The 43031-nt window shown below is 41.2% G+C and carries 39 protein-coding genes and 3 pseudogenes; 20 read left to right on the top strand and 22 right to left on the bottom strand.

Annotated elements, in window-relative coordinates:
• The 7 genes from BA1DRAFT_RS15000 to BA1DRAFT_RS14975 form a co-directional block, all read right to left on the bottom strand.
• Positions 1-675: hypothetical protein (locus BA1DRAFT_RS15000; RefSeq protein WP_036780641.1), on the bottom strand; the 675-nt coding region annotated here is incomplete at its 3' end.
• A 69-nt stretch (positions 676-744) separates the two neighbouring features.
• Complete coding sequence (locus BA1DRAFT_RS24395) at positions 745-867, bottom strand: hypothetical protein (protein WP_268747240.1); 123 nt, start codon at positions 865-867, stop codon at positions 745-747.
• A gap of 14 nt (positions 868-881) precedes the next feature.
• Positions 882-1853 (bottom strand): P1 family peptidase, encoded by a 972-nt coding sequence (locus BA1DRAFT_RS14995; RefSeq protein WP_036780639.1) that lies wholly within the window; start codon positions 1851-1853, stop codon positions 882-884.
• A gap of 96 nt (positions 1854-1949) precedes the next feature.
• Entirely contained in the window at positions 1950-3266 is a 1317-nt protein-coding gene (locus BA1DRAFT_RS14990) for an FAD-dependent oxidoreductase (protein WP_036780636.1), read from the bottom strand.
• Between the two features lie 2 nt (positions 3267-3268).
• A complete protein-coding gene (locus BA1DRAFT_RS14985) occupies positions 3269-3523 on the bottom strand; it encodes a (2Fe-2S)-binding protein (protein WP_036780634.1) in 255 nt (84 codons plus the stop codon).
• Positions 3520-4647: an NAD(P)/FAD-dependent oxidoreductase gene (locus BA1DRAFT_RS14980; protein WP_036780633.1), complete on the bottom strand. Its 1128-nt coding sequence runs from the start codon at positions 4645-4647 to the stop codon at positions 3520-3522. The genes BA1DRAFT_RS14985 and BA1DRAFT_RS14980 overlap by 4 nt, the downstream gene beginning before the upstream one ends.
• Positions 4644-5594, bottom strand: coding sequence for a 4-hydroxyproline epimerase (locus BA1DRAFT_RS14975; protein WP_036780631.1), 951 nt, complete (start codon positions 5592-5594; stop codon positions 4644-4646). Before BA1DRAFT_RS14975 ends, BA1DRAFT_RS14980 begins: the two co-directional genes overlap by 4 nt.
• Before the next feature lie 359 nt (positions 5595-5953).
• On the opposite strand from BA1DRAFT_RS14975, the gene BA1DRAFT_RS14970 reads away from it, so the two are divergent.
• The 4 genes from BA1DRAFT_RS14970 to BA1DRAFT_RS14955 all read left to right on the top strand — a co-directional run bounded on the left by BA1DRAFT_RS14970 (position 5954) and on the right by BA1DRAFT_RS14955 (position 11215).
• Positions 5954-6790 (top strand): helix-turn-helix domain-containing protein, encoded by an 837-nt coding sequence (locus tag BA1DRAFT_RS14970; protein WP_082303698.1) that lies wholly within the window; start codon positions 5954-5956, stop codon positions 6788-6790.
• Positions 6791-7007: 217 nt separating this feature from the next.
• On the top strand, positions 7008-7928 hold the full coding sequence (locus BA1DRAFT_RS14965) for a dihydrodipicolinate synthase family protein (RefSeq protein ID WP_036780630.1): 921 nt from the start codon (positions 7008-7010) through the stop codon (positions 7926-7928).
• Positions 7929-7969: 41 nt separating this feature from the next.
• A complete protein-coding gene (locus BA1DRAFT_RS14960) occupies positions 7970-9553 on the top strand; it encodes an aldehyde dehydrogenase (NADP(+)) (protein ID WP_036780628.1) in 1584 nt (527 codons plus the stop codon).
• 60 nt (positions 9554-9613) lie between these two features.
• On the top strand, positions 9614-11215 hold the full coding sequence (locus BA1DRAFT_RS14955; protein ID WP_051560816.1) for an APC family permease: 1602 nt from the start codon (positions 9614-9616) through the stop codon (positions 11213-11215).
• A 345-nt stretch (positions 11216-11560) separates the two neighbouring features.
• Here the strand turns inward: BA1DRAFT_RS14955 and BA1DRAFT_RS14950 are convergent, their stop codons facing one another.
• On the bottom strand, positions 11561-12142 hold the full coding sequence (locus BA1DRAFT_RS14950; protein ID WP_036780627.1) for a beta-class carbonic anhydrase: 582 nt from the start codon (positions 12140-12142) through the stop codon (positions 11561-11563).
• A gap of 246 nt (positions 12143-12388) precedes the next feature.
• Between BA1DRAFT_RS14950 and BA1DRAFT_RS14945 the strand changes: the two genes are divergently transcribed.
• The 12 genes and pseudogenes from BA1DRAFT_RS14945 to BA1DRAFT_RS14890 all read left to right on the top strand — a co-directional run bounded on the left by BA1DRAFT_RS14945 (position 12389) and on the right by BA1DRAFT_RS14890 (position 21176).
• Complete coding sequence (locus BA1DRAFT_RS14945) at positions 12389-12883, top strand: cupin domain-containing protein (protein ID WP_235201125.1); 495 nt, start codon at positions 12389-12391, stop codon at positions 12881-12883.
• A gap of 190 nt (positions 12884-13073) precedes the next feature.
• Positions 13074-13316 carry a type II toxin-antitoxin system ParD family antitoxin gene (locus BA1DRAFT_RS14940; RefSeq protein ID WP_011146500.1) on the top strand — a complete coding sequence of 81 codons (243 nt, stop codon included), beginning with the start codon at positions 13074-13076 and terminating at the stop codon, positions 13314-13316.
• Positions 13309-13446, top strand: a pseudogene (locus tag BA1DRAFT_RS22135) (type II toxin-antitoxin system RelE/ParE family toxin); the annotation flags it as partial. The gene BA1DRAFT_RS14940 and the pseudogene BA1DRAFT_RS22135, both read left to right, overlap by 8 nt.
• A 310-nt stretch (positions 13447-13756) precedes the next feature.
• Entirely contained in the window at positions 13757-13978 is a 222-nt protein-coding gene (locus tag BA1DRAFT_RS14930) for a type II toxin-antitoxin system Phd/YefM family antitoxin (RefSeq protein ID WP_036780625.1), read from the top strand.
• Positions 13975-14367: a type II toxin-antitoxin system death-on-curing family toxin gene (locus BA1DRAFT_RS14925; RefSeq protein WP_036780624.1), complete on the top strand. Its 393-nt coding sequence runs from the start codon at positions 13975-13977 to the stop codon at positions 14365-14367. Before BA1DRAFT_RS14930 ends, BA1DRAFT_RS14925 begins: the two co-directional genes overlap by 4 nt.
• 469 nt (positions 14368-14836) lie before the next feature.
• Positions 14837-16804, top strand: a complete 1968-nt coding sequence (locus tag BA1DRAFT_RS14920; RefSeq protein WP_036780623.1) for a PTS mannitol transporter subunit IICBA — start codon at positions 14837-14839, stop codon at positions 16802-16804.
• A gap of 2 nt (positions 16805-16806) precedes the next feature.
• A complete protein-coding gene (locus BA1DRAFT_RS14915; protein WP_036780622.1) occupies positions 16807-17967 on the top strand; it encodes a mannitol-1-phosphate 5-dehydrogenase in 1161 nt (386 codons plus the stop codon).
• An 87-nt stretch (positions 17968-18054) separates the two neighbouring features.
• A complete protein-coding gene (locus BA1DRAFT_RS14910; protein ID WP_072164809.1) occupies positions 18055-18600 on the top strand; it encodes an MltR family transcriptional regulator in 546 nt (181 codons plus the stop codon).
• Positions 18601-19452: 852 nt separating this feature from the next.
• On the top strand, positions 19453-19737 hold the full coding sequence (locus tag BA1DRAFT_RS14905) for a hypothetical protein (protein ID WP_036780619.1): 285 nt from the start codon (positions 19453-19455) through the stop codon (positions 19735-19737).
• 167 nt (positions 19738-19904) lie between these two features.
• A complete protein-coding gene (locus tag BA1DRAFT_RS14900) occupies positions 19905-20195 on the top strand; it encodes an LCI fold-containing protein (RefSeq protein WP_036780618.1) in 291 nt (96 codons plus the stop codon).
• Between the two features lie 195 nt (positions 20196-20390).
• Positions 20391-20681 (top strand): LCI fold-containing protein, encoded by a 291-nt coding sequence (locus BA1DRAFT_RS14895; RefSeq protein WP_036780616.1) that lies wholly within the window; start codon positions 20391-20393, stop codon positions 20679-20681.
• A 210-nt stretch (positions 20682-20891) separates the two neighbouring features.
• The gene (locus BA1DRAFT_RS14890) at positions 20892-21176 is read left to right on the top strand and encodes a hypothetical protein (RefSeq protein ID WP_036780614.1); all 285 of its coding nucleotides are present in this window, start codon (positions 20892-20894) and stop codon (positions 21174-21176) included.
• A 143-nt stretch (positions 21177-21319) separates the two neighbouring features.
• Here the strand turns inward: BA1DRAFT_RS14890 and BA1DRAFT_RS14885 are convergent, their stop codons facing one another.
• The 3 genes from BA1DRAFT_RS14885 to BA1DRAFT_RS14875 all read right to left on the bottom strand — a co-directional run bounded on the left by BA1DRAFT_RS14885 (position 21320) and on the right by BA1DRAFT_RS14875 (position 24049).
• Positions 21320-22081 (bottom strand): DUF4184 family protein, encoded by a 762-nt coding sequence (locus tag BA1DRAFT_RS14885; protein WP_036780611.1) that lies wholly within the window; start codon positions 22079-22081, stop codon positions 21320-21322.
• A 199-nt stretch (positions 22082-22280) separates the two neighbouring features.
• Positions 22281-23474, bottom strand: coding sequence for a DmpA family aminopeptidase (locus BA1DRAFT_RS14880; RefSeq protein WP_036780609.1), 1194 nt, complete (start codon positions 23472-23474; stop codon positions 22281-22283).
• Positions 23475-23596: 122 nt separating this feature from the next.
• Positions 23597-24049, bottom strand: a complete 453-nt coding sequence (locus BA1DRAFT_RS14875; protein ID WP_036780607.1) for a cytidine deaminase — start codon at positions 24047-24049, stop codon at positions 23597-23599.
• A gap of 582 nt (positions 24050-24631) precedes the next feature.
• Here BA1DRAFT_RS14875 and BA1DRAFT_RS14870 point away from each other — a divergent pair.
• The gene (locus tag BA1DRAFT_RS14870) at positions 24632-27052 is read left to right on the top strand and encodes a hypothetical protein (RefSeq protein WP_036780605.1); all 2421 of its coding nucleotides are present in this window, start codon (positions 24632-24634) and stop codon (positions 27050-27052) included.
• Positions 27053-27270: 218 nt separating this feature from the next.
• Here BA1DRAFT_RS14870 and aptA read toward each other — a convergent pair whose 3' ends face one another.
• The 7 genes and pseudogenes from aptA to BA1DRAFT_RS14840 all read right to left on the bottom strand — a co-directional run bounded on the left by aptA (position 27271) and on the right by BA1DRAFT_RS14840 (position 35626).
• A complete protein-coding gene (aptA, locus tag BA1DRAFT_RS14865; RefSeq protein ID WP_036780603.1) occupies positions 27271-28602 on the bottom strand; it encodes an omega-aminotransferase AptA in 1332 nt (443 codons plus the stop codon).
• A 169-nt stretch (positions 28603-28771) separates the two neighbouring features.
• Complete coding sequence (locus BA1DRAFT_RS14860; RefSeq protein ID WP_036780600.1) at positions 28772-29074, bottom strand: type II toxin-antitoxin system RelE family toxin; 303 nt, start codon at positions 29072-29074, stop codon at positions 28772-28774.
• Positions 29071-29322: a type II toxin-antitoxin system Phd/YefM family antitoxin gene (locus BA1DRAFT_RS14855; RefSeq protein WP_036780598.1), complete on the bottom strand. Its 252-nt coding sequence runs from the start codon at positions 29320-29322 to the stop codon at positions 29071-29073. The genes BA1DRAFT_RS14860 and BA1DRAFT_RS14855 overlap by 4 nt, the downstream gene beginning before the upstream one ends.
• A gap of 215 nt (positions 29323-29537) precedes the next feature.
• On the bottom strand, positions 29538-32984 hold the full coding sequence (locus BA1DRAFT_RS14850; protein ID WP_036780597.1) for a molybdopterin-dependent oxidoreductase: 3447 nt from the start codon (positions 32982-32984) through the stop codon (positions 29538-29540).
• 225 nt (positions 32985-33209) lie between these two features.
• Complete coding sequence (locus tag BA1DRAFT_RS21360; RefSeq protein ID WP_051560815.1) at positions 33210-34130, bottom strand: glycoside hydrolase family 18 protein; 921 nt, start codon at positions 34128-34130, stop codon at positions 33210-33212.
• 228 nt (positions 34131-34358) lie between these two features.
• Positions 34359-34475, bottom strand: a pseudogene (locus BA1DRAFT_RS24130) (type II toxin-antitoxin system Phd/YefM family antitoxin); the annotation flags it as partial.
• A gap of 107 nt (positions 34476-34582) precedes the next feature.
• Positions 34583-35626, bottom strand: a complete 1044-nt coding sequence (locus tag BA1DRAFT_RS14840) for a hypothetical protein (protein ID WP_072164808.1) — start codon at positions 35624-35626, stop codon at positions 34583-34585.
• Between the two features lie 469 nt (positions 35627-36095).
• Here BA1DRAFT_RS14840 and BA1DRAFT_RS23210 point away from each other — a divergent pair.
• Positions 36096-36308: pseudogene (locus tag BA1DRAFT_RS23210) on the top strand (helix-turn-helix domain-containing protein); the annotation flags it as partial.
• A gap of 235 nt (positions 36309-36543) precedes the next feature.
• On the opposite strand, the gene BA1DRAFT_RS14830 reads toward BA1DRAFT_RS23210, so the two are convergent.
• The 3 genes from BA1DRAFT_RS14830 to BA1DRAFT_RS14820 all read right to left on the bottom strand — a co-directional run bounded on the left by BA1DRAFT_RS14830 (position 36544) and on the right by BA1DRAFT_RS14820 (position 38539).
• The gene (locus BA1DRAFT_RS14830) at positions 36544-36852 is read right to left on the bottom strand and encodes a type II toxin-antitoxin system RelE/ParE family toxin (protein ID WP_036780593.1); all 309 of its coding nucleotides are present in this window, start codon (positions 36850-36852) and stop codon (positions 36544-36546) included.
• 17 nt (positions 36853-36869) lie between these two features.
• Positions 36870-37334, bottom strand: a complete 465-nt coding sequence (locus BA1DRAFT_RS14825; RefSeq protein ID WP_036780591.1) for an antitoxin PaaA2 family protein — start codon at positions 37332-37334, stop codon at positions 36870-36872.
• A 326-nt stretch (positions 37335-37660) separates the two neighbouring features.
• Positions 37661-38539, bottom strand: a complete 879-nt coding sequence (locus BA1DRAFT_RS14820; protein ID WP_036780588.1) for a PhzF family phenazine biosynthesis protein — start codon at positions 38537-38539, stop codon at positions 37661-37663.
• A gap of 223 nt (positions 38540-38762) precedes the next feature.
• Between BA1DRAFT_RS14820 and BA1DRAFT_RS14815 the strand changes: the two genes are divergently transcribed.
• A complete protein-coding gene (locus BA1DRAFT_RS14815) occupies positions 38763-40076 on the top strand; it encodes a glycoside hydrolase family 30 protein (protein WP_036780585.1) in 1314 nt (437 codons plus the stop codon).
• Between the two features lie 26 nt (positions 40077-40102).
• Complete coding sequence (locus BA1DRAFT_RS14810; RefSeq protein ID WP_036780583.1) at positions 40103-41545, top strand: 6-phospho-beta-glucosidase; 1443 nt, start codon at positions 40103-40105, stop codon at positions 41543-41545.
• A gap of 54 nt (positions 41546-41599) precedes the next feature.
• Here BA1DRAFT_RS14810 and BA1DRAFT_RS14805 read toward each other — a convergent pair whose 3' ends face one another.
• Positions 41600-42784, bottom strand: coding sequence for a XylR family transcriptional regulator (locus BA1DRAFT_RS14805; RefSeq protein ID WP_036780581.1), 1185 nt, complete (start codon positions 42782-42784; stop codon positions 41600-41602).
• Between the last annotated feature and the right edge of the window lie 247 nt (positions 42785-43031).

Below are 43031 nucleotides of genomic sequence, written 5' to 3'. Positions count from 1 at the left end.
TATCATTCCTTTTTGAGATATATTACTGGAATGACACAGAATTTCTAACACTCCCGAAGGTCCTTGTCCCATCGCTTTTTTCATTAAGATTCTATAGGGGAGAAGGCTTGCTCTGTCGGCAGAAGAAGGATTTTTACATCTATAAATCACTTGCTTCCCATGTTTTTCACGTTTATACCCAAAATTGAGAAGACCTAATATCTCTCTCGCGGTGACGATATGGTAGCCCTGTTCATGATTCCATAAATTAGACGGGGCTTCGGCCGACATTAGATGAAAATCTGCATGTCTATGGATACCACCAAGTACCCAACAATCATTTATCACATCGGTCCATTTATCTACCATTAAAATATTCCCCTGGGCGTTTGGGTTCCATGAATTCTCACTTTTTTCTCGGCCGAGTCCGAGTGGCTTAAGCAATCTATCCTGCTGAACATCGCTAACTCGACCAATTAGCATCGGTCCACTTGCTGAAAGGGCTTTACGATAAACTAACCAGCAATACTCGGTTAGATCATTAAGATAATTTTTACGCCTTTGGTTGTTAGGAAACTGATTGGAAAGATTTTCATGAACAACATCTTTATCTTGTTCCCACAAGAATGGATTGACCTTTTTTTTGTAACTTAGCGACTCTAGATCTCGCCTTAATGTCAACATTGCATATTTCATATCTTATACCTCAACCGTTTATAATAAAAAAAAGTTATATCAAGCCACACTAATTTTTATAGCAGTAGTTTATGAATTAGTCCAGTTTGGTGATAATAACGTCAATTTACTGATTGAGGTATCGTTCGCTTCCATTAGCTCCGGTGGCATTTGGCGCGTCACTGGAGCCAGGCTAATTTCTAATGTAACCATAACCCCGTGTTTTTTTAATCTGCTAAATCGGCATAACCTCTAACACCAAATTTTGATTTAGCTGATTTTACAGCATCTAGAACCGCAGCAGCCATGACCTCAGCCGCGAGAATACCAACCGTATTTACCGATGAGTCCACTCCACCTGTTGCCGCTGCAAAAATAGTATCCCCGTCACTCATGGTATGAACAGGGTATATCGTTCTCGCCAAACCATCATGAGCCATCTGGGCAACTTTTTTCATCTGGCTTTTATTCATATTGGCGTTACAACAAATTATGCCAATAGTCGTATTTGCTCCCTGAATAAAATTATTATCTTTATTATTTTTTATAATGTATGGCATGAGATCGATAAGATGACCATTTTTATCACATGCACCTGCAATGGTTTTGCCATTTTTAGGGTCTCTGATTTCCCCGACAGCATTCACAACAACCATTGCGCCAATTGTCAGCCCGCCAGGTAATTGAACCGATGCGGTCCCAAGGCCGCCTTTCATGGCTTTGTCAAAACCGGCCATTTTACCTATAGTGGCCCCGGCGCCTGCGCCAATATTTCCCGATGGAAAAGGGGTTACAGAAGCGTTTTGCGCGGCAAGATAGCCCATTTTAGCGTCAGGGCGCACAGCCGGATCGCCAAAGTTTAGATCAAAAATTATTGCGGCAGGAACGATAGGTACGACAGTGACACCGACATCAAAACCTTGTTTTCTTTCTTCAAGATAGCGCATTACGCCAGAGGCGGAGTCTAATCCAAAAGCACTACCTCCACTTAGTACTACCGCGTTGGCTTTCTGAACAGTATTAATGGGATCTAAAAGCTCGGTTTCCCTTGTCCCCGGGGCAGAGCCTCTGACATCAACGCCACAAACAGCTCCGTTGCCAAAAATAATGATGCTACAACCAGTTTGTTGCAACTCATCTTCAGCATGCCCAACCTTAACACCCGGTACATCCAAAATGGTTCCATTTGTCTTATGCATAAATGTTCACACCTTAAATCTCTAAAATAACTCATTAAAGGTTTTAATGATTTTCGATGTGAATCATAGCAAAGGAGACCAAACAAGCTGTGATTTTTAGTGGGAATTGTCTTCCCTGTCTCTTGCAGTGTGTCCTTCTTGCAGGGATATCTCGGCTGCCAGCGTTTCAAGACTAACAGGTGATAGTGGAATGCGAGGGGATGGTATTCCCCAATGTTTGATATCGTGGAGAATGGCAGAACAGATTTTTCCCTGACAAGCTCCCATGCCGCACCGCGTCGCCATTTTTGCACTGTTCCAATCCTGAAATGGTTCAAGTTCGTTTAAACTCACGTCTTCGCAACGGCAGATCAAGGTATCGGGGGGAAGAGCCTGTGTGATCTCTTTGTTTAATTTAAACGCTTGTGCTACCGCTGTGGCAAAATGCTGCCATTTTATTCGTTTCTGCTGCCATTTTTCAGCCAGTGTGTATTTACCACTCGCTGCAAACCCGGCAATAAATCCTTCACAAAGTGCAAGCTCACTGCCGCCAATACCTGTGCATTCTCCTGCGGCATATACACCAGCTGTGGTCGTCTGTTGCCACACATCTACCTGAATATTTCCTTGTTCATCCAGCAAACAACCAAGCAATTGCGCCAATTCCGTATTTGGTCTTAAACCAAAACCGCAAGCTAAACGCGTACAGGATAATTTCCGTTTTTGCCCTTTATTGCTGATATACACGCCTGTCAATCTGCCTTCTGCCGAGGTTTCTACTCCTAACACCATACTGTTTTGGTAATAATTTTTAAGTGGCATGAGAGAGATGGCTTGATACAACTTGTCTGGCCAGCGTAGTAGTCGCAAGCTGAATGAAAATAGGCGGTGTAAAGGCGCTTGTTCAATGATGCCAACCACGTCCCCTCCTGCTTTTTTTACTGTCTCCGCAACTGCGAGCAACAGGGGGCCGCTGCCGGCAATAACGACACGTTCACCCGTCATGGGGAGACCACTTTTTATCAGCGCCTGTAATCCGCCCGCACCGGTGACACCCGGTAATGTCCATCCAGGGAAGGGAAGTAATTTTTCTTTGGCGCCGGTACAAAGAGTGATGTGCTGGTAGTGAATCATTCGGTGTCTACCCGCTATTTCAACAATCACACATTGGCTGTCTAGTGCGACCACTTTACAATCCGATAAATAGATTAATGCATCTTCTGATAGTACCGATAAATAACGTTTCGCCATCGGTGGTAATGTATGAAACGGCCCTTGACGCCAAATTTGTCCGCCTGCTCTGGGATTGTCATCAATCAGGATAACGGATTGTTGCCCTTGTATCGCAGCCTGTGTGGCAGCCAATCCCGCTGGCCCTGCGCCAACAACCAGTACATCACAGCGCAATACCGTAGAAGAAGATGATGTTGCCATGTTCAGATCCTCTCGACTTTCATGCCCATCTCACAAACTGTCTGACATGCTACATGACGGCGACCATTAATCATCAAGCGGCATTCTTGGCAGATCCCCATACCACAAAAAGGTACTCTCAGTTGATGTGATACAGATGTACGACAATGTTCATCACCGGTATAAGCTAGCGCCGCCGCAACAGTAATCCCCGCAGGAACCGTGATCAGTTCGCCATCAATAAACAAAGCAGTAAATGGTGGTTTTTTGAGTTTCATGGCAACCTCTGGCGAGTCATGGTAGTCAAGCGTGTAGGTTGGTAAGGCAATGGATCAATCTCCGTTTTTCTATTCAGCATCAATGCAGAGATGATTTTGGCGCTGCCCGGTGCGGTGGTTACACCTAATCCTTCATGGCCTACAGCTAGCCATAGCCATTCGTAATCAGGATGTTGTCCCAATAGCGGCAAGCCATCTGGAGTTGCAGCACGAAAGCCGGACCAACAGCGTAAAATATTCATCTGACCAAGCTGAGGTAAAAAATGAAGTGCACGCTGGAGCATAGAACGGAGTAGGGCGAGATCAATAGTGTGTTGTTCGTTATGGAACTGACGTGAAGAGCCGATTAGAAGCTGACCAGTGGGGCGGGCCTGAACGTTGAAAGCGATTGACGTATCATTCGAGGTATGTGTACTGGCGCTATACCCTAATTCCACCAGTTGATGTGTGATGCTGGTGGGGTAACGATCTGTAATTGCCAATTGCCCTTTTTTAGGAACGATCGGTAATTCAGGTAACAGATATGTACTCCACAACCCATTTGCCAGCAATATTCTCGGCGCACAATATTTTTTTCCATCACGCAGCACAACGGTTTGAGGCTCTAAGGTATGCACTTGCCCTTTAATAAACTGAATTTTTTCGTGACAGCGAGCAAGAAACCAGTGTACGACATTTGGCGCATAAACAATCCCATCCCCAGGAACAGACAAACCACCGGCAATCCCGCTTCTTACCATAGGTTCTATCTGATGAATTTGTGTCGCTGTCATCGGAGTATTTTCGATTTCATAGGCGGTAAGACGTGCGCTTTTTTCCTCAGCCAGTTCCATTTCATCCTCTGCATCCGCCAGCCAAAGCGTGCCGCATCTACGCCATGCACAATTTTCTGGCATATGTGGGGTGAATGTTCGCCATATATCTAATGAGTAACGACTCAATGCCAGTTCAGCAGGATTGTCGTCCATACACACTAGATGCCCCATTCCTGCCTGTGTTGCTCCTTTACCACCATCATCAATTACAGCAATCCTCAAACCATCTTGTACCAACTGATAAGCACATGCGGCTCCAATGATGCCAGCGCCAACGATAATGACATCCGGTATTTGGGGGAGAGTCATACATTGATTCCCCAGACAAAGGGATCGCTTTTGGCAATGATTAACTTGTTATCACCGTAGACATGCGCTGTTCCCCGGATCACAGAGGCAATTTTCTGACCAACCCACTGATATTGGGCTTCAAAAACACTTCCAATAATGCTGGATTGGCGCCAGATCTCACCCGGCTGCAATTTTCCATCCGCTGCCAGACAGGCTAACTTAGCGCTTGTTCCTGTGCCACACGGTGAACGGTCATAGACTTTCCCCGGACATAACACAAAATTGCGACTATCAGCATGGTTATCTGGAGCGAATAATTCAATATGGTCGATACATTTGCCATTTTCACCGGTGATCCCTGCTTGTTCCAGCGCCTGTCTAACGGCCCAACTGTATTGTGTGAGTTCGTCGATATGGTGGGGGGTTAGAGACAGATTATGTTGACCGATCAGAAAAAACCAATTTCCTCCCCAGGCAATGTCTCCATTAACATCCCCCATACCGGGCACGTTCACGGTGACATTTTGCTGATAACGATAAGAGGGGACATTATAAACAGACACTGCTCCATCCTTATGGAGTACCGCCTCGACAATCCCAACAGGCGTCTCAATTTTATATTTGCTTGGGGTCAACCAGCCTAGATGATGGAGCGAAGCAATAAGGCCCATCGTGCCGTGGCCGCACATGCCTAAATATCCCGTGTTATTAAAGAAGATCACCCCCATATCGGCGTCAGGTACAGTAGACGGACATAAAAGTGCGCCTACCAACATATCGTTCCCTTTTGGTTCAAGAATGAGAGCCTTGCGCCAGTGATCAAATTCAGCCTCAAAGCGTTGACGCTGTTTGGCAACGGTTCCGGTGCCAAGAGATGGAAATCCCTCGATTACCGTACGGGTGGGTTCTCCACCGGTGTGTGAATCAATGACGCGAACCATCTGATAATCATGTTTATCTGCCATAAAGCCACCCAATTAACGTATTTTTAATCAATGGTGGCGTACTATTTCATTTGTCGCTTGATGAATTTCATACTGCAATATGCTGAAATCAGCACAATGAAAGAATCACTGAATTATCAGTGAGACATTCCAATAAGATAATGAAATGAAAAGTTATAAATAAACCTAATAAGGATTATTTCTGTTTTTACCAGAAAAATTTATAAATTGATCTATAAAATCAAATAGGTAAATAAGAAAAGCGGAATAACTTTCTGTGACAATTATCACATGAACACAAAATAGCTCTTTTGAATATTGCTAATACATCGAATCTGATATTTATCTTTTTAATCAAGGTAAATAGACTGGAGATATCGATGATGAATATATACCAGAACAATGAAAAAAACGGCATTGGCACAAATGGTCATGACGTTTGTAATGTTGAGTTTTTATCGGCGCTTTGTAGTGGATTCGTTAATCAAAAACCCAATAACCTGCAAGATATTCTCAATGCGGTTGCTTTAATTACACCGTTGTTAAATGCGATTCCCAGTGTGGTTTTCTTTATCAAAGATATCAAAGCGCGTTATCTAATTGCGAACCTTACGCTAGCCACACGCTGTGGATTTAAGTCGATCTCTTCGCTACTCGGTAAAACCTCTTCCGAAATCTTTCCTGCTCAGATGGGCAGTTGTTACACCGAACAGGATTTACGTGTGTTGCATCAAGGGGTAATTATCCAAAACCAACTGGAGCTTCACTTTTATCATGGACGCAAAGCAGGCTGGTGCATGACATATAAATTGCCATTGTATAATCAACATAATCAAATTGTTGGTATGGCAGGAATTTCTCATGATTTGATGGAAGTTAAGGAAAATCATCCTGTGTACCAAAAGTTGGTTATCGTTGATGATTATATTCGTGAACATTTCTATCGAACAATTCGTCTCGAAGAGCTAACTCATTTAACACGTCTCTCGGTTGCTCAATTGGAACGCTACTGTAAACGCATCTTTCACCTGACGCCTCGGCAGATGATCCACAAAATTAGAATTGAAAAAGCGTCTGAATTGTTGGCTACAGAATTACCTATCACAGATGTCGCCTTGCAATGTGGTTATACAGATCACAGCGCGTTTACTCGGCAATTTAAAGCGTCAACCGGGCTAACTCCCAGTGATTTTCGTCAGTCGATAGGGCTGGAATAATTTGCCGTTTTCCTGATATATGCCGTTCTTTCGTGATCCAATAAGTTTGACATTCCTATTATGCTAATTTCGTCATTGTTTACTGCGAAAAGTCACAAGCTTCTCTGTAGTGAAATAGCCATCATTCCATCAAAACCAATAAATCACATTTTTTTAACAAGGTAAAAACAATTTGCATTTTAAATATCAAGTAAATCAATGATCAAAGGGGAGAGCTATGAATAAAAGAAAGGTTAATTGGCAGGGTGTTTTTCCGGCAGTGACGACACAATTTAACCTCGATTTTTCCATTAATTTGGACGCCACACACAAGGTAATGACGAACCTGATTAAAGACGGAGTTTCCGGTTTAGTCGTCAATGGTTCTGTAGGGGAAAACACATCTCTGTCTATAAAGGAGAAGCGTGCTATCGTTGAACTCGCAGTAGATGTTGCTGGTGGGCAAGTTCCCGTTCTTTCGGGTATCGCAGAATTGACAACCGATAATGCGTGCAAAATGGTTTCTGAATGCCGACAGGCAGGGGCTGATGGGGTGATGATCATGCCGCCTCTGGTTTATACCCCAACACTGAAAGAAAATAGGGCGTATTTCCGTACAATTGCTGCCTCTACCGATTTACCCGTCATGCTATATAACAACCCTCTGCTGTATAAAAATGATATTACGCCGAAAATGCTGATGTCTCTGGCCGATTGCGAAAATATCGTTGCATTTAAAGATTCATCAGGCAATACCCGTCCTTTTAGTGATATTCCCAATGAAACAGGCGATCGCTTCATTCTTTTTGCAGGTTTGGATGACGTTGTTTTGGAGTCAGTCGCAGTGGGCGCAGAAGGTTGGATTTCAGGTATGTCGAATGCCTTTCCTCGGGAAGGAGAGACTTTATTCCGTCTGGCTAAACAGAAACGTTATGAAGAAGCTCGGGAATTATATCGCTGGTTTATGCCTCTGTTGCATTTGGATTTCCGCCCTGATTTGGTGCAATGCATCAAACTGTGTGAAGAAATGGTTGGCCGTGGTAGTGCCATTACCCGTCCACCGCGTTTACCACTCGAAGGGGAGACATTGGCAGAAGTACGCGCCATTGTAGAAAAAGCCCTCGCTAATCGTCCTTCACTGCCCGATGTAGGTCTCTGAATTGGGCGGTAACTGTTTCTGATACCCTTGGAGGAATCACTATGTTGGTAACACATTCAGGTAGGCAGTTTATTGGTGGTCGCAGGCAAGCAGAGGGAGAACGCTGTTTGCACAGCCGGCGAGCGGTGGATAACTCACCAATGGGTTATGCGTTTTATCAAGCTACACGACATGAGGTCGAACTCGCCGCCCAAGCAGCCGCCGATGCATTTACACGTTATAGCCAAACATCGTTAGAAGAACGAGCTGTTTTTTTAGCTAGAATTGCCGATGAAATTGATGCTCTCGGTGATGATTTCATTGCCCTTGTATCAGAAGAAACGGCTCTGCCTCCCGCTCGACTTCAAGGTGAACGGTCGAGAACGAGTGGACAAATGAGGCTGTTTGCCACGCTGTTACGCCGGGGTGATATTCATGCCGCCCGTATTGATACTGCGCAACCTGAGAGAAAACCGCTTCCCAGAGTTGATATTCGCCAGTGCCATATTCCTCTAGGTCCTATTGCGGTTTTTGGCGCCAGTAATTTCCCTTTGGCTTTTTCAACTGCTGGTGGTGACACGGCGTCAGCATTAGCTGCGGGCTGTACCGTTGTTTTCAAAGCACATAGCGGCCATATGGCTACCGCCGAAATCATCGCAGAAGCCATTGAACGCGCTATTATCGCCACACAAATGCCCGCAGGTGTATTCAATATGATTTATGGCAATAGCGTGGGGGCAGATCTCGTCAAACACCCCATTATTCAGGCCGTTGGTTTTACCGGTTCACTCGCTGGTGGACGTGCACTGTTCGATATGGCTGCGCAGCGACCACAACCTATTCCGGTTTTTGCTGAAATGTCGAGTATTAACCCGGTCATTGTGCTGTCAAACGCCTTAGCGCAGCGGGGAAAACAGATTGCCCAAGAACTGGTAAATTCATTCACATTAAGTAGCGGTCAGTTTTGTACCAAGCCAGGAATAATCTTGGGTATTCGTTCACCGGAATTTGATCAATTTATTACTCACTTGACGCAGGAAATCACGCTTCGTCCGGCACAGTCAATGCTAAACCAAGGCACGTTGCTCAACTATCAAAAAGGTATCCATCAACTGGATGATGAACCCTTAATGACACGGTTAGCCGTTGGTGAACATCATGAAAATCAGGCAAGTGCAATGCTGTATCGCGCAGATATTGCTTTGTTGTTGAATAAAAATGCCCTGTTACAAGAGGAGGTTTTTGGTCCTGTTGCTATTGTGATTGAAGTCGAAAGCCAATATCAGCTTTTACACGCAATTGACTGTTTTCAGGGGCAACTTACCGCTACCTTGATTGGTGAATACGATGAATTAGCAAATGCACATGAGCTTAGTCGACGATTACAGAGCATCGCGGGCAGGGTGGTTGTCAACGGCTATCCGACAGGCGTTGAAGTATGTGATGCCGTGGTTCATGGCGGGCCTTATCCAGCGACTTCTGATGTGAGAGGGACTTCCGTTGGCACACTGGCCATCTGGCGTTTTCTACGCCCGGTATGTTTCCAAAACTATCCCAAATCCTTACTTCCGCCTGCACTGCAAGACCATAATCCGTTAAATATTTCTCGATTAATCAATGGGGTGATGAGCCGGGAAGTATTGTAAAACGCGCAGTTACCCCACGTTGACGTATATCAAATAAGAAACAGAAAAGGGCGAATAATTATGGCGCTATACGAAGCTTCTTCGCTGCCAAAATCCGATTCAGGGCAGGGTAAATTTAAGAAGCAGTTAACACTCACGGATTTAACCTTTATTGGATTAGGGGCTATTTTTGGCTCTGGCTGGTTATTTGCAGCCAGTCATGTGTCTGTTATTGCGGGACCAGCAGGAATTTTTTCTTGGGTGATTGGCGGTATCGCCGTGCTCTTACTTGGTATTGTTTATTGCGAACTGGGGGCGGCACTGCCTAAATCAGGTGGCATTATCCGTTACCCGGTGTTTTCTCATGGTGAACTCATGGGGTATTTAATGGGTTCCATCACCTTAATTGCATTTTCCAGCTTAATAGCCATCGAAGTTGTCGCTGCTCGACAATATGCGGCGGCGTGGTTTCCATTTCTCAGTCAGCCTGGTTCTGGTGATCCGACTCTGACAGGCTGGCTGGTTCAATTTATTTTATTAGCATTTTTCTTTTATCTTAATTACAACAGCGTGAAAACCTTTGCGAAATCTAACAATATTATTAGTATTTTCAAGTTTATCGTTCCGCTGCTCGTCATTATTATCCTGTTTAATTATTTCAACCCGAGTAATCTGCAAGTTCACGGATTTTCTCCTTTTGGGGTATCGGGTGTTGAAGCTGCGGTTTCAGCAGGTGGGATTATCTTTGCTTATCTTGGCTTAACGCCCATTATTTCTGTCGCTGGTGAAGTGGAAAACCCCCAAAAAACAATTCCGATTGCCCTCATTCTATCTATTTCACTGTCTACGGTTATTTATGTTTTATTACAGTTAGCGTTTCTTGGCGGGATACCCTCTGATCTACTCGTTGGTGGCTGGAATAACATTGGGCAATATTTTTCACTGCCATTTCGGGATATAGCCTTAATCCTCGGTGTGGGATGGCTCGCTTTTTTGGTGGTATGTGATGCGGTGATCTCTCCTAGCGGTACCGGGAATATTTATATGAATGCCACTCCTCGTGTCGTTTATGGTTGGGCAAAAAGTGGGACGTTATTTAATGTATTTACCCATATTGATGAAAAATCGGGAATACCACGTCCTGCACTTTGGTTAACGTTTATTCTTGCTGTTTTTTGGACATTACCTTTTCCTTCATGGGAAAAACTCATCAGTGTTGTTTCTGCGGCGTTAATTCTGAGCTACGCATTAGCGCCAGTAACCGCTTCGGCCTTACGCCGTAATGCCAGGGAGATAAAACGTCCTTTTTATGTTAAATGGTTTGCGCTCATTGGCCCGCTTTCTTTTATTATTTCTGCTTTCATTGTTTACTGGTCTGGCTGGAAAACGGTTTCTTGGTTGCTCGGATTACAGATTATCTTGTTTTTTATCTACTTGTTATTCAAAAATAAAGTTCCTACAGGCAAAGTGAGTTTGCGCCAACAGATAACCTCGGCCCTGTGGTTGATTGGTTTTTACAGTGCCATGATCATTCTATCCTATTTAGGCACATTTGGTGGTAAAGGCATTATTCCTGCCCCTTGGGATATTGTGGCAGTGGCAGTGATCTCTTTAATTGCCTTTTATTGGGGAACTTTTAGCGCTTTACCCAATGCTATTTTACCAACGGAGGATGAGGATTAGTGCTGATGGATTACGTAAAAAAACAACTTCATTCAGAAGAAGACTCAGAGCCTAAATATTTTGTTTGGAGGAGAAGGGTAATTGACGTTCAAAGTTCTAATGTGCCGTGATATTTTTTTAATTGAATTTAATTTGGGAGAATGGCTACTTTAATATGACCTATATTCCCTAAATGCTTTAGTCTGGTTAACGATAATTATGCATAAAAATGGTTCTCTGAAACTGTTGTTTATTTCAGGAGTGGACACTCATTGAGGCATGGACATCCTTGTCCACATTGATGCCGGTAGATTTAAGCAAGCTCATCGTAAATTAAGATCAATAGTTACAAAATTTCCTGAAAAATCAAGCACCTTCTGCAATGCTTGTTGCCTCAGGAACCTCAATTAATTTTCCTGACCTCACATCATATATGTACCCATATATGGAGATATTTGCGGGGACAAGAGGGTGGGTACGAATACGATGAATATCTTCAATTACACTATCAACTTGATTGTTAATGGTAAGCCATTTGATATATTTTCCCTCAGATGATCCTGTACCATTGCCGACATCTTTAAATCCTTCATCCGTCATTATCGCGCTTTCCAGGCTGCTTTCCAGTAGATCGCCCATGATATTGTCTGTAAAAAGTTCCATCCCACAATTAGTATGGTGAATGACAAACCACTCTTTTGTGCCAAAAAGTTTATAGGAAATAATAAGTGAACGAATGGCATCATCGCTGGCCCTGCCGCCTGCATTACGAATAATATGAGCGTCACCTTCAGATAAACCTGCAAATTTTGCTGGATCTAACCTAGCATCCATACACGTCAATATGGCAAATCGTCTGACAGCAGGTAAACCAAGGTTTTTTTTATCACCAAAAGTTGCTGCATATGCAATATTAGCGTCACTTATTTCTCTGATAACACTGCTCATCCTTCCTCCCTTCATATTTTCTGGTTTAATAAAAAGCTAGAACATCTATCTAGATAAATGAATATGAGGCTGAAAATACAGATATATAAAAAAAATTTATGAAAAATATATACCTCGTATCCTTTGTACTGGTCAAGTAAATCCTAAGTGTTTCAATAGACATTGTGATGTAATGATGTTTTCGGAGTTTTCAGTGGAGAAAGTTGTATCTTAAAAAAGTTCTAAAGTAATCATGGTGCGCATGGTATGGTTCACTACAGGTCATCTACCAAATTTATGCACTATGCACAAGGAAACCATATGCGGTTATCTATTCAAACCTTATCAGCCTTTACATCTTTTGCTTTCCTGATTGCTCCGTTTTTCACTCAAGCCCATAGCGGCAATACTGCTGGTATTAACGTTGAAAAATTGCTTGAGACTGAAAAGTCTTGGGATGGCGTGTCTTACCAGGGATACCCTAAAGGCACTCCTCAGCTTTCAGTTCTCAAAATTACTATTGCTCCAAATACTAGCCTTGCCTGGCATCAGCACCCGATACCTAATGTAGCTTACGTGCTGGACGGGGTGTTAACGGCAGAGAAAAAATCCAGTGGCGAAAAACGTCTTATAAAGGCGGGAGAGGTGGTACCGGAGATGGTTGACAGCACTCATCGCGGTTACACAGGCAAAGAGGGTGCTACTCTCGTGGTCTTCTACGCGGGGGAAAAAGGGATCCCTCTTTCTAAACCCGTTGAGTAAAAATCACTCAGGCAGGACAAGATGCACTTGAGACGACCTTTAACAACCTGGATTGCCTTGCGGCTGTACTCGCTGTCTTCAATTAATCATCCGTATCTAGCGGGTGGTGTACAAACATAGTCCGCTGGTGATCATTGTTATGCCTTGCTATAATTGTATTACTCAGTAATACAATGAAGAGACGAATTTTATGGCACGAGTAACTAGTGTTACCCTTGGTGAGCACTTCAACGGGTTCGTTGGTGATATGATCCAATCTGGTCGTTATGGCAACACATCCGAAGTTGTCCGCGATGCTTTGCGCCTGATGGAGGCTCGCGAGCAGCGTATTCAGAATGTTCGTGAAATGGTGTTGGCTGGCCTGAATTCCCCCGTCAGCAAAAACAGCATGGATGATATTTTTGTAATGGCAGCGAAGGACTTAAATGTATAAGTTTTCCGAATTGGCTGATGAAGACATATTTCATATTGCCCGTTATACGATACAGCAGTTTGGTCAAAATCAGGCGAGGCGTTATCACGATGAACTGAAAAGAACTTTCGAGCTACTAGCCACATCTCCCTGGAACTCTTCTTCATTTTTCCTCTTATAATTATCATCTATTCCCGTTGGCGGTCAGTGTCAACAATTCCCGACAGATTGGTCTTATCTGTACATTGGTGCGCATAATTTATATTATGTTAAATAGCCTTAGACGATGAACAACTTCACATAGAACTAGGTGATTTTTGACACCCTTTCCTGTTCTAGTGTTACGATAATTACGATAATTACGATAATTACGATAATTACGATAATTACGATAGGTTGAATGATGTACTTTTTATATGTACATTGCATGTGTACACCTACTTCTACCTAAGGAGATAACCATGCAAACCTATACCTCAACTCAGGCCAGAGCCAATATTTCTGTGGTGCTGGATACCGCAGTCAATGGTGAACCTGTTGAAATCACCCGTCGGGACGGCAGCGCTGCCGTAGTGATCAGTAAAGCGGAATTCGAGGTGTATCAGAATGCAAAGCTGGATGCTGAGTTTGATGCCATGATGCAACGTCATGGTCATACAGTAGCAGCGTTGACTGACCGATGATTTGGGTGAGTGCTCAAGAAGTTATTGCCTTCCACGATCGCATACTTCGACGTTTTCCTGGCGTTGCCGGGATAGCAGATCCTGGTAGAGCGCAGGCATTGATTTATCGTGTGCAAAATCGGGTTCACTATGAAGGCATTACTGACCTTTTTGAACTCGCCGCAACTTACTGGGTAGCGATTGCTCGTGGTCATATCTTTAATGACGGTAATAAGCGGACCGCATTTCTCGTGACCATGAGCTTTCTTTGGCGTAATGGTATTTGCATTCGCAATAACGGCAATACGCTGGAAAACTTAACTGTAGAAGCTGCTACTGGTGAGAAAACTGTCAGTCAGTTGGCTCAATATTTGCGGGAACTAGTGGACAGTCCGAATTCACGTTATTAAACACATGATATCGGGGAAGCTGAGTTTGAGCTTTGTTGCGTAGGTTTTCTCCACATAGCTTGAGAGCAAACACCTGTTGTTCTATTTGTTTGGTTCAATTTATTCAATACGGAGGCTCCCCTTACGAGCAAATACTATTGCCCTCCTCTTTTGGTTTTGGATAAAGATATTTTGTGATCTAATTCTCTATTTAAGAAAAATGCCCACTAAATAAAAAGTGATTTAGTTCACGTTATTTTTGTTTTTAGGTTAATGTTTGAGCGATTTAATTTTTCTGCATGAGTAAAATGTGATCTGAGCAATATAAATAAGGGGCGAAGAAGAGGAACTTGGTGATATTAATCACAAAAAACCCCGCGGTACGCATCTGAAAAAAGGCGTGATAAAGTGAAGGTGTTCAACAATCAACAGGCGTTATTTGGCGATAACGTCTACCAAACCTTATCTTCTCGTACCACGAGGTTTTGTCATGGTAACATCAAATATAAAATTAAAGGTACAGAATTTTGGGCGCTTTCTCAGTAATATGGTCATGCCCAACCTCAGTGCTTTTATTGCGTGGGGGCTTATCTCTGCCCTATTCATCCCGACTGGTTGGTTCCCGAATGAAACGCTGGCGCAACTTGTCGGCCCCATGATCACCTATCTACTCCCCTTGCTAATAGGCTATACCGGAGGCCGTCTGGTCGGTGGCGAGCGTGGTGGTATCGTTGGCGCTATCACAACCATTGGGGTCATTGTCGGCGCAGAGATTCCTATGTTTATGGGGGCTATGATCGCAGGCCCATTAGGAGGTTTTGCCATCCGTCATTTTGACCGCCGGGTGGAAGGTAAAGTTAAAAGCGGTTTTGAAATGCTGCTGAATAATTTTTCATCAGGCATTATCGGGATGCTCCTTGCAATACTTGCCTATCTGGCAATTGGTCCTTTAATAGCTGAGATATCAAAAGTTCTGGCTGCCGGTGTGAACGTGATAGTCGCATATAATCTGCTGCCACTGACGTCTATCGTTGTCGAACCAGCAAAAATCCTGTTCCTCAACAATGCAATCAACCACGGTATTTTCTCTCCCCTGGGGATTCATCAGGTAACTGAAACCGGAGCCTCTATCTTCTTCCTAATTGAAGCGAATCCAGGGCCGGGGTTAGGTGTTTTGCTGGCCTACATGTTCTTTGGCAGAGGGAATGCCCAACATACTGCTTCCGGTGCGGCCGTCATCCATTTCCTTGGTGGTATTCATGAAATCTACTTCCCGTATGTATTAATGAACCCTCGTTTGCTGATTGCCTTGATCCTTGGCGGCATGACAGGAGTTTTCGTCATGGGGATATTCCATGCTGGACTGATTTCTCCGACATCTCCTGGCTCTATCTTTGCTGTACTGCTGATGACGCCGAAATCTTCTCTTATTGGTGTGGTTCTTTCGGTGTGTAGTGCAACGTTGGTTTCATTTCTGGTATCAGCCATTTTGCTGAAGAGAACCCGTATCGGTGATGAAGATACTTTGAGCCATGCCACTCAGCGGGTACGTGATATGAAAGCGCCCAACTTGGCGAATAAACAGAGGGAAGCCGCTCTGACAGACAGCCATAATAAAAACTTATCCTACGTGAAAAAAATTGTGGTTGCCTGTGACGCAGGTATGGGATCAAGCGCTATGGGCGCGGGCTTACTAGCGAAAAAAGTGCATGATGCGGGATTGGCTGACATTTCTGTTACTAACATGGCGATAAACGATCTGAAAGATGATGTGGATATCGTGGTGACGCACCGGGATTTGACAGACAGGGCAAAAATCTTTGCGCCGGGCGCCATTCATATCTCACTGACCCATTTTCTGAACAGTCAGGTATATAGCGACCTTGTTACCCGCCTGATAGCAGAAAAGCACCCGAATGCGGCAAACGATGGCAGGATTGTGCGCCAGTCTATTGCTGCCGCCAATGATGAATATTATGGCCAAGAAAACCAGGAGGAGCGGCTATTTACACTGAATGAGAACCATATTTACCTCAATCTGACTGCACAGACCAAAGAAGAAGCGATCCGTTTTGCTGGCAACAAGATGGTGGAAGGTGGTTATGTCGAACCGGACTATGTGGATGCGATGCTGGCAAGAGAAAAGCTAACGTCTACCTATCTGGGGGAATCTATTGCTGTTCCTCATGGCACGATTGATGCGAAAAACCGGGTGCTTAAGACCGGCATCGTGATTTGCCAGTATCCGGCCGGTGTGCAATTTGGTGAAGAGCCTGACGAAATCGCTTGTCTGGTGATAGGTATTGCGGCTCGTAGCAATGAGCATATTGAAGTCATTGCCCACATTACCCGCACGCTTGATGAAGACGGCGTGATTGAGCGCCTGAGCAAAACGCAGAGTGTTCAGGAAGTGCTGGAAATCTTATCAGGTAAAGTGCAGCTTAAGCAGAGAGGTTGATCATGAAAGTGATTCATTTTGGCGCCGGTAATATTGGCCGAGGCTTTATCGGTAAACTTCTGGCTGATGCTAATTCAGATATGACATTTGCTGATATTAACCAGCCGTTGGTTGACCAGTTGGCCCATAAGCAGTCCTATCAGGTTCATATTGTGGGCAAAGAACATCGCGTTGAAAGCGTGCGACAAGTTAATGCCATCAATAGCACTGATCCGAAAACAGTGGAATACATTGTACAGGCTGACATGGTGACAACCGCCGTTGGCCCGCAGGTATTGGAGAAGATCGCCACAACATTGGCAAAAGGCATCATGTTGCGCAAAGAAACTGGCAATGACCGACCTCTGAACATTATTGCCTGTGAAAATATAGTTCGCGGAACCAGCCAGTTGAAACAGCATGTACTGGCAGTTATTCCACAGGTAGATCATGAATGGGTGCAACGGCATGTCGGTTTTGTTGATTCAGCCGTAGACAGAATTGTGCCGCCAACAGATGCTGCCAACGATGATCCTTTGGATGTCACCGTTGAAACATTCAGTGAGTGGATTGTTGACCAGACACAATTTAAAGGAGAAATCCCGACTATCAACGGCATGGAACTGACCGATAACCTGATGGCGTTTGTGGAGCGTAAACTGTTTACCCTCAATACTGGTCATGCCATCACGGCTTATTTGGGACAACTCTTCGGTCATAAGACGATTTGTGCAGCAATCAATGATCCTCAGATTCGTATCATTGTTAAAGGCGCAATGGAAGAAAGTGGTCGGGTGTTAATAAGGCGTTACAGTTTTTCCCCTGATAACCATGCGCAATATATAGAAAAGATACTGAACCGCTTTGCTAACCCCTATTTACAGGATGATGTAGAACGCGTTGGGCGTCAGCCGATACGTAAACTCAGCCCAGAGGATCGGTTAATTAAGCCGTTATCAGGGACTCTGACATATCATTCGGCGAACGATAACCTGATTACAGGCATTGCTGCGGCTTTGCATTTCAGGAGTGATTCTGATCCGCAGGCTGTAGAAATGAGCAGGATAATTAATGACGAAGGTATACAACAGGCCGTTCTCCGTATTTGCCGACTGGATGTTCAGTCTCCTATTATTGAGCGTATATGCAGTGAATATCAGCGCTTAGGGGAACTTATCCGGTGAACACGGTAATCAATTTCTACACTTAATGAAACTGTTAAAATTCACTTCATGGCTACAGTGAACAACGTCGTCGTGAAGTGAAGAATCATCATGGAAAATAGACAAAAAACAGAAAACCAGCTCCTCGAACGGCTCAACAAGCGAACCGAGGTTAAGCCATTTATTCAGGAAGTGATCCACTTGATAACGGGTGCTATTGACCAGTTGATGCTAAAAGTTTTCCGTAAAGATGATTATGCCGTGAAATATGCTGTTGAACCGCTCCTCTTGGGAGATGGCCCGCTGGGCGAACTGGCAGTCAGACTTAAATTGGTTTATGCGCTTGGCGCTATTTCCCGTGAAATCTATGAAGACATCGAACTTTTTCTGGCTTTAAATGAAACGTTACAGCAAGAACAGCAGCGTTATGAATTTACGGATGATGAAATCATTGGCCCGATCAGGATGTTGCACTGTATGGGGGTTTTACCTGAGATGATGCGCTTTGACCAGCCAGAGGATGTGATTGATCAGCAATTGATTGATTTACAAAAGTACCGATATAAACAAATGGTGCGTTCTTCTTTGGTGCTGGCAGTGACGGTATTAGTGACCGAAATTTTGGATACGGGGGAGATTGGAATAGGGATATAAAGCCCGACTCTCCAAAGTGGGCAGCATCGCAGTATTACAGAAGGATAGATGCTCCGTCTCAATAATATGTTGTCACCCTCCTCTCCTACTTTTTTGGATGATTACACTGGTGTTTTTTGAAGCTTATGTTTGGTTGTGTTTGAAGATTAATTTTTAAATTAAATTCACTTTTCATATGAAAATATAAAAAGTGAATTTGTTATGAAAATAAAAATGATGTTTTTGGGGAATTATGAATGTTTTTATTGGGTAGTAATATAATTACGATGAGAGTACTTATTCAGAAGTATTATAGTTAATAGATATAGCATTTGAAGGCAATAATTATAAAAAGAATTTTTTACCAGAATTATTCTGAAAAATAATGAAGTAAAATGTTTGCTGTTAATCACATTAAGAACATCCAGAGTCAGGGTAGTTGACATTATTACCAGAGAATCCATTCGGCGTGAGTGAGTGAAATATAAACGATTTCAATTGTCAGCGCCGACTTTCCCTTATTTAAAGCACCACCATATTGTTACCTTTTCAGATTAAATATGTGAGGTAAATCATAAATTCCAGAGGGGTTAAATATACTGACATTAAAGATAGTTTCATGGAAAACTATAGGAAAATAAATTGTCATTATATATTAGATTTGCCCTTTTTGATTTCTGCTACTATTATGATAAATGGAATTTAGGTTTCCAACCTAATTCTATCTAGGATGAAAGATATAAGCAGTTTTTGAATTTTAAAATTGTAACATCATCGATGTGGTGATTTATATTTATCACGCATTATCACATATGATTTTGGTAAATAATACGTTTAAATATGTAAATTCTGAAACTATTTAAGGAGAATCTTATGTTCAAGAAATTATTAACAGTTGGGGCATTAGCAACAGCATTAATTGGAGGGATTGGGACTGCATCGGCAGTGACTTGTAATAATGAGGAACCAGGATATATTGGTAACGGTAAGTATTATAGATATCTTACTAATCCTTATAATAATTTTTCTAATAGATTTGAGGAGGTTACTAGTTTCGGATTGATGACATGGTATTTTAAACATAGTCTTGGGGCTTGTGATTTGCCTAATGGAAATGGAAGAGCTTTCCAGGCTTACTATGAAGGTAGAATAAGTTAAAGATATTTTAGGAATTCAGATAAATCTCGTTTAAAAAGCAGTTTTTGAATTTTAAAATTGTAACATCATCAACGTGGTGATTTAGATTTTGCATGTATTATCACATATGATTTTGGTAAATAATACGTTTAAATATGTAAATTCTGAAACTATTTAAGGAGAGTTTTATGTTCAAGAAATTATTAACAGTTGGGGCATTAGCAACAGTATTAATCGGAGGAGTTGGGACTGCATCGGCAATTGGTGATTGTCCGTCACGGGACGTAAGAGTAAGCAGAGATGACTCTGGCTGGAAATATTCTACACATTTTCGTAATCCTTATGATAATTTTGCTAATGTATTTGAGCGGGATTATAATGGTAAAACGATTAAATGGTATTTTAAATCGCGTTATGGAGCTTGTTATGAGGGGGATAGGGTCGTTTTCGCTGCTTATTATGAAGGCAGGGAAAAATAAAACTCTACCGAAAAGCCTCTAATAAGAGGCTTTTTAAAACACAAATAAGATAGATAAGAATATAAGCAGTTTTTGAATTTTAAAATTGTGACATCATCAATGTGGTGATTTAGATTTTGCATGTATTATCACATATGATTTTGGTAAATAATACGTTTAAATATGTAAATTCTGAAACTATTTAAGGAGAGTTTTATGTTCAAGAAATTATTAACAGTTGGGGCATTAGCAACAGCATTAATCGGAGGAATTGGGACTGCATCGGCAAACGTACCTATTAATGGTGAATGTGCAAGCACGGCTGCGGATGGATCCAATTATTTTAATAGAGATGGAGAGTTGATATATTATCACCATCTTGTTTCACCTGATAATATTTTTGCTAATGTATATGATAGGAACGGGATTAGATGGTATTTTAAAAGTTCTAAGTATGAGTCATTTTGTGGAAAATATGTCGCTTACTATGAAGGTAGAAAGATATAAAACTCTCCGCAAAGCCTCTTATTAGAGGCTTTCTAGAACACTGACGAGATAATGGCAGTTAGGTTTCCAACCTAATATAAGCAGCTTTTGAATTTTAAAATTGTAACATCATCGATGTGATGACTTAGATTTTGCATGCATTGTCACATATGATTTTGATAAGTAATACGTTTGAATATGTAAATTCTGAAACTATTTAAGGAGAGTTTTATGTTCAAGAAATTATTAACAGTTGGGGCATTAGCTGTGGGTATTACATTAACTGGAGGAGTTGGGAGTGCATTGGCACTTGAAAAGTGTCCGAGTCAGAATGTAAATAAAAAGGGTTCGATGTATACTAGACATGTTGTTAATACTCAAAAAAAATTTTCTAATACATTTGAGCAAAAATATAGTGGTAAAACGATTAAATGGTATTTAAAAGGGGTTGTTAAATCTTGTAATTATAACGGCCGTACCGCTTACGCTGCTTATTATGAAGGCAGAGCAAAATAAAATTCTATCGAAAGTCTCTTATTTTTATTAACTAAGAACACTGATAAACCCCGTTAAAAATAACGGGGTTTTTGCTTTTATTATGTTTTTTTCTTTTATTGACTACGTTGTTTAAATCAATCTATTTAAATACCAATAGATTTTTATTGAATAGATTTATCCTTCGAAGAAGAATGCCTTATCCATAACGCAATAAATACCAGAATAATAAAAAAGACTGATACAGATAGAGTAAGTTCCTTAAAAATAAACCTGCTTATATTTATTCCCGATACATCCCAGGATAAAAATAATGCTACAGGACATGTTAAAAAACCTGAGATAAACCCAATGCCAATCAGATGATAGAGTTTTCTTTTGTTCTTTTTTTGAATAATAGGTTCAAATTTTTTCTGATATCGCCAGTACTTTATGGTGAGGTACAATAATCCTAATAATGAACTGAGATGCTGTAGAATTTTATATATACTTATCCCCTGCTCGTTGGTAATGGAATGAAAAACGCGGAACTGCAATAGAGGAATTAGCTCGACAAAAAAACCGTTATCGTGTGTGAATGCATCCCAAACAATATGGGTTACCGCTCCTATAAACAACGATAGTACAAAAATAATTCTGTCCTTATAGCCCTGTTTTTTATAACGAGTAAAGGATATTGGGAAAAGGATGGATAAAGGATACGACAATAGGTGTACGATCAAAAATATCAATAGGCATAAAGGAAATGCGGTATAAAACCATCCGGGTAAGTGATGCGCAGTGGTTGCTATATCATATAATCCAACAGAGTAAAAGAAATCAGGAGATAAACTACCCATAATTAGCGCAGGCAAATTCAATAACCTTCCCCCCGGAAGATTTTTCAAAGGAAAAACGGCGGCTGGATGTGAAAATGTCCACGGCATTGCGAAAAATCCTGAAATAAATGTTAAAGTCTGCGATAGGGAATTTTACCATTGGCCGTTCTTCTGAACAATTACCGCAGGTGAATTGATATATTCCAAATACTACATCGTATTGTTGAAGCATGTTGTTGAAGGATGGTAGTTACCGATTTCGATTCCAGATTTAAAACCTTTAATCAAACTCGGTAACTCGTTTCTTTTAAATTGAAGTGTCAGATTGAGTCTGAGCTAAGACATTATGTTTTTTTAATATCTCTTGAACTCTATCTTTAGGAATAGAAAACGAAGTATTGCCATTTCTCCCAACCATTTTTTTGGCGGCGATCATAGCATTAATTATTGCTTCTTCTGTCGCATTTATTGTGGCTTCATACAAAGGATCTAGTTGGTCATTTGACAGTATTTTTATTGTCTTTACATCCTTTCTAGAGAAAGCATCACTATTTGCGGTCGAAAATGCAATAAATATCTCACCGCTGGTATTTCTGGCTACCCCACCTACCTTTGCCAGTCCAAGAGATACTCGTTTAGCTATTTTATCTAATTGGTGAGGAGCTAATGGTGCGTCTGTAGCCACCACGGCTATTATAGAACCGGCATCCTTTATTTCTTTCTTGTTGCCATGATATATCGGCTTGAGATCTTGTATTTCTTTACCAACTGGAATCCCTGCAATAATCAAATCATCCCTATCACCAAAGTTGCCTTGAACAAGAACGCCAACAGTATATCCGCCATCTTTTTTATCCAGAATTCTTGATGAAGTACCTGTGCCTCCCTTAAACTTAAAAAGGTTCATTCCCGTTCCGCCACCGACATTACCCTCTGCTATCGCCCCTGATTTAGCGCTATCCAACGCATGATATACATGTTCTTTTTTTACATGCATACCGTTTATATCATTCAATATTCCATCCCACGTTTCTGCAACCACAGGTAATAACCAAAATAAATCATCTTTTAGTGGTGACGTTAGATTATTATCAAACATCCAGCTAATTGTTGAGTCTCTAACAACACCAACACTATGAGTGTTGGTTATTAATATTGGCGTTTCCAGAAAACCACTTTCTTTGACCCATTGATTGCCTGTCATATCTCCATTTCCATTTAAAGAAAATGTACTAGAAAATACCGGGCTAAATTTCTTTCCTCTTGGCAATATAGCTGTTACGCCTGTTCTTATTGGGCCTTTTCCAACTTCTAGCTTTCCATCGCCTTCTATTATGGTTGAATAGCCAACTTCTACACCACTAACATCGGTAATCGCATTATATTTCCCCGTTACTCCAGAGAAAGGAATGCCTAAATCCCTTGCTCTAATCTCATTGGCTAAAGAGTTAGAAGCTATCACTGTCGATATAGATAAAACTATAATATTTAATATTTTCATAACTACTCCTTGTTATACCAAACTAACTCGAAGGTTTAAGATTCTGAACATGAAGATCTAATACGAAAGGGATACATTTTTAACTAGTCGGTATACCCTTTTGTACTATTACCGTAATTATATTATTTAGGTTTGTAATTTATTGTGATATTCCGTTGATATTTAGCCGGGAGTAAGTCCATGATTGGACATTTCACGCAGTTGTGTTTCTCGTCTTGGATAAGCGCCATTGCTTGTGGCGCATAGTCAGAAATCAGTTCTCGACACATACCACATGGAGACACGATGTTAATCTCCCCGTCACGAGAGTGATAAACAGCCACTATAGTATCGATGTCGGCGGAGCCGTATTCTGTCACAGCACGCCCAAGCGCAATGGCTTCTGCGCAAACTGCGATACGACCAACATTTGCTTCAAGATGCACGCCCGTTACAATTTCGCCAGAGCGCAGACGCAGTGCGGCGCCCACAACATGCCAATCCGGTTTGTATCGAGATATGATCGCCGCTTTTGCAGCTTCAATTAGGGAAACATCTTGTTCTTCAAGAACGACGTTTTCGTTATTTGGAATCATTATTATTTCTCGCATTATTTCTAATTAACTTGAGTTATAGATAAAAGATAATATTGAGTGCTTGTTCTAAGATTATAACTTTCGACCAAGAAAAAACCGATCTTAATAAGGACATCGACAACACCGCCAAGGCTATTATTGATCCTTTCTGTCTTCATGTTTGTGGTATACCTACAAAGATCACATAAAACTTAAAAAAATAGTGAAAATTTGTATTCTCAATATTGAATAAGGACCAAGATCAATAATAATGAACGAGATAAGATAATGGACATTGCTATACCCGTCATCTTTCAAGCTGCCTCTTTGTTGGCTGCACTCACTCACCCCGGTCACAGAGTTATCTATTGCTCCCGGGGATTCGTTCCCTTGCCGTCGCGATGCAACTTGAAATCCATAGGGTATATACCGATTTTATATAAAACATATGCTCCCGGGGATTCGCTCCCTTGCCGCCGCGATGCATCTTGAAATCCATAGGGTATAAATATGGATACTTTTTACTATATCAGGCTTTACTTGTGGCTTGAGGCATGATTAAAGCCAGCACATTTTAATAATTAATTGTAGAGAAGTTAGTAAATGCATAATTACATCGGAATTTGTGTGGTCTCTCAGTCCCAAATCGTGAGCCAAGGAGTGAAAGAAGCGATTAACAAGTTGGAATTGTCAATTGCTGTTGAATCTGATCATGGTGAAGTCTGTAAACTTAATTCAACAGTTTCAGTTGATCTTATTATGACGTACTTGCTTCAGCAAGCTAGAAGATATTTACTTTTCTATCAGAAAAAGCATCAATTTTCTTTTCATGTCATGACCTATGAAACACTGGATGACGCTCTGGCTGATATCGCACTGCATCCAGACAGAACACTCGATTTGGTCATTGCTGATGATCTGTTTTTACAATATGGACATTACGAGCGGGTCAGTCATCAGTTTTTCCGATTGTTTGAGGCGAATCCTGGGAAATTGTCACCCTATTCTTTCCTGCTCTCTTTATCAGAGATGATTCCTGGTAGTGCACGGGTACAAGTGATGGATTCAGTGACACTCAATATTTGGCAGCCAGATCCGCTTGTTTGGGAGATACAGGTGCTAAAAAACCTAATGAATCATTTGGATAGCACTTATATTAATCCATTACTTGTTAGAGCGACGACTTCTAAAGTAACAATATCATCAATGGCACAGTTTATTCATGATTATATGGAGTACCACTTCCAGGAGCGTTGGGACTTCCACTACTATACTGGGTCGGTGATCTCCGGGTTTATCGATTCCATGCTTCGTTTGTGTGATGGTACATCTACCTTGTGTGAAAGTGGGCCGAATGAGCACAGCTTGGCAGTTTCTGCGCTTTGTGGCTGGCAGTTCTATCAGCGTGGTTATGTAATTGCGGTAACTTCCGGCATGATCGATGAGTTTCGCGGCACACTATACAACCTGAAACGTGCTCATGCGCCAGGCATCATCATTTGTGCAGATAGTCCTAGAAATAGTTGGTTCCCGTTTCAAGGTACGATGCATAGAGATTATGATAGTAAGAAGTCGATTGAGGCAAAAGGAATTCCGTGCGTTTATATCGATGATCAATTGAACTTGCCTGAGCGGTTAAATGAGGCAATAGATTTATTACATGCTCAACCCGGGCCAGTGTTTATTCTTGCGACCCAATCAGTTTTGGAATGTACACTGAAACCTGGGCAGCTACCCCACCCGAGTCAGTGGAGCCTTTTGGTTCCACAGATTGAGGATAATGAAGCGTCCGTTATGGATGCAGTGATGTCTCTGATCAACCATGACAAGCGTCGTATACTGTGGCAATGTTGTCATTTAACGGATCATGAACGTGAGCTGATTTATCTGATTGCTGAAAAAGCAGGGATAGCGTTAGTAGATACGATAGTATCTCCGGGGGCGGTCAGTGATTACTACCAGCAAAAGCCTGTTAGTAATTATATTGGAACTCTGGCGGTTTACGGCTTTAGCAGCAAAGTATTTCATTACCTACATGAAGGGCAGCAGCTTGCTAATCCTGAAAGCCAGAGTATTTTTTTTCTTAAAAGTAAAGTCGATGAAGTATCCTCGCCATTTTCCGTCAGTAAACTTAAAAATAAATGTCATATTATTCAGGTGAATTGTCGTTTAGAGCATATGTCGCCTTACACTGATCTGGCGGTACATAGCTATTTACTTTCGTTCTTAAAAACCGTTCTTGCTCGACTTAATGTGGATGAAAAGGTACTTGCTTATCGTCGTCGCGAACTGGAGCGAGTTCAGAATTACCCTAACACCACCCCGATAGATTGGTTGCCACAGGTGCCGATGTCGCCCAATTACTTTTATGCCCATTTAGGGAAGCAGTTGCATAATCTGATTTGTGAGCAGGGGTTTGTCTATACCGGGGTTTATGATGTAGGGAAGTGTGGAATCGGGGCGATGCGGAATTTACCGAAAACAGGGAAAGGGTTTTCAGGTTGGTATGGTCGGGCACTGATGGGGGATGCGTTGATGTCATTGCCTTATTTGGCTCGTACATCATCCCAGAATATTCTGGCATTTATTGGTGATGGCGCCAGAGATTTAATCCCAAACATTGAGTCCCATGTTGAACGAGCATTGATGCAAAATCCTCATCGGCAGAAGATCAATATTTCTGTGTTTTATCTTTGCAATGGCATGCTGTCGATGATTCGATCATATATCGATATGCGAAGTGCGACGAATAATACAAAACAGACCTTTCTTGCTGCATCGTCGCGTAATTTGTCTTTGTTTACTGCTTCTAATGTCCAGATTATCCCTGACGTACATGCAACAACACAGGTAATTCGTGAGCGTTGGACAACATTTGACGCAACCTATTGTGAAACCATGTTAACCACCCCTCAAACCATTTATTTTATCGATGTCATGCTCTCACATGACTCCGATGGGGATGGGATGGTCCTGTTCTCTGAAGCCGCATGGCAGCGTGCCAATATAATAAGGAAGGATTGAAATTTAAAAAGCCCAAGAGTGGTTGTACTTTTGGGCTTTACTCTATACCCGTCATCTTTCAAGTTGCCTCTTTGTTGGCTGCACTCGCTCACCCCGGTCACATAGTTTGCTATGCTCCCGGGGATTCACTCCTTTGCCGCCGCGATGCATCTTGAAATCCATAGGGTATAAACCTTTGAGTTTAGCAATATTGAAGATCTTATGGGTACATACTTTCCTTAGTTAATGTAATGCAATACTTCTCCAACAGCATCAAAAAGACGATCCAAATCAGCCCGTTCAGCATTGAACATAGGCCCGAATTGCAGCGTATCACCGCTAAAGCGTACGTAAAAACCCGCTTTCCAAAGTATCATGCTGGCATCAAAAGGACGTACAGCGGCGTCACCGTCACGGGCAGCCAATTCAATTGCCCCCACCAAGCCACAGTTGCGGATATCAGTCACATTTGGGCAATTTGCGAGAGAATGAAGGGCCATTTCAAAATGAGGAGCAAGTTCAGCAGAGCGCTGGATAAGGTGGTCTTTATCTAGCAGATCCAAGGTTGCCAACCCGGCGGCACAAGCTACCGGATGTGCCGAATAGGTATAACCATGATTAAACTCTACAAGGTGTTCCGGTAGTGGCTGAGACATAAAGGCTTCATAAATTTCACTGCTTGCCACTACGCCTCCCAGAGGAATGGAGCCATTGGTAATTTGTTTGGCAAAATTAAGCATATCTGGCGTCACACCAAAATATTCAGCACCAGTCCAGCGCCCCATGCGACCAAAGCCAGTAATAACTTCATCAAAAATCAACAAAATATTATGTTGATCACAAATTTCACGCAGACGCTGTAGATACCCTTTGGGCGGAATAATCGCACCGGCGGAACCGGCTACCGGCTCGACAATCACTGCCGCGATATTGGAGGCATCATGCAGTTCGATCAGCTTGAGCATTTCATTGGCCAACTCCACGCCGCCGGTTTTTGCCATGCCTGGCGTAAATGCCATATTGGCCTGTAGCGTATGGGATAAGTGATCTACGTCCATCAACTGTCCGAACATTTTGCGATTGCCGCCAATCCCGCCCAAACTGGTACCTGCAATATTGACGCCATGATAACCACGTGCACGGCCAATCAGTTTGGTTTTCGTGGGTTGGCCTTTCACACGCCAGTAGGCTTGCGCCATTTTGACTGAGGTGTCTAAAGTCTCAGAACCTGAGCTGGTGAAAAAGACGTGATTGAGATCACCAGGTGTTAAATTGGCAATTTTTTCTGCCAGTTGAAACGATAAGGGATGACCGCACTGAAAGCCTGGTGAGTAATCGAGGGTACTCAATTGAGCAGCGACAGCTTTTTGAATTTCTGTCCGGGTATGGCCTGCGCCACAGGTCCAAAGACCGGACAGACTGTCATAAATTTTTCGCCCCTTATGGTCCTTTAGCCAGTGTCCTTCGGCAGCCACGATAAGACGTGGATCGCGTTGGAAATTGCGGTTGGCGCTGAATGGCATCCAATGAGATTTTAGGTTTAACGATTCAGAAAAACAGGTTTCAGACATAGCTAAGTTCCTCTCATAAAAGTAAAATTTGAGTTTAGTTCAAGCTTCCTGTTTTCGCCAACAATAACTGTTTCTTATAGATTACAAACAGATTATTTAAGTTTATTCTGTAAAAATGTTGGATATATTTGAATTATTTACCTTTATCAGAAAATTCAACTTAATTTTTTTATAAAGTGGTCTGCTTACCTAGTCTTTTACTTGCCAGTTCATACGCTTCGCTCCGTTCGTGTTTACCGACGGCTACCACAGCGATAATCAACACATTATCCATGACCTCATAAACCAAACGAAAACCAGAAGCACGTAATTTTATTTTGTAGCAATTCGGCATGCCTCGAAGTTTAGCGGATGGAATATGAGGTTCAACACAACACTTTTTCAGCTTCTTAGCAAATTGTTGTTGGATTGATTTATCAAGTTTTTTCCACTCTTTAAAAGCATCTTCCCTGAATTTTACGCTATAGGTCATAGATAATTATCCAGATCTACATCAACCAATGCCTGTTCTTTACGCTCATTTACCAGTCGAATAAGCTCTTGATCATCTAAAGCATCAAGTATCTGTTCGTAGAGTCTCGCAGGAATACAATAAAACACCGGTTGGTTACGATTTAGGATTGCGACAGGGTATCCAGCTCCAGAGTTTACGGTCGCCATAGGATTCTTTTTTAGTTCACTAACACTTGCGCTAATATCTGACAGAATTATGTTAGCCATAGAAACACTCCAAAAGATTTGTTAATAGGTCTTATAGTAGCTCCCTTTGTGGAGAAAAGAAACGCAAAAGACCACTTAACAGGTCTTATTTTTTCCGATGTTCCTTTTTTTATTCATTTATTCCTGACTACGATGAAAAGTCCCGTTTTTTCTGAGAAGTATCATCTGTTATTGGACCCAATTTGATAAAAATTGGGCCGATAATGTTCTGGTAGCTAAGCATCAATGGAAATATCAGTGATAGGTATACATTGACAAGTAAGGCACATCCCTTGCTCTGAAGGTTCTACGTCATTCAAGTGTTGCACTTCTCCGCTTTTTAATTTCACAGCACAACTTTCACACTGTCCAACCCGGCATCCACTTGCCATCTTTATACCCATTTTTTCGCCAAAATTAAGGAGTGTCCCTTTGTCAGGAGACCATTCAAGAAGTACGCCGGATTTTTCAAATTTAACTGCAAAACTCTTCCCATCTTTAATTTTTACCGGAGTTAGCGATCGGAACATTTCTTTATAGATATCAAAAGGCGGAACTCCTCGAGTGAGTAAACCTTCTTCGAAAGTTTTCATCATAGGAGCCGGGCCACACATATAAAAACGAGCTTGCTGTTTAATCAGCGTTTCAGGAACGGCATCCGCAGTAATATATCCATGATGTTGGTAATTAATACCCTCAACATCCACTGGCAGCGGATTACTGTAACAGTTGATTACCTTCAACTGCTTAATTTTTGATTCAAGCTCTTTTAGCTTTTTAGAAAAGGCATGTGTATTGCTGTTTTGATTAGCATACAGCAATAAGAGTTCAGGCTTTTCACCGTTAGCTGGAAGAGATTCAAGATAACTTATAAATGGCGTAATACCAATTCCTCCTGCCAACATAACAACAGGTTGTTTAGCATTAAGCGGAATAATAAAGTTTCCTCCCGGAGGCGTCAGATTCACCTCGGCTCCTGCGACTAATGCCCTATTAATGTATGAAGACATGACGCCTTCAAAAGTCTCCCCGCCAGACGTTGTGCCTTTCTGATGCCTTACGGAGATACTGTAAGTCTTTCTACTCTCCAGTGTTGCCGCTCCTGTCAAGGAATAGGCCCGGATAACAGGATTATCCTGCCCAGGTATGGAAACTTGTACTGTGATGTGTTGGCCAGGTTCATAATCAGGCAACATTGCTCCATCTTTTGACTCAAAAATAACCGTTTTAACACCTTTGGCTTCGGGTTTTGTTTCTACAACACGAAACGTTTTACGGCCCTGCCACGGTCTTCTCTCCGGGTTGACATCTTCTGCGAGTTTAATATCACAGCGGAATGAACGGAGCGGAGAAGCGCCGCTGACAGGATCGCAAGAGTCGTCAGAAATGAGCGCATTATAGTTGCTGCTGTTTTTTCCTATGACGGGAAAACCCTCTTTCCCATAATCGGGGCACGCTTGCCACCAACCAAACTCGGCAATTATCGTATCGTAAGAAATATTATTATCTAACGATGCTTTAAAACGCGCCTTGCCGTTGCGAGTGATGACCTCTACCCAATTTCCATTTTTAATACCTTTCTCTTCGGCCAATCGACTGTTTATCTCAAGTTTCGGATAAGGTGATTTTTTACGTAGACTGGCTAAACTTCTCTGTTGGCTATGACAATAGAAGCCATTTTTTACCGAGGTCAGTCGATAAGGGAAATGTGACTCAGAGTTTAAATTCTCTTTGGGTTCAGTGTATATCGGTAGTGGTGGATAACCATGTCGCAACAATTTCTCAGAATAGATTTCAACCATGCCTGTTTCGGTATCAAAACCTTTAACTGTGTTCTTTACAGGATCGATGCTTGCGTATTTCCGATCATGCTGAATTAATGGAATTGAAATTCCTTCCGGCTTTTCTCTTAACGCCGCTACGGTCAAACCAATAGGCTCAAGAATATAATTCCATCCCGCTTCAACGCTGCCGTTAAAAAATATATCATCCATGCCTAAGCGACAGGCCAAGTCGAAGACAATTTCATTATCTGACCGGCTTTCTCCCCGAGGGGAAATCATTTTTTGCCTTAATTGAATGAGTTCTTCTGCCTCGGCTGAAATCTCAAATCCTACACGTAGCCCTTCTCTCTCCCAAGGCGTATTCACGGGTAGTAAGATGTCAGCATAATGTGCTGTAGGCGTTTCAAAGAGATCACAATGAACATGAAATTCAAGCTGTTTTAGCGCCTCTATCCCAATCTTGGTGTCAGCATGAGATGACAACATATTGGTACCAAATGCCATCATAGCTCTAATAGAGTAAGGCCGTTTGTGCAAGATTGCTTGATACAGATCTTGTGATGTTATCCAACCATCTAGTGGTGGCCCCAATGGTTTTTCCTTAAAGCCAAGGGCTTTTTCTTGCTGTTCCTTCGGCATAAACCTGCGGGCATTCACAAGATTTACTGGATGTTTATTGTACACTCTGTTGCTTCCCTGCGTGTCAAAACATCCCGTTAAGGCGTACAGCACGGCAATTGCTCGTTCAGTCTGGGTTGCATTGGTATGTTGAGCTACACCAGTCCAGGAATGATAAGCAATGCGTTTGGAGGACATGATTAAATCTGCGGCATATAGGAGTTTTTCTTTGGTTATGCCTGTGATTTTTTCTACATATTCAGGTGTGTATGGTTGACACTCATCTATAAGTAGCTGGAATGCAGATTTGCATTGTATTTTTTTATTTACATCTTCCGCAGAGTTAATCGAAAATTCGCCTAATAAAGCATAATTATCATTTTCATCACATGGCATATTTTCGTGAATATCGTACATTAGCGGAGACTGAGTTATGTTATTCCAGACAACATACCTGTTTTTCTTAGCTGAAATGTTTATATCTCTTTCTCTCAAGAAAAGACCATTATCATTTCGTACTAATAATGAGGCGTTTGTCCACCGTGCTACAAACGCCTGATCATATCCTTTTCGGTTTATGATGATATTTATTAGCCCGAGGGCTAACGCGGCATCCGTCCCAGGATTTATATTGAGCCAATTATCAGATTCTTTAGCAAGAGCCGTATATCTGGGATCTACAACGATAAGTTTGGCCCCTGCATTTCTTCCCGCACCAAGAGCTTCCGCTTGCGCAAGCCATGTATTTGTTGGGTTGTGCCCCCATAAAATGATTAACTCGGCATTTCTGTAATCAGCCACAGGAATACTGCATCCAAAGGTAAACTTATGCGCCTCGTCTTTATGCCAGTTACACACCTCTGTACTATTGCAGACATTTGGGCTGCCGAAATTTCGAATGAAGCGATCTATCCATTCAAGGCTATCGCTAAGAGGTGTTCCACTTGGTGAGGTGACTGAGAAAGCAACCGATTCTGCACCAAACTCAGCCTTATAGAAAGCCAGTTTCTCAGCAACATACTTCAAAGCTTCATCCCAGGTGATTTTTTCCCAGCCTGGATCTGCGTCCCCTTTGGGATTTGTCCTACGAAGAGGATAAAGAATCCGGTTAGGGCTGTGAGCCAGTTCTGGAGCCGCTTTACCCTTCATGCACATGGCGTTGCCGGTCGGGTGTTTTGGGTTCTGCTGAATTTTTATCAGTGTATCGCTACGAACTTCGTTGATAGTGCCACATCTTGATCTACAGAGAGTACAAAATCCTTCTTTAAACTCACTTTTCATAAGATAACCTCATATAGCTTCACACAATGTTTACTTTGTGGTTTTTTCGGATGATTGATACCAGTACGTATTACTGGTTCCCTCTTAATTAATCGAAGGATTAACAACGTAATGACTCATTATTTCTATATTTTTCTCGTAAATTTCATTGTAATAGAAAATTAAATGAACAATTTCACGTATAGAAAGTTTTTGGATTTTCTATACGTGACTTCACATATTGAACTAATGCATATTAATATTACTTATTTGCATTGTTTTTGCTGTATCTGGGACATAAACAACTTCTTCATTTATCCCCTCTTCTGCTTTGATGATTTGGGTATAATATTGAGATGCTTGGTCAATTGTAAATATTGTATTAGGTGACCAAACCATCATCCCACTATACCCATTATTGATGACCGAGCGGGTAATATTCTGCACTGTGGATACCGAATTTTTTCCGGGGGAGACACCCAATAACAAATTTTCCTTTTTCATCCCGAAGTTAACGTACGGAGCCAGCTTATTGACACTGGCGTTGGTGTAAGTCATCTCGTAACCTGCATCCAGTAAGTTTGCTATGTTGGTCGGTCCCTTGAAATAGATATAATCTGACCACAGGGCCTTGGTCAGTACCTTATTGGCAAATTTTGGATGGCTTTTGATCGCATCCGCTACCCAATAGAAGGATTGACGGTTACCGGAGCATGTTGAATATTCATCATCGATGTTGATTCCATCCAGCCCGTATTTAACGACATCATTTACCATTTCATCGGCAAGTTTCGTTGCCGTTGCTTGACTCATATTACATGACCAACCTGCATTTTGATGATTGCCCAGATAGGATAATTGAACTCTAATGCCCTTTTTTTGCAAATTCCGCACCAGGGAAATATTTTCCTTGAGTATCGAACTTATTTCATCGTTGTAAAACAGTACAGGGATATTAGAGATGCTGCTATTAATGTTGGCTGCGAATAATATAACATCGGAAAAAAATGGTTTTTCAGTTCGTTTCACAACAAAATTACCGATATCCTTGACATGTTGCGGTGAAGGATTGCTCAGAAATGTAATATTATTTGCTGCAAGAGATTGATTTGTTGCAAAGGCAACGATAAGTGCAACCTTCAACAGATTGATATTTTTTAACATCATGAATAAACCTCTTATCTTAGAATGAGTACACCATAAAATTCGCAGGCATCTTTGGAGCATTTCGAAATCTCCTTTCTCATCATGATTTCGTCAGTCTGCCAATTGCCTGCGAAACGGGCATATTATCTTTCTTTAGTTAAGGTTTATCTGTTGTTATCAAACCAGTAACAGGGAGACGATGCTCCCTAGATTGAGGTAGTTCAGGTGTCATAGGACATTTAAAATAGGTTAATTATCTAGATCTACATCAACTAATGCCTGTTCTCTACGCTCATTTACCAGTCGAATAAGCTCTTGATCGTCCAAAGCATCAAGTATCTGTTCGTAGAGTTCCGCAGGAATACAATCATAACCACCCGCTATGCGGGTGGTTATGATTCAACAAAGCCGGAGATGAGGTTTTATTTACTATACTGATCTCACACCTGCATAACTATCTTTGGGCGCCTTATTTAAAACTGGCCAATAAAAGGCTCAAGAATTTTAACTGACTCAGCTTCGCTTACATGAGCTGATGTTGCTGTTATAAGTGCTTTATTAAATTCAACTAATTTCAGACAGGTATTCATACGTTGTGATGAATCTAATCTACTTAAGAGGTTTCTATCTTTCTGATATACAGGCAAGTCAATCTTTGCATTTGGAGCGCCTTCACATTTATCATTCTTAAAATACTTAATAATACTATAGCTGGTTACATCACGAAGAGTATCTGTGGATTTATTGTAATTATATGTAGCTCCCTTGTCCTTACTGAAATCGTAAATCATGGTCACTAAGGCAATAGAAGGTATTTTCACATCCTGATCGGAAAAAATTTTCTCCCGCCATACTTTTAATATTTTTCCTGAGCGATTAATTATCTCTCTTTTGGATGTTTTTTTACTGAAAACATTATCAAGTTCGGAGTATAGGCTCAGACGTTCTGAAAGATACCATTCTGATGTGGCAGGATCTTTTCCATAGTTCAATTCAGAACACCTTTTATTGATAGAGCATAAAGGTGTTGATTTGTTCAGAACGTTGAAAAATGCAATATCGATATCTTCTGTACGGTTACTTAAATTTACTACGGGAGCTTTAATAGTATAATTATACCTACTACCGAAAACTTCCTTGAATACATTGACAGCATCAACCTTTAGTTCAATCGGGCTGAGTCTGTTCATAGATTCGCCATTGTTGTATTTATAAACAAATGCAATGTCAAGATCCGATGAACTAGCCAGAGCCATTCCATAAGCTAGACTTCCTTGAACCTCCATACCAACCTTTGAAAAAGTACCATACTTGCCCCAATATCTTGCAGAGTACAACTTGTCAACAGATGCGCTATGCAGCTCGTTCCCAAGTTTATATAGTTGCTCTTCTGTACTTCTTGGTAATGAAATTTTATTTTCAAAGTTAATCATTCTCATTTCCTGAATTGCACCTATGGAAAACGAGGAGAAAAAAAATAATGTGGCTGGCAATAAAGAAAAAGATTTATTATGCATATATATTCCCTTAAGTTTAGTTAATAACTAGATATACCCGTTATCTTTCAAGTTGCCTCTTTGTTGGCTGTACTCAATCACATTTAAATATTTCAATGGAAATTAATTCAATAGTGATTAATTCAATCCGTTACTTATAATTTTGAATCTTCCATCACATATAAGTAGAGTTTTCATAGTCTTGCTGCATCGATATATTTATAGAGTGTTGGTTTCGATATCACCATTAATTCACAAATCTGTTTTACGGTATTGAGTATATCCGTCAAAAAAGGGCATTTTCATTATCAAATAACGTGGATTCATTATCATTTAATCTTGGCTTGAGGCCGGGATAGAATTATTTAATGTGGGTTGAAAATTATTATTGATTGCAGGTTTGGTGCTTTCAAATGATGTGCTAAATCTGGTTCTTTCACCGAGAAGAGTTACTTTGGAAATTGTTATTGCGAAAACGTATCAGATTCTGCTTAAAACAGTTGCAGCTGCAAACATATTGAATGTATCGCGGCCTCATATGGTTAAGCTTTTGGAAGATGGTTGTCTTCCTTTCCATAAAACAGGCCGACATCGGCGTATTCGTTTTGCTGATCTGATGGAATATAAAAAGCAGCGTAATGCTGAGAGTATGGAGGCTATGAAAGCATTAGCTAATCAGGCTCAGGAATTAGGGATTTACTAATTTTCCCGTCGGCCAAGCATGGGATGTCGTGTAAGATTGGATGCTGCATCACTAAACTGTTCATCCATTCTGGCTGCCGCATATGAATTATCGGCTGCGATGTAGTCCTACACGTCAGCTCGGTCTTGCTTCGTTTCGGGTGTCCAGATAACTTTCACGCTTGGTCCACCACATTGGAGAGCGTAAAAAAGTCTGGGGCACTTTTTTACGCCCTCCATCTCCTGCTGTCACCATGTCACGGCGTTTGCTGCGCCGCGTGTTTCACTCGCAAAATTTCGACGGTGCGCGCCTCGTCCAGCACGCGATAAAAAATAATGTAGTTCCGATGCGCGACCAGCTCGCGCACATAATCCGGCAGGCCGGGCCGCCCGGTGCGGCCAAGCTCCGGGTGCTGCGCAAGCGGCAAGGTCTTGTCGCGTAGCTCCTGACCGAAGCTGCGCGCCCTGGTCGGGTTGTCTTTGCCTATGTATCGAACAATGGCGCGCAAATCCTCGCGGGCCTTCGGTCGCCACTCGATGCGGTAAGGGGTCTTTGCCTTCGCCATAAATCAGCCAGCCGCGCTCAAGCGCGCTTCCTTTTGGCGGGCTTGTGTTCGGCGGCCAAGGCGGCAATATCGGCGTCCATCTCGGCCATAACCTCATCGTGTGAAAGATTCGGGCGCGGGTCGTCGATAGCATCCTGAATCTCGGCAGCCAGCCACTCCGAGTAGGCGGCGGCTTGGTGGGCCTTACGCATTGCCTCGGCCCGACCACGATTGCCGGCGGTTTCTTCTTTCTCGTCCGGGTTCCACTCACTGGCGTCGAACTGGCCGATGGTGATGCCTACGTCACGCAACACGTTCAGGGCGGCAATGGGGTTGCCGAAACGGCGCGGCTCTTGGCTGCGGGCCTTCGCCAGCAAAGCGGCGGCACCGCTGCGGGTTGCGATCTGCACAAGGAAGATTCCTCCCTGCCCTTTCAGGGTCACACCTTCCACGCCGCCGGCATCGCTTGCGGCGCGTAGCTGCTCAATGGTCATGCTTTGCATGATTCACTCCTTATAGGGTGATGAAAGTAACAGGGTTGATTGTGCATGTTTTCTAGGAAACGCGCAATCACCTAGACAAAAAAGGTTGGACAAAATTTAATGGACATTTAGGGGTAGTGACCGGGTAGCTGGTCACTACCCCACATTGGCACGCCGTGCGGCAAACTCGGCTTCGACCTCATCATTAGATTGGCCCAAGCCAGCACGCATTGAGGCTCGCCCGGTGTCGGAAAACAGATGTTTTCCGACAAAATAAGCGGCCTTTCTGAATTATCTAATGAGCAATTTTACGTAAGATATTGTGCATATTAGGGCTGATAATTTTTTTAAATTGTGATGGTGCCATTGATACAGGTTACAGCACTGCCGCCGACAAAAATCTTACCATCAGCATGGCTAAGCCATACACTTCCCTGACGGCCAAGTTTTTTGCCTTGTGATGAATGAACGATTTTATCGTCAATCATTGCTACTTTGTGGTGGCGCATAAATGCAGCAACACTGCCGTTTCCACTACCGCAAACTGGGTCTTCGTTGACACCGCATGATGGGGCGAAAGAGCGTACTTCAATATCAGCCTCTGCTCCTTCACGGTAGGCGCCATACAGACAAACCCCGGTTATGTTCATTTGCGAGTCGTGCTCATACAATTTGGCATAATCAGGTTCCGTTGCCAGCACGGCTTCTGCTCCCGTAGTATGGGCGACAATCCAGCGAGCTCCCACGTCAATAAGTGCTGGTGTTAGTGCGCGATCTAACTGGCAACCCAGAATGCTTTCGAGGCGATCTATCTGCTCGGCGCTAAGCAATGTGATGGCTGGTTCTGGTAGTTCAAAAGTGATTGATTTCTGACCTTCTTCCGTTTCGGTAACGTTCAATGTAATCAATCCCGCCCCGCATTCCTGCACAATACGCCCTTCTCTCGCCTGAATTAAACCGGCTTCAAGAAGAGCATGTGCGGTACCGATCGTAGGATGGCCGGCAAAAGGGAGTTCACTACCGGGTGTGAAAATCCGTACACGATAATCCGCCAATGGGTTTTCTACGGGAAGGATGAAAGTGGTTTCAGAAAGGTTGGTCCAGTTGGCAATGCCCTGCATCTGTATTGATGAAAGTTCTTGAGCATCCATAACAACAGCGACGGGATTTCCCTTAAAGGGTCGGTGAGTAAATACATCAACCTGCTTAAATGGCACAAGAGACATAAAATTTCCTTTTTATGGTGGCAAAAGTGGTTTATAAGTGTATCAAGGTATATTATTAACATGGTGGTTGATAATAAAAAAATAGTTTCGATAAGATATATGTGATGAAACTCAAATAAAACAATTAAATTAAATCCTTTGTGAAATAACATAATACTAATATTAAGATAATTGTGTTTAATTGATTTCAATGAATTAATACTTTTATTGGAAATAATAAATCATGATTAAACTTATCTATACAAATAATAGAGAGCAATGGAAACAAGGATTATCGATCATAAAAACAGACGAAAAAGCCAATTTAATTATCACCAATAAACGAGGCCGAAAACTGGATGGCTTTGGCGGTTGTTTTAATGAGCTTGGCATGAAAGCCTTATTAGATCTAGATAAAGAAAATAGAAAAGTAGTGCTAGATAAATTATTTTCACCGGATGGAGAATGCAAATTAACATTAGCCAGAATGCCGATAGGTGCCAGCGATTATGCGGTTTCTTGGTATAGTTTAAATGAGATTGAAGATGATTATAATATGGCTCATTTTTCAATTCAAAGAGACAAAAAATTATTGATTCCTTATATAAAGGAAGCGTTAAAAAGACAACCAAATTTAAAAATATCCGCCTCGCCGTGGAGTCCTCCGGTATGGCTTAAAACTCATCAAGTCTATAATTTTGGCAGATTAAAGAGTGATGCTCAAAGCCAGGATGCATATGCTTTATATTTTGCAAAATTTATCGAAGAGTATCAGCAAGAAGGTATTTCAATTAATCAAATTCATATCCAGAATGAAGTTGCTGCGGATCAAAAATTCCCTTCTTGTGTATGGAACGGTGAACAATTAAGAGATTTTATAAAAAATTATCTTGGGCCGAAATTCGAACAAAATAATGTAAAAACTGAGATTTGGTTAGGTACTATTAATGCTCCTGAATTCTCTAAAGAAATTGGACGAGATTATGATGATTACGCAAATTGTGTATTACGTGATATAGACACCTATAAATATATAAAAGGCGTTGGTTATCAATGGCAAGGAAAAAATGCCATTCAAAGAACAGTACAAAGCTATCCAGAATTAAAATATTATCAAACTGAAAATGAATGTGGTGATGGTCATAATAGTTGGGAATATGCTCATTATGTGTTTACGCTTTTCAGACATTATTTAACTAATGGTGCTAATGGTTATTTTTACTGGAATATGGTGCTGCATTCTGGGGGAGAAAGTAGTTGGGGTTGGAAACAAAATAGTATGATAAGTATTCCAAAAGGAATAAATAAAGTGATATATAATCCAGAGTATTACGTTATGCGCCATTTTTCTGGTTTAATTTTACCTGATGCGCAGCATGTTGAGTTAGAAGGTAATATGTCAGGAAATGCTGTTGCTTTCGAGAATAAAACGGGCTCTCTTGTGGTGAATATAAATAATTCTTATAAAGAAAAGCAAAAATTAAATATTGGTTATAACAATGATATTTGGTCTATTTATTTGGAACCTGATTCGATTAATTCTATTATATTTAACTAAGAGAACATAACAATCTGGAGTTATCTATGAAGAATAAATTCCCTACCGGCTTTTTATGGGGCGGCGCGGTTGCCGCTAACCAAGTTGAAGGTTATTGGAATCAGGATGGCAAAGGAATGAGTATTGCTGATGTTATGACAAAAGGAGAGCATGGTGTTGATCGTGTCATAACTAATGGTATTGAGGAAAATAAAATCTATCCTAATCATCAAGGTGTGAAATTTTATTCCCATTATAAAGATGATATTGCATTATTTGCAGAAATGGGATTTAAATGTTTTAGGACATCAATTGCTTGGTCAAGAATTTTTCCTCATGGTGATGAATTACACCCTAACGAGGCAGGATTAAAATTTTACGATGATCTTATTGATGAATTGTTGAAATATAATATTGAACCTATTATTACTTTATCTCACTTTGAAATGCCTTATCATTTGGCTAAGAAATATGGCGGTTGGTACAACCGAAAAGTAATAGACTTTTTTATCAATTTTAGCCTGACGGTTATGGCAAGATATAAAAATAAAGTCAAATACTGGATTACATTTAATGAAATTAATAACCAAATAAATTGGCAATATCCACTATTCGGTTATTGTAATTCAGGTGTGATTTATCAGGATCACGACAATCCAGAGCAGGTCATGTATCAAACTATTCATCATCAATTTGTTGCTAGTGCAAAAGTTGTCAAATTAGGTCATGAAATAAATCCTAATTTTAAAATTGGCTGCATGATCCATATGTCGCCATTATATCCAGAGAGCTGTAAGCCAGAAGATGTTTTATATGCACAACAAGCTATGCGCCAGAAATATCTTTTTAGTGATGTTCAGCTTCGTGGGTATTATCCAGCTTATCTTATTAAAGAATGGGAAAGAAAAAATATAGAACTGCATATTGAAGATGGTGATTTAAATTGGTTACGGGAAGGTTGCGCTGATTATTTGGCAATAAGCTATTATATGAGTAATATCGTTGCTTCATCCACAGAAATGTTAGAAAAAAATAGCCAATCCCTCTCCTTCTTTGAGAAAGGAAAGCTCAATCCCTATTTGAAATCCTCTGAATGGGAATGGCAAATTGATCCTATAGGTATTCGATACAGTTTATCTGAATTATATGAACGTTATCAAAAACCTATTTTTATTGTTGAAAATGGGTTGGGTGCCGTTGATAAATTATCTCAAGATGGTGTTATCAATGATGATTATCGTATTGAATATTTAGAATCGCATCTATCTGAAATTAAAAAATCTATTTTATTCGATGGTGTTGATATCCTCGGTTATACTGTATGGGGATGTATCGATTGTGTCTCTTTTTCAACCGGTGAATATCGTAAACGATATGGGTTTATTTATGTCAATGTTGATGATAATGGCAATGGGGATTTTGTACGTTATAAGAAAAAGAGTTTTTATTGGTATCAGAAAATTATAGAAACGAACGGTGAAGATATCTAATTAAATTAAAAGCTATCCTATTTGATTTGAGGATGGCTTATTAATTTTAAATAGCTAAGTCTTTTTAGTGATTTGATATTTGTCTCGATACTCTTTAGGTGTCATATTATAGTTCCGTTTAAACATAGAGTAAAAATAATGTAAAGAAGAATAGCCACAAACAGTAACAATTTCACTAATTGAAATAGAGGTGTGGATTAAAAGATTTTTTATTTTATCTAACTTCTCATTATGAATAATGGTATGAATTGTTTGACCAAATTCATTTTTAAAACGGTTTTCAAGATTAGAACGAGACATACCAACAGCATCAATAACTTGTTCAACTCTTATCCCTTTACAGGCGTTATGACGAATATAATGCATTGCTTGAATAACCGCGGGGTCGTTTACTGCCCGAAAATCTGTCGATTGCCTTGCAATAACTTTTAACGGTGGGATTAATTGGCGATGATATTTTTTAGGTGTATAACCTTTAAGAATTTTATGAAGTAATTTTGCTGCCTGGTAGCCCATTTGTTGTGTACCTTGCACCACGGAAGAGAGCTCGGTACGCGAAAGAAAACGGGCTATTTCTTCATTATCTATACCTATAACACAGATTTTATCGGGAATAGGAATATTTAAATGTTCACATGCGGCTAAAATATGTCGAGCTCTGGCATCCGTTACCGCGATAATGCCTGTATTTGGCTGTAAAGTTTGGAGCCAATCTTTTACTCTATTTTGTGCGTAAGACCAGTTTTCTGGTGTCATCTCCATCCCTTGATATACCACACCTTGATATTGTTCTTTTTCGACTAATTGTCGGAAAGCGTATTCACGCTCTATTGCCCATCGTTTACCACTTGTCTGAGGTAAACCATAAAATGCAAAACGTTTAATACCTTTATCTTTTAAATGATTAAATGCGCTTTTTATTAAAGCGAAGTTATTCGTCGCAATATAATGAGCCGCAGGATAGTGATTTTCTTGGTGATAAGAGCCGCCGACGCCAATAACAGGAATGTCTACCTGACTGAAAATACGTTGGATTTCTATATCATCAAAATCAGCAATAATTCCATCACTCTGTAAGGTTTCCAAACTATTTAATTTAGTGGTGAAATCTTCCTCAATGAAAATATCCCAATTACATTGACATGTTTGTAAATATTCACCTATCCCTTCTATCACTTGGCGATCATAAGCTTTATTGGCATTAAATAATAGTGTTATATGGTATCGTCTGTTCATCATTATATCCTTATTGATTTATGCAACTTTAATCATAATTATTTTTCTATTTTCAGGATTAAATTAACACCAAATTATGAGATAAATCACACAATTAACAATAATCTTAATGAAGAAATAAAATAACACAATTGAAAATAGCGACATTGATGAACAAAATTTTACCTGATTATCACTTAAATTCAGCTCCCATAGGCGTATACTTAAAATAAGTCTGTGTGGAGGTAAATGAAAATGGCTAAAAATCAGA

This window comes from Photorhabdus aegyptia (assembly GCF_000612035.1).
GTDB lineage: Bacteria > Pseudomonadota > Gammaproteobacteria > Enterobacterales > Enterobacteriaceae > Photorhabdus > Photorhabdus akhurstii.
Note: the sequence above shows the minus strand (reverse complement) of the source record. Positions and strands in the feature narration are given on the sequence as shown.

Excerpts from the sequence above, each read along its gene's own strand:
- BA1DRAFT_RS14830 (WP_036780593.1), bottom strand. The coding sequence starts at position 36,852 with ATGGCGAAGGCAAAGACCCCTTACCGCATCGAGTGGCGACCGAAGGCC.
- BA1DRAFT_RS14920 (WP_036780623.1), top strand. The coding sequence starts at position 14,837 with ATGGTAACATCAAATATAAAATTAAAGGTACAGAATTTTGGGCGCTTT.
- BA1DRAFT_RS14940 (WP_011146500.1), top strand. The coding sequence starts at position 13,074 with ATGGCACGAGTAACTAGTGTTACCCTTGGTGAGCACTTCAACGGGTTC.
- BA1DRAFT_RS14855 (WP_036780598.1), bottom strand. The coding sequence starts at position 29,322 with ATGGCTAACATAATTCTGTCAGATATTAGCGCAAGTGTTAGTGAACTA.
- BA1DRAFT_RS14925 (WP_036780624.1), top strand. The coding sequence starts at position 13,975 with ATGATTTGGGTGAGTGCTCAAGAAGTTATTGCCTTCCACGATCGCATA.
- BA1DRAFT_RS14985 (WP_036780634.1), bottom strand. The coding sequence starts at position 3,523 with ATGAAACTCAAAAAACCACCATTTACTGCTTTGTTTATTGATGGCGAA.
- BA1DRAFT_RS14945 (WP_235201125.1), top strand. The coding sequence starts at position 12,389 with ATGGTTCACTACAGGTCATCTACCAAATTTATGCACTATGCACAAGGA.
- BA1DRAFT_RS14815 (WP_036780585.1), top strand. The coding sequence starts at position 38,763 with ATGATTAAACTTATCTATACAAATAATAGAGAGCAATGGAAACAAGGA.
- BA1DRAFT_RS14820 (WP_036780588.1), bottom strand. The coding sequence starts at position 38,539 with ATGTCTCTTGTGCCATTTAAGCAGGTTGATGTATTTACTCACCGACCC.
- BA1DRAFT_RS14880 (WP_036780609.1), bottom strand. The coding sequence starts at position 23,474 with ATGAAAATATTAAATATTATAGTTTTATCTATATCGACAGTGATAGCT.
- BA1DRAFT_RS14905 (WP_036780619.1), top strand. The coding sequence starts at position 19,453 with ATGTTCAAGAAATTATTAACAGTTGGGGCATTAGCAACAGCATTAATT.
- BA1DRAFT_RS14915 (WP_036780622.1), top strand. The coding sequence starts at position 16,807 with ATGAAAGTGATTCATTTTGGCGCCGGTAATATTGGCCGAGGCTTTATC.
- BA1DRAFT_RS14850 (WP_036780597.1), bottom strand. The coding sequence starts at position 32,984 with ATGAAAAGTGAGTTTAAAGAAGGATTTTGTACTCTCTGTAGATCAAGA.
- BA1DRAFT_RS14875 (WP_036780607.1), bottom strand. The coding sequence starts at position 24,049 with ATGATTCCAAATAACGAAAACGTCGTTCTTGAAGAACAAGATGTTTCC.
- BA1DRAFT_RS14955 (WP_051560816.1), top strand. The coding sequence starts at position 9,614 with ATGGCGCTATACGAAGCTTCTTCGCTGCCAAAATCCGATTCAGGGCAG.
- aptA (WP_036780603.1), bottom strand. The coding sequence starts at position 28,602 with ATGTCTGAAACCTGTTTTTCTGAATCGTTAAACCTAAAATCTCATTGG.
- BA1DRAFT_RS14980 (WP_036780633.1), bottom strand. The coding sequence starts at position 4,647 with ATGACTCTCCCCCAAATACCGGATGTCATTATCGTTGGCGCTGGCATC.
- BA1DRAFT_RS14965 (WP_036780630.1), top strand. The coding sequence starts at position 7,008 with ATGAATAAAAGAAAGGTTAATTGGCAGGGTGTTTTTCCGGCAGTGACG.
- BA1DRAFT_RS14975 (WP_036780631.1), bottom strand. The coding sequence starts at position 5,594 with ATGGCAGATAAACATGATTATCAGATGGTTCGCGTCATTGATTCACAC.
- BA1DRAFT_RS14995 (WP_036780639.1), bottom strand. The coding sequence starts at position 1,853 with ATGCATAAGACAAATGGAACCATTTTGGATGTACCGGGTGTTAAGGTT.
- BA1DRAFT_RS14930 (WP_036780625.1), top strand. The coding sequence starts at position 13,757 with ATGCAAACCTATACCTCAACTCAGGCCAGAGCCAATATTTCTGTGGTG.
- BA1DRAFT_RS14860 (WP_036780600.1), bottom strand. The coding sequence starts at position 29,074 with ATGACCTATAGCGTAAAATTCAGGGAAGATGCTTTTAAAGAGTGGAAA.
- BA1DRAFT_RS14990 (WP_036780636.1), bottom strand. The coding sequence starts at position 3,266 with ATGGCAACATCATCTTCTTCTACGGTATTGCGCTGTGATGTACTGGTT.
- BA1DRAFT_RS14890 (WP_036780614.1), top strand. The coding sequence starts at position 20,892 with ATGTTCAAGAAATTATTAACAGTTGGGGCATTAGCTGTGGGTATTACA.
- BA1DRAFT_RS24395 (WP_268747240.1), bottom strand. The coding sequence starts at position 867 with ATGGTTACATTAGAAATTAGCCTGGCTCCAGTGACGCGCCAAATGCCA.
- BA1DRAFT_RS14885 (WP_036780611.1), bottom strand. The coding sequence starts at position 22,081 with ATGCCGTGGACATTTTCACATCCAGCCGCCGTTTTTCCTTTGAAAAAT.
- BA1DRAFT_RS14950 (WP_036780627.1), bottom strand. The coding sequence starts at position 12,142 with ATGAGCAGTGTTATCAGAGAAATAAGTGACGCTAATATTGCATATGCA.
- BA1DRAFT_RS14825 (WP_036780591.1), bottom strand. The coding sequence starts at position 37,334 with ATGCAAAGCATGACCATTGAGCAGCTACGCGCCGCAAGCGATGCCGGC.
- BA1DRAFT_RS14870 (WP_036780605.1), top strand. The coding sequence starts at position 24,632 with ATGCATAATTACATCGGAATTTGTGTGGTCTCTCAGTCCCAAATCGTG.
- BA1DRAFT_RS14960 (WP_036780628.1), top strand. The coding sequence starts at position 7,970 with ATGTTGGTAACACATTCAGGTAGGCAGTTTATTGGTGGTCGCAGGCAA.
- BA1DRAFT_RS14840 (WP_072164808.1), bottom strand. The coding sequence starts at position 35,626 with ATGCATAATAAATCTTTTTCTTTATTGCCAGCCACATTATTTTTTTTC.
- BA1DRAFT_RS14895 (WP_036780616.1), top strand. The coding sequence starts at position 20,391 with ATGTTCAAGAAATTATTAACAGTTGGGGCATTAGCAACAGCATTAATC.
- BA1DRAFT_RS14805 (WP_036780581.1), bottom strand. The coding sequence starts at position 42,784 with ATGATGAACAGACGATACCATATAACACTATTATTTAATGCCAATAAA.
- BA1DRAFT_RS14810 (WP_036780583.1), top strand. The coding sequence starts at position 40,103 with ATGAAGAATAAATTCCCTACCGGCTTTTTATGGGGCGGCGCGGTTGCC.
- BA1DRAFT_RS21360 (WP_051560815.1), bottom strand. The coding sequence starts at position 34,130 with ATGATGTTAAAAAATATCAATCTGTTGAAGGTTGCACTTATCGTTGCC.
- BA1DRAFT_RS14970 (WP_082303698.1), top strand. The coding sequence starts at position 5,954 with ATGATGAATATATACCAGAACAATGAAAAAAACGGCATTGGCACAAAT.
- BA1DRAFT_RS14900 (WP_036780618.1), top strand. The coding sequence starts at position 19,905 with ATGTTCAAGAAATTATTAACAGTTGGGGCATTAGCAACAGTATTAATC.